The organism is Streptomyces sp. NPDC127119 (assembly GCF_042677425.1).
Lineage (GTDB): Bacteria > Actinomycetota > Actinomycetes > Streptomycetales > Streptomycetaceae > Streptomyces.
In genome coordinates, this window is record NZ_JBHXTO010000035.1 from 1 (window position 1) to 57,280 (window position 57,280).

Annotated in this window: 47 protein-coding genes (1 of these 47 cut by a window edge); 18 read left to right on the forward strand and 29 right to left on the reverse strand. The window is 71.4% G+C overall.

Features of this window, described 5'->3' with window-relative positions:
• Positions 1-106: 106 nt before the first annotated feature.
• A complete protein-coding gene (gene purU, locus ACFVH5_RS17745; protein ID WP_385834605.1) occupies positions 107-958 on the reverse strand; it encodes a formyltetrahydrofolate deformylase in 852 nt (283 codons plus the stop codon).
• 244 nt (positions 959-1,202) lie between these two features.
• Positions 1,203-1,703, reverse strand: coding sequence for a hypothetical protein (locus ACFVH5_RS17750; protein ID WP_107015415.1), 501 nt, complete (start codon positions 1,701-1,703; stop codon positions 1,203-1,205).
• 117 nt (positions 1,704-1,820) lie between these two features.
• On the opposite strand from ACFVH5_RS17750, the gene ACFVH5_RS17755 reads away from it, so the two are divergent.
• Entirely contained in the window at positions 1,821-3,137 is a 1,317-nt protein-coding gene (locus ACFVH5_RS17755) for an ABC transporter substrate-binding protein (protein ID WP_385834606.1), read from the forward strand.
• Between the two features lie 263 nt (positions 3,138-3,400).
• On the opposite strand, the gene ACFVH5_RS17760 is transcribed toward ACFVH5_RS17755, so the two are convergent.
• Positions 3,401-5,272 (reverse strand): hypothetical protein, encoded by a 1,872-nt coding sequence (locus tag ACFVH5_RS17760; RefSeq protein WP_385834608.1) that lies wholly within the window; start codon positions 5,270-5,272, stop codon positions 3,401-3,403.
• 251 nt (positions 5,273-5,523) lie between these two features.
• Complete coding sequence (locus ACFVH5_RS17765) at positions 5,524-6,909, reverse strand: transcriptional regulator (RefSeq protein ID WP_189771933.1); 1,386 nt, start codon at positions 6,907-6,909, stop codon at positions 5,524-5,526.
• A gap of 300 nt (positions 6,910-7,209) precedes the next feature.
• Between ACFVH5_RS17765 and ACFVH5_RS17770 the strand changes: the two genes are divergently transcribed.
• The 3 genes from ACFVH5_RS17770 (at position 7,210) to ACFVH5_RS17780 (ending at position 10,454) form a co-directional block, all read left to right on the forward strand.
• Positions 7,210-7,893 (forward strand): bifunctional DNA primase/polymerase, encoded by a 684-nt coding sequence (locus ACFVH5_RS17770; RefSeq protein ID WP_384806415.1) that lies wholly within the window; start codon positions 7,210-7,212, stop codon positions 7,891-7,893.
• A 198-nt stretch (positions 7,894-8,091) separates the two neighbouring features.
• Positions 8,092-8,862: an ABC transporter ATP-binding protein gene (locus ACFVH5_RS17775; RefSeq protein ID WP_385834609.1), complete on the forward strand. Its 771-nt coding sequence runs from the start codon at positions 8,092-8,094 to the stop codon at positions 8,860-8,862.
• Positions 8,859-10,454 carry a transporter gene (locus tag ACFVH5_RS17780; protein WP_385834610.1) on the forward strand — a complete coding sequence of 532 codons (1,596 nt, stop codon included), beginning with the start codon at positions 8,859-8,861 and terminating at the stop codon, positions 10,452-10,454. Before ACFVH5_RS17775 ends, ACFVH5_RS17780 begins: the two co-directional genes overlap by 4 nt.
• 255 nt (positions 10,455-10,709) lie before the next feature.
• Here ACFVH5_RS17780 and ACFVH5_RS17785 read toward each other — a convergent pair whose 3' ends face one another.
• Together ACFVH5_RS17785 and ACFVH5_RS17790 are read right to left on the reverse strand one after the other, a co-directional pair.
• Entirely contained in the window at positions 10,710-11,603 is an 894-nt protein-coding gene (locus ACFVH5_RS17785) for an alpha/beta fold hydrolase (RefSeq protein ID WP_385834611.1), read from the reverse strand.
• A gap of 779 nt (positions 11,604-12,382) precedes the next feature.
• Positions 12,383-13,075 carry a metal-dependent transcriptional regulator gene (locus tag ACFVH5_RS17790; RefSeq protein ID WP_107015407.1) on the reverse strand — a complete coding sequence of 231 codons (693 nt, stop codon included), beginning with the start codon at positions 13,073-13,075 and terminating at the stop codon, positions 12,383-12,385.
• Positions 13,076-13,346: 271 nt separating this feature from the next.
• Between ACFVH5_RS17790 and ACFVH5_RS17795 the strand changes: the two genes are divergently transcribed.
• Entirely contained in the window at positions 13,347-14,105 is a 759-nt protein-coding gene (locus tag ACFVH5_RS17795; RefSeq protein ID WP_385834612.1) for an SIS domain-containing protein, read from the forward strand.
• Between the two features lie 286 nt (positions 14,106-14,391).
• On the opposite strand, the gene ACFVH5_RS17800 is transcribed toward ACFVH5_RS17795, so the two are convergent.
• Both ACFVH5_RS17800 and ACFVH5_RS17805 read right to left on the reverse strand, forming a co-directional pair.
• Positions 14,392-15,768 (reverse strand): PAS domain-containing protein, encoded by a 1,377-nt coding sequence (locus ACFVH5_RS17800; RefSeq protein ID WP_385834613.1) that lies wholly within the window; start codon positions 15,766-15,768, stop codon positions 14,392-14,394.
• A gap of 661 nt (positions 15,769-16,429) precedes the next feature.
• Positions 16,430-17,530, reverse strand: a complete 1,101-nt coding sequence (locus tag ACFVH5_RS17805) for a citrate synthase 2 (RefSeq protein ID WP_384806427.1) — start codon at positions 17,528-17,530, stop codon at positions 16,430-16,432.
• Between the two features lie 300 nt (positions 17,531-17,830).
• On the opposite strand from ACFVH5_RS17805, the gene pdxH reads away from it, so the two are divergent.
• The gene (gene pdxH / locus ACFVH5_RS17810; protein WP_385834614.1) at positions 17,831-18,520 is read left to right on the forward strand and encodes a pyridoxamine 5'-phosphate oxidase; all 690 of its coding nucleotides are present in this window, start codon (positions 17,831-17,833) and stop codon (positions 18,518-18,520) included.
• Positions 18,521-18,633: 113 nt separating this feature from the next.
• Here pdxH and ACFVH5_RS17815 read toward each other — a convergent pair whose 3' ends face one another.
• From ACFVH5_RS17815 to ACFVH5_RS17850, 8 genes are all read right to left on the reverse strand, one after another.
• Positions 18,634-19,248, reverse strand: coding sequence for a TetR/AcrR family transcriptional regulator (locus tag ACFVH5_RS17815; RefSeq protein ID WP_385834615.1), 615 nt, complete (start codon positions 19,246-19,248; stop codon positions 18,634-18,636).
• Positions 19,236-19,979, reverse strand: a complete 744-nt coding sequence (locus ACFVH5_RS17820; RefSeq protein ID WP_385834616.1) for an enoyl-CoA hydratase family protein — start codon at positions 19,977-19,979, stop codon at positions 19,236-19,238. Before ACFVH5_RS17820 ends, ACFVH5_RS17815 begins: the two co-directional genes overlap by 13 nt.
• The gene (locus ACFVH5_RS17825) at positions 19,976-21,541 is read right to left on the reverse strand and encodes a 4-coumarate--CoA ligase family protein (protein WP_385834661.1); all 1,566 of its coding nucleotides are present in this window, start codon (positions 21,539-21,541) and stop codon (positions 19,976-19,978) included. The genes ACFVH5_RS17820 and ACFVH5_RS17825 overlap by 4 nt, the downstream gene beginning before the upstream one ends.
• Before the next feature lie 83 nt (positions 21,542-21,624).
• A complete protein-coding gene (locus ACFVH5_RS17830; protein WP_385834617.1) occupies positions 21,625-22,815 on the reverse strand; it encodes an acyl-CoA dehydrogenase family protein in 1,191 nt (396 codons plus the stop codon).
• 146 nt (positions 22,816-22,961) lie between these two features.
• Complete coding sequence (locus tag ACFVH5_RS17835; RefSeq protein WP_385834618.1) at positions 22,962-24,842, reverse strand: acetyl/propionyl/methylcrotonyl-CoA carboxylase subunit alpha; 1,881 nt, start codon at positions 24,840-24,842, stop codon at positions 22,962-22,964.
• A gap of 32 nt (positions 24,843-24,874) precedes the next feature.
• Positions 24,875-26,473, reverse strand: a complete 1,599-nt coding sequence (locus tag ACFVH5_RS17840; RefSeq protein WP_385834619.1) for an acyl-CoA carboxylase subunit beta — start codon at positions 26,471-26,473, stop codon at positions 24,875-24,877.
• Positions 26,470-28,293 carry an acyclic terpene utilization AtuA family protein gene (locus tag ACFVH5_RS17845; protein ID WP_385834620.1) on the reverse strand — a complete coding sequence of 608 codons (1,824 nt, stop codon included), beginning with the start codon at positions 28,291-28,293 and terminating at the stop codon, positions 26,470-26,472. Before ACFVH5_RS17845 ends, ACFVH5_RS17840 begins: the two co-directional genes overlap by 4 nt.
• Entirely contained in the window at positions 28,290-29,084 is a 795-nt protein-coding gene (locus tag ACFVH5_RS17850; RefSeq protein WP_385834662.1) for a TIGR03084 family metal-binding protein, read from the reverse strand. Before ACFVH5_RS17850 ends, ACFVH5_RS17845 begins: the two co-directional genes overlap by 4 nt.
• Before the next feature lie 355 nt (positions 29,085-29,439).
• Here ACFVH5_RS17850 and ACFVH5_RS17855 point away from each other — a divergent pair, with 355 nt between their 5' ends.
• Complete coding sequence (locus ACFVH5_RS17855) at positions 29,440-30,135, forward strand: hypothetical protein (protein WP_385834621.1); 696 nt, start codon at positions 29,440-29,442, stop codon at positions 30,133-30,135.
• An 81-nt stretch (positions 30,136-30,216) separates the two neighbouring features.
• Here ACFVH5_RS17855 and ACFVH5_RS17860 read toward each other — a convergent pair whose 3' ends face one another.
• Positions 30,217-31,074: a DMT family transporter gene (locus tag ACFVH5_RS17860; RefSeq protein ID WP_385834663.1), complete on the reverse strand. Its 858-nt coding sequence runs from the start codon at positions 31,072-31,074 to the stop codon at positions 30,217-30,219.
• 518 nt (positions 31,075-31,592) lie between these two features.
• Entirely contained in the window at positions 31,593-34,553 is a 2,961-nt protein-coding gene (locus tag ACFVH5_RS17865) for an FAD-linked oxidase C-terminal domain-containing protein (protein ID WP_385834622.1), read from the reverse strand.
• 387 nt (positions 34,554-34,940) lie between these two features.
• Here ACFVH5_RS17865 and ACFVH5_RS17870 point away from each other — a divergent pair, with 387 nt between their 5' ends.
• From ACFVH5_RS17870 to serC, 5 genes are all read left to right on the forward strand, one after another.
• Positions 34,941-36,857, forward strand: a complete 1,917-nt coding sequence (locus ACFVH5_RS17870; RefSeq protein WP_385834623.1) for a sensor histidine kinase — start codon at positions 34,941-34,943, stop codon at positions 36,855-36,857.
• Positions 36,854-37,318: a roadblock/LC7 domain-containing protein gene (locus ACFVH5_RS17875; protein WP_385834625.1), complete on the forward strand. Its 465-nt coding sequence runs from the start codon at positions 36,854-36,856 to the stop codon at positions 37,316-37,318. The genes ACFVH5_RS17870 and ACFVH5_RS17875 overlap by 4 nt, the downstream gene beginning before the upstream one ends.
• Positions 37,315-37,671 carry a DUF742 domain-containing protein gene (locus tag ACFVH5_RS17880; protein ID WP_210881077.1) on the forward strand — a complete coding sequence of 119 codons (357 nt, stop codon included), beginning with the start codon at positions 37,315-37,317 and terminating at the stop codon, positions 37,669-37,671. The genes ACFVH5_RS17875 and ACFVH5_RS17880 overlap by 4 nt, the downstream gene beginning before the upstream one ends.
• A 36-nt stretch (positions 37,672-37,707) precedes the next feature.
• Positions 37,708-38,943, forward strand: a complete 1,236-nt coding sequence (locus tag ACFVH5_RS17885) for a cytochrome P450 (RefSeq protein ID WP_384806454.1) — start codon at positions 37,708-37,710, stop codon at positions 38,941-38,943.
• Positions 38,944-39,108: 165 nt separating this feature from the next.
• Positions 39,109-40,227, forward strand: a complete 1,119-nt coding sequence (serC, locus tag ACFVH5_RS17890; RefSeq protein ID WP_385834626.1) for a phosphoserine transaminase — start codon at positions 39,109-39,111, stop codon at positions 40,225-40,227.
• Positions 40,228-40,335: 108 nt separating this feature from the next.
• Here the strand turns inward: serC and ACFVH5_RS17895 are convergent, their stop codons facing one another.
• The 4 genes from ACFVH5_RS17895 to ACFVH5_RS17910 all read right to left on the reverse strand — a co-directional run bounded on the left by ACFVH5_RS17895 (position 40,336) and on the right by ACFVH5_RS17910 (position 42,734).
• Positions 40,336-41,253, reverse strand: coding sequence for a hypothetical protein (locus ACFVH5_RS17895; RefSeq protein ID WP_385834627.1), 918 nt, complete (start codon positions 41,251-41,253; stop codon positions 40,336-40,338).
• A gap of 185 nt (positions 41,254-41,438) precedes the next feature.
• Positions 41,439-41,624 (reverse strand): DUF397 domain-containing protein, encoded by a 186-nt coding sequence (locus ACFVH5_RS17900; RefSeq protein ID WP_385834628.1) that lies wholly within the window; start codon positions 41,622-41,624, stop codon positions 41,439-41,441.
• A 57-nt stretch (positions 41,625-41,681) separates the two neighbouring features.
• Complete coding sequence (locus ACFVH5_RS17905; protein ID WP_384806462.1) at positions 41,682-41,867, reverse strand: DUF397 domain-containing protein; 186 nt, start codon at positions 41,865-41,867, stop codon at positions 41,682-41,684.
• Between the two features lie 12 nt (positions 41,868-41,879).
• Positions 41,880-42,734, reverse strand: a complete 855-nt coding sequence (locus ACFVH5_RS17910) for a helix-turn-helix domain-containing protein (RefSeq protein ID WP_385834629.1) — start codon at positions 42,732-42,734, stop codon at positions 41,880-41,882.
• A 185-nt stretch (positions 42,735-42,919) separates the two neighbouring features.
• On the opposite strand from ACFVH5_RS17910, the gene ACFVH5_RS17915 reads away from it, so the two are divergent.
• Both ACFVH5_RS17915 and ACFVH5_RS17920 read left to right on the forward strand, forming a co-directional pair.
• A complete protein-coding gene (locus tag ACFVH5_RS17915; RefSeq protein WP_385834630.1) occupies positions 42,920-43,345 on the forward strand; it encodes an ATP-binding protein in 426 nt (141 codons plus the stop codon).
• Positions 43,326-43,622, forward strand: coding sequence for a hypothetical protein (locus tag ACFVH5_RS17920; RefSeq protein ID WP_385834631.1), 297 nt, complete (start codon positions 43,326-43,328; stop codon positions 43,620-43,622). The genes ACFVH5_RS17915 and ACFVH5_RS17920 overlap by 20 nt, the downstream gene beginning before the upstream one ends.
• A 45-nt stretch (positions 43,623-43,667) precedes the next feature.
• Here ACFVH5_RS17920 and ACFVH5_RS17925 read toward each other — a convergent pair whose 3' ends face one another.
• From ACFVH5_RS17925 to ACFVH5_RS17945, 5 genes are all read right to left on the reverse strand, one after another.
• Entirely contained in the window at positions 43,668-44,678 is a 1,011-nt protein-coding gene (locus tag ACFVH5_RS17925; RefSeq protein ID WP_385834632.1) for an aldo/keto reductase, read from the reverse strand.
• Positions 44,679-44,763: 85 nt separating this feature from the next.
• The gene (locus ACFVH5_RS17930; protein WP_385834664.1) at positions 44,764-45,519 is read right to left on the reverse strand and encodes a dienelactone hydrolase family protein; all 756 of its coding nucleotides are present in this window, start codon (positions 45,517-45,519) and stop codon (positions 44,764-44,766) included.
• Positions 45,520-45,748: 229 nt separating this feature from the next.
• Positions 45,749-47,272, reverse strand: a complete 1,524-nt coding sequence (locus ACFVH5_RS17935) for a cellulase family glycosylhydrolase (RefSeq protein ID WP_385834633.1) — start codon at positions 47,270-47,272, stop codon at positions 45,749-45,751.
• 227 nt (positions 47,273-47,499) lie between these two features.
• Positions 47,500-48,351, reverse strand: coding sequence for an ABC transporter permease (locus ACFVH5_RS17940; protein WP_385834634.1), 852 nt, complete (start codon positions 48,349-48,351; stop codon positions 47,500-47,502).
• Positions 48,348-49,334: an ATP-binding cassette domain-containing protein gene (locus ACFVH5_RS17945; protein ID WP_385834635.1), complete on the reverse strand. Its 987-nt coding sequence runs from the start codon at positions 49,332-49,334 to the stop codon at positions 48,348-48,350. Before ACFVH5_RS17945 ends, ACFVH5_RS17940 begins: the two co-directional genes overlap by 4 nt.
• A gap of 115 nt (positions 49,335-49,449) precedes the next feature.
• On the opposite strand from ACFVH5_RS17945, the gene ACFVH5_RS17950 reads away from it, so the two are divergent.
• The 3 genes from ACFVH5_RS17950 (at position 49,450) to ACFVH5_RS17960 (ending at position 52,510) form a co-directional block, all read left to right on the forward strand.
• Positions 49,450-50,217, forward strand: coding sequence for a TetR/AcrR family transcriptional regulator (locus ACFVH5_RS17950; protein WP_385834636.1), 768 nt, complete (start codon positions 49,450-49,452; stop codon positions 50,215-50,217).
• Between the two features lie 491 nt (positions 50,218-50,708).
• Positions 50,709-51,725, forward strand: coding sequence for an ATP-binding cassette domain-containing protein (locus ACFVH5_RS17955; protein ID WP_385834638.1), 1,017 nt, complete (start codon positions 50,709-50,711; stop codon positions 51,723-51,725).
• On the forward strand, positions 51,722-52,510 hold the full coding sequence (locus ACFVH5_RS17960) for an ABC transporter permease (RefSeq protein WP_385834639.1): 789 nt from the start codon (positions 51,722-51,724) through the stop codon (positions 52,508-52,510). Before ACFVH5_RS17955 ends, ACFVH5_RS17960 begins: the two co-directional genes overlap by 4 nt.
• Here ACFVH5_RS17960 and ACFVH5_RS17965 read toward each other — a convergent pair.
• Both ACFVH5_RS17965 and ACFVH5_RS17970 read right to left on the reverse strand, forming a co-directional pair.
• The gene (locus ACFVH5_RS17965) at positions 52,491-55,631 is read right to left on the reverse strand and encodes an ATP-binding protein (protein WP_385834640.1); all 3,141 of its coding nucleotides are present in this window, start codon (positions 55,629-55,631) and stop codon (positions 52,491-52,493) included. The two genes, ACFVH5_RS17960 and ACFVH5_RS17965, sit on opposite strands and share 20 nt — an antisense overlap.
• 98 nt (positions 55,632-55,729) lie before the next feature.
• Positions 55,730-56,719: a WD40 repeat domain-containing protein gene (locus ACFVH5_RS17970; protein ID WP_385834641.1), complete on the reverse strand. Its 990-nt coding sequence runs from the start codon at positions 56,717-56,719 to the stop codon at positions 55,730-55,732.
• An 87-nt stretch (positions 56,720-56,806) separates the two neighbouring features.
• On the opposite strand from ACFVH5_RS17970, the gene ACFVH5_RS17975 reads away from it, so the two are divergent.
• Positions 56,807-57,280 carry the 5' portion of a GDSL-type esterase/lipase family protein gene (locus tag ACFVH5_RS17975; RefSeq protein WP_385834642.1) on the forward strand. Its footprint extends 219 nt past the window's final position, so only the first 474 of its 693 coding nucleotides appear in the window; it begins with the start codon at positions 56,807-56,809; the stop codon falls past the right edge of the window.

Below are 57,280 nucleotides of genomic sequence, written 5' to 3' on the forward strand. Positions count from 1 at the left end.
TCCGCAAAGGGCCCTACAAATCCAACTCGATCGCGCCGGACCGAGGACGGACACGTCGCCCCGGCCCCCGCCCCGCCTCTCCCGTCGCGCGTCCGACCACAAGCGGTCAGTCAAAAACGACGGTCCGACGCCCGTTCAGCAGGATCCGCCGCTCCGCATGCCACTTCACGGCCCGGGCCAGCGCCTGGCACTCCACATCCCGCCCCACAGCCACCAGCTGCTCCGGCGTGACCTGGTGCCCCACCCGCTCGACCTCCTGCTCGATGATCGGCCCCTCATCAAGGTCGGCCGTCACGTAGTGCGCGGTGGCACCGATCAGTTTCACACCCCGCACATGCGCCTGGTGATACGGCTTCGCACCCTTGAAGCTAGGCAGGAACGAGTGGTGAATATTGATGATCTTCCCGCTCAACTGCTTGCACAGATCATCAGAGAGCACCTGCATGTACCGAGCCAGAACCACCAGCTCGACCCCCTGCTCCCGCACCAACTCCAGCACCTGCGCCTCAGCCTGCGGCTTATTTTCCTTGGTGACCGGAATATGCCGAAACGGCACATGGTACGAGTCCACCAGCTCGGCGAACTCCGTGTGATTGGACACCACAGCCGCGATCTCGACGGGGAGCGCGCCGATCCGTGCGCGGAACAGCAGATCGTTCAGGCAGTGCCCGAACTTGCTGACCATCAGCACGACCCGCATCTTCTCGTCGGCCCGGTGGATCTGCCAGTCCATCTGGAACGAGTCACCGATCGCCGCGAAGCTCGCGCGCAGCTTGTCCACGGTCACGGGCGTCTCCGCCGAGAAGTGGACGCGCATGAAGAACAGTCCCGTGTCGTGGTCACCGAACTGCTGGCTGTCCTCGATGTTGCAGCCGGTCATGAAGAGGTAGCTCGACACGGCGTGCACGATGCCCTGCTTGTCGGGGCAGGAGAGCGTCAGGACGTACTGATCGTTCATTTCGCCAGGGTCCCACAAAGGTGCGGCCCCCTAGGCGCCCGCCCGAATCCCGGACTGCGCGCAGTTCCCCGCGCCCCCGAAAGACGGGGCTGCGCCCCGGCCCGGATTCGTCTGCGGGCCCGGTGGGGGTCACCCGCGCAGTTCCCCGCGCCCCTTAGGGGCACAGCTGGGGCGGAGCCCCGCTTTTAGGGGCGCGGGGAACTGCGCGCTCAGCCCCCACCGGAGGCGCGCGTGGGACGAAGGGTCAGGCGGAGCGGGTCATGATCTGCAGTACCTCCAGCGTGCGGGGCGGAACGTCCGGATCCTCCCCGTCGCTCACAGCCATCCGCACATGCGCATCCCGCGCAGCCCGAACCGCATCGGCCCACCCAGCGTGTTCGAGATACACGGAGACAGCCGCATCAGGCCCCACCTGATGCATGATCCGCAGCACCCGCAACACCGCGGAGTCGACCAGCGCCGCCTCCTGGGAGTCCCGGAAGATCGTCCCCACATATTTCTCGGCGGACCAGTTGTCCAGCCAGGTGTCCTCGACAAGGCGATAGACGGCGTCGGTCACATCCCCGTACCCGTCGACCCCCGCGAGCCATATCCCCCGCTGGAACTCGGTGTCGGAAAGCATGTGCAGCGCGGAGCGCACATTGCTGCGCCAGCGCCACCACGGCATATCGTTCAGTGGCATGCCGCCCATGGTGGATGAGCGACGCCCGCGACGGGAAGAGTTCTCCGAACCTTGCACGGTCACCGATCGTACGTTCCCGCCGAACCGGCCCGCCCCGCACCCCGGTGTTCACCCGGACGTCACCATGCGTTGACCAAGGGTCACACCGGCCGTAGCGGTGTGACGGAATCGTGCGTAACCATGACCGGCCGGCGACGCACTCGCAGCTTCCTCCCCGCCCTGCACCTCCGCCCCCGCCTGCGCCTCCCCGTGGCCAGGGCGAGAGTGCTGGCGGCGGGCGCGCTGGCGGTGTGTCTGTCGACGGCAGTCGGTTGCGGTGTCGTCCCCGGTGTCACAGGGGGTTCCGGGGACGACACGATCACCGTCATGACGTGGGCCCCGGAGAAGACGAAAACAACCAACAAGCCGGGAATGCCCGCCCTGGCCAAGGCGTACGCACGCTGGGTCAACTCCCAAGGCGGCATCAACGGCCGCAAGCTCAAGGTCCTCACCTGCAACGACCACAACGACACCGTGTCGGCCGCGAGCTGCGCCCGCCGCGCCGCCGCGGAGAACGTCGTCGCGGTCGTCGGTTCGTACAGCCAGCACGCCCGTTCCTTCCTCGCTCCGCTGGAGGCGGCCGGCATCCCGTACCTCGGCGGATACGGCGTCACGGACGACGAGTTCACGAGCCCGCTCTCGTACCCGGTGAACGGCGGCCAGCCGTCCCTGCTGGTCGGCCTGGGCCAGCAGCTGGCCGGTTCCTGCGGCCCGGTCACACTCGTCCGCCCCGACACGATCGCGGGCGACGAACTGCCCGTACTCCTGGACTCCGGGCTGACCTCGGGCGGCCACCGCGCCTCCGTCGACCAGCGGGCCGCCGAGGACGCCACGGAGTTCTCGGGACACGCGCAGCGGGCCCTGGAGCGGGTCACGAAGGACCCGCGGAAGGAGGGCTGCGTGATCCCCGCTCTCGGGGACCGCACCGACACCTTCATGGACTCGTTCCGGCGGACCCGCGAGGACTTCCCGACGGTACGGACGGCCTCCGTGCTGGGCAGCATCGACCAGTCGATGATCGACGCGACGGGAAACATGTACGAGGGCTCGTACGTCACCGGCTGGTACCCCGCATCGAGCGACAAGCGGTGGAGTCCGATGCGCGAGGTCATCAAGAAGGAGGCGTTCGGCGACAACCGGATCGACGCCTCCGATCCCGGCGTGCAGACGACCTGGATCGCGTACACCGTCCTGAGGAAGGCCATCGAGTCGCTGGGCGACGGCGACGTGACCGCGCGGTCGATCAGGCGCACGCTGGACGACGGACTGAAGGTCGACACGGGCGGGCTCACCCCGACCCTGAACTGGAGCTTCCAGGACCTGATCGCGGCGAGCGGCTTCGCGCGGCTGGTCAACGCGGACGTGACCTTCCAGGTGGTGCGCAAGGGCAAGCTGGTCACGGAGCGAAAGGGTTTCGTGAACGTCTCAGAGGTCCTGGAAACAACCCAGACATCGTGACCGCCCCCCCCAGACCAAACCGATCCCTAGATCGAACCGGCCCTAGACCAAACCGATCCCTAGACCGAACCGGCCCTAGACCAAACCGATCCCTAGACCGAACCGGCCCTAGACCAAACCGGCCCTAGACCAAACCGATCCCTAGACCAAACCGGCCCTAGACCAAACCGGCCCTAGACCAAACCGGCCCTAGACCAAACCGATCCCTAGATCGAACCAGCACCTAGATCGAACCGGTACCGAGATCGAACCGGCCGGACGAATCAAAGCTGCCCCGGCTGCCGCTCCGTGAGCCCATAGGTCTGCGCGATGGAGTTCCACAGCTTCGCGGCCTTGGCCTTCTGCGTGGTCGCGGTGCCGCTCTCGCGGTTGCCCGCGGCGGTCTGCCCCGTGGACCGGGCCTGCCCCTTGTTGCAGCCCTTCTTGCCCGCGGCCTGGTCCGCCCACGCGGCGTAGTGGGTGTCCGCCGCGGCGGAGGCCTTCCACGCGCTCTTGAGCGCGGCGGTCAGTTGCGCGTGGTTCTCCAGCTTGTCCACGGACAGCTCCGCGAGACGCGTGACCAGCCCGTTGCGCTGCTCGGCGGCGTTGCGCAGATCGGAGGCCGCCTGGCCGAGGTTGGTGCACTTGCGTACGTTGTCGACGGCCTTGACCACCGAGTCACGGCTGTTGCCGCTGTCCGCCAGGAGCTTGTCCAGGGCCACGGCCTGCTTCTCCTCCGGCCCCTCCGAGGACGAGCCCGAGCCGTCGGTGGCCGGCGCGGTCGCCGCGACCGTCGTGTTCTCGTCGCCCTTGTCCTCCTCGCCCCCGCCACCGCTGAGCAGGGCGCCCGCGCCGATGCCGAGCACGGCGATGCCCACGCCGACGGCGGCGATGAGGGGAACGCGCGACCGGGACCGGCCACCGCGGCCGTGGTCACCGTCCGCCGCGGCCCGGCGTGCGCCACGCCCGCCGGGACCCTCGGGGCCCGCGGGCGCACCGGCACCACCGGAGGCGCCGAAGCCACCGGGCGTACCGAAACCGGCCGGAGCACCGAACTCGGGCGAGGCACCGCCCGGTTGTCTGCCCCGCCGCCCCCGCGGCTGGTCGACCGGGGGCAGTTGCTGGGTGGCGCCTCCGCCGTCGGCACGGAAGAGATTGTCGAACTCGGCGGGCGGCTGCTGCCGGTCCTCCGGCCCGGGCCCTTGTCCCTGTCCGGGCCCGCCCGGCCGCACGCCGAAGCCGGCCGCACCGGGCTGCGAGGGCACCGGCGCCATGAACTGTGTGGGCTGGGCGTCGGGGTCCGCGGCGGCGGGCAGCGGCCCGGGACCGTCCGACGGAACCCGCCCGAGGTACTGCGTGGAGTCACCGGAAGCCGTACCCGCGCCTGCCGCACCCGCCGCGGGCATCTCCGGGGGCAACGCCCCGGGCCCGACCGGCGGAAGGAACTGCGTGGCGCCCTCGTCCATGGGAGCGGCACCACTGACGGGCGGCAGGAACTGGGTCGCGCCCTCGTCCATGGGGGCGGCGGGCGGCAACGCACCCGCGCCCACTCCGGAGACGTCCGGGTAGCCGTAGCCGCCCTGTCCGTGCGACCCGGAGCCGGAGCCGCCGGGATTCTGCGTCTGCGAGACGCCGTACCCGTTACCGGTCCGGCCGTCGTACTGCTGCTGAGGCTGCTGTTGCTGAGGCTGCTGGTGTGACTGCTGCTGCGGCTGTGCCTGGGGTATCGCGCCGCCGGGCGCCTGCGGGGCGGCTCCCCACTGACCGCCCTGGCCCTGCGCCCCGTACGGGCCGGCGGGCGGCTCGGTGTACTGCGAGACCTGCCCGCCACCACCGGACGCGCCCCAGCCCGAACCCGGCGCGCCCTGGCCACCGGTACCCTGCGGCCCGGCGCTCCAGCTGGATATCTGCGTATCGGGCGCCTGAGCGGCGCCACCGGTACCGGCCCCGCCACCCGTGCCGCCCGCACTGCCCCACTCGTCGGACTGCGGAGCGGACCGCGGACCCCACGGCTGGTCCCAGGCCTGACCGCCCGCCGGGACCGCGCGGTCGCCGGTCTGGCCCGGCAGGAGGGGCTCGCCGCCGTCGGACGGCAGCACGATGCCTTCGCGCGCGGGTCGCGCCGAGGGCTCGTCGCCCTGTCCGTTGTGCGTCACCGGGACTCCTACGAATGGGGGACCTTCGGAATCGTCGGTTCACGCTACCGGGTCCCCAGGAGCCGGTGCCACGCAGCACGGGACGTGACACCCGCCACCGGGGACAGTGAGTGACAAACCGCCCCCGGAAAGCTCTTCGAGCCCCCTTTTTGCGCCTCCTTTCCCAACGCGTGCTTCTTTTCTCACACGTTCACGCCGTCGTCCGCCCGGACCAGCCCTCCGGGCGGACGACGAGAAGGTGACGACAGGACCTAGGCCGCCGCCTGGAGCTCCATCCGCGCCCCGAACTCCCGCACCACGGGCTCGTCCCGGTACGGCTCCAGGCGCTGCTGGAAGTCGTCCAGGTACTCGGCGCCGCGGTTGGAGCGCAGCGTGCCCAGCAGTTCGACCGCGCGCAGACCCGTGTGACAGGCCTCCTCCACCTCGCGCTGCTGCACCTGCGCGCTGGCCAGGAGCACGTACCCGATCGCGCGCCGGCGGGCCCGCGACTCGGGGTGCCCGTCGAGGGACTCCTGCGCGCGCCGCGCGGCCGCCTCGGCCTGCCCCAGGTCACGGTGACAGTGCGCCAACTCGTCGGCGAGATACGCCTCGTCGAAGTGCGCGATCCAGCGCGGGTCGTCCCCGGACTCCGGATCGGCCTGCTCCAGCGCCGCCACGGCCCGGCCGGACGCCGACTGTGCCGACCGCGCGTCGCCCAGCAGGGCATGGCCCCGCGCCTCCGCGGCGTGGAACATCGACTCCGCGCGCGGTGTGACCCGCCCGCGCGCCCCCTCCTGCGCCGCCCGCGCCAACTGGGCGATCTCCCGGGGGTTTCCGAGCTGTGCGGCCAGGTGGCTCATGGACGCGGCGAGCACGTATCCGCCGTATCCACGGTCGCCCGCCGCCTGTGCGAGCCGCAGCGCCTGGATGTAGTAGCGCTGCGCGAGACCCGGCTGCCCGGTGTCGATCGCCATGTACCCGGCGAGTTCCGTCAACCGGGCGACCGCCGCGAAGAGTTCACGCCCGACCGCTTCCCGGTACGAGCCCGCCAGCAGCCCGGAGACGACGCTGTTCAGGTAGTGCACGACGACCGGGCGGACATGCCCGCTGCCGTACTGGTGGTCGAGGTCGACGAGCGCCTGCGTCATCGCGGTCACGGCCGCCACGTCGGACTGCCCGACCCGTGGCCCCGCCGAGCGCGAGACCTGCGCGTCCGGCGAGGAGATCAGCCAGTCCCGGCTCGGCTCGACGAGCGCGGAGGCCGCGACGGACGAACCGGACAGGAAGTCCCGGCGGCCCACGTCGCTGCGCCACAGCTCACAGACCTGCTCGATCGCGCCGAGGACCGTCGGCGAGAACTGCAGACCCACGCCGGAGGCGAGGTTCTTGCCGTTCGCCATGCCGATCTCGTCGATCGTGACGGTCCGGCCCAGCTTGCGGCCCAGCGCCTCGGCGATGATCGCGGGCGCCCTGCCGCGTGGCTGCTGTCCGCGCAGCCAGCGCGCCACGGACGTTTTGTCGTAGCGCAGATCGAGACCGTGTTCCGCGCCGCACATGTTGACCCGGCGGGCCAGACCGGCGTTGGAACAGCCCGCTTCCTGAATGAGCGCCTGCAGTCGTTCGTTCGGCTGCCGCGCGACGAGAGGCCTTGCGGCCATTGGCGTACCCCCTGTGGCTGCGGTGCCTGCCCACGCGCACCGAGTTGATGTGCCCTCAGTGACCGGGCCCTCCCGCCCCCTGGTGAGGAGCGAAAAGTCCGGCCTCGAAGATCAATGCCCCGCGGACATACCGAAGATGCGAGACATGCGAGGATTGCCGGGTAAAGGCTGCTGCCCGCCCCACACAGGGCTACCCACCACCCGCTGCCGCCTCCCATGCGCGCCCCCACAGATGCATCCATGCGCCCCACGCGTGGGATCGGTGCTCCTCCCCCGCGCGCGCAGGGCCCGTAACCCCTGATGGGTGCGGGAGTTGAGTTCAGCGTGGAAGAGACGATCGCAGGCACCGAGACCGCCCAGATCCCGAAGCAGCGCGGCGAGTCGCTGCAGGACACAGCCGCGCGCTACGCCGAGGAACGCCACTGGGACGTGTTCCCCGGCACCTGGCTGGAGGCCGTCGAGGGCGTGCAGTGCTGCTCGTGCGGCGATCCTTCGTGCGCGGTGCCCGGCGCGCACCCGGCGCGCGAGGACTGGGCGACGGTCGCCACGGGCAGTGTGACCGTCGCGCGCCGGCTGTGGGCGAAGCAGCCCATGGCGTCGATCCTGCTGCCGACGGGGCGGACGTTCGACGCGCTCGACGTGCCCGAGACCGCGGGGTTCCTCGCGCTCGCGCGCATGCGGCGAATGGAGCTGACGCTCGGGCCCGTGACGTGTACGCCGGATCGGCGCATGCAGTTCTTCGTGCTTCCCGGGGCGGCGGCGAAGGTGCCCGAGCTCGTCCGGAAGCTGGGGTGGCCGCTCGCGTCCCTCGACCTGAACGTGCTCGGGGAGGGCGCGTACGTGGCTGCGCCGCCCACGCGGTTCGGGGCGCGCGGGGCTGTGCAGTGGGCCTGTCGGCCTACGCCTGCGAATCGGTGGTTGCCGGATGCGGAAGAACTGATCTCCCCGCTGTCCTACGCGTGCGGCCGCGACGCGCGTCGGTGACGCCCGCCACGCCGTTCCCCGCGCCCCTGGGGGTACGTGCGGGCCGGTGGGGGCTGGCCGCGCAGTTCCCCGCGCCCCTGAAAGGCGGGGCTGCGCCCCTGCCTTTTGCCCCTTAAGGGGCGCGGGGAACTGCGCGGGCAACCCCCACCGGCCCGCACGTACGAACAACATCCGCCCCCGCCACGTATCGTGCCGAGCATGACGGTCGCGGTGCGTGTACACGGGCTCTGGAAGCGGTTCGGGGAGCAGATCGCCGTCGCGGGGATCGATCTGGAGCTGCCCGCGGGCCAGTTCATCGGCCTCGTCGGCCCCAACGGGGCGGGGAAGACCACCACCCTCTCCATGGTGACCGGACTGCTGCGCCCGGACCACGGCACCGTGGAGGTCGTAGGACACGACGTGTGGCGCGACCCCACAGAGGTCAAGGCCCGCATCGGCGTCCTCCCAGAAGGCCTGCGCCTCTTCGAACGCCTCTCCGGCCGCGAACTGCTCGCCTACACCGGCCGTCTGCGCGGCCTCCCCGGCACGGAGGTCGACAAGCGCGCCACCCAGCTCCTCGACGTCCTCGACCTCGCAGGAGCCCAGCACAAACTGGTCGTCGACTACTCCACCGGCATGCGCAAGAAGATCGGCCTGGCCGCGGCCCTGCTCCACAATCCGGAAGTGCTGTTCCTGGACGAGCCGTTCGAGGGCGTCGACCCCGTCTCCGCCCAGACCATCCGCGGAGTCCTGGAGCGCTACACCGCTTCCGGCGCCACCGTCGTCTTCTCCTCCCACGTGATGGAGCTCGTCGAGTCGCTCTGCGACTGGGTCGCCGTGATGGCCGCGGGCCGCATCCGCGCCCACGGCCCCCTCGCCGAGGTGCGCGGCGCCGCGCCCTCCCTCCAGGAGGCCTTCCTGGAACTCGTCGGCGCGAACGGCCGCACCACCGGTTCCGACCTCGACTGGCTGGGCGGCGGCGCGCGGTGAAGGCCGACTCGGTCACCTCCGTCGTCGTACGGCTGAAGCTGTCCCTCCTGCGCAACGGCCTGCGGCAGTCGTCCGGGCGCCGGGCCGCGTACGTGGCCTCGCTCGTCGTCGTGCTCCTCTTCGCCGCACTCCAGCTCCTCGGCCTGATCGCCCTGCGCGGCCACCCGCACGCACTGAACGTCACGGTGCTGCTGACGGCCGTCCTGGCACTCGGCTGGGCCGTGATGCCGCTCTTCTTCCCCGGCGGCGACGAGACCCTGGACCCCACCCGCCTGGTGATGCTCCCGCTGCGTCCCCGCCCTCTCGTGCGGGCGCTCCTGGCGGCGTCACTCGTCGGCACAGGGCCGCTGTTCACGCTGTGCCTGCTCGTCGGCTCGGTGATCGCGACGGCGCACGGGGCGGCGGCGTACGTCACCGGTGTCGTCGCGATCGTTCTCGCGCTGCTGGTCTGCGTGGCCCTCGCGCGGGCCGTGGCGACCGCCAACCTGCGTCTGCTGACCAGCCGCAAGGGCCGTGACCTGGCCGTACTTAGCGGCCTGGTGATCGCGGTGGGCGCCCAGGTCGTCAACTTCGGCGCGCAGCGGCTCGGTTCGTCGGGCCTGGCGACGCTGGACCCGGCGGTGGACGTCCTGCGCTGGGTGCCGCCCGCGTCCGCGCTGGGCGCCGTGGACTCCGTCAGCGAGGGCTCGTACGCCGTCGCCCTCGCCCAGCTCGCCCTGAGCGGCCTGGCCCTCGCGGCGCTGCTGAGCTACTGGCAGCGGACCCTCACCCGGCTGATGACCTCGCCGGACGGTTCGACCCTGCAGGCCGCGGAGCCCGTACGGGACAAGGCGGGGCGGTCCTCCGGGCTCGGCCGGCTGCTGCCCGCGGGGCGCACGGGCACGGTCATGGAACGCAGCCTGCGGTATGTGTGGCGGGATCCGAAGACGAAGGCGGCATGGGTGACGTCGCTCGCGATCGGTCTGATCGTGCCGGTGTTCAACGCGCTGCAGGGGACCGGCTCGATCTACTTCGCGTGCTTCGCGGCGGGGATGCTCGGCATCCAGATGTACAACCAGTTCGGGCAGGACACGTCCGCGTTCTGGATGGTCGCGATGACGATCTCCTCGACCAGGGACGCGTACGTCGAACTGCGGGGCCGGGCGCTGGCCCTCCTCCTGATCACCCTCCCGTACACGGCTCTCGTCACCGTCCTGACGACGGCGCTGCTCGGCGACTGGGCGGCCCTGCCCGAGGTCCTCGGGCTCTCCTTCGCGCTGCTCGGCGCGATGCTCGCGACCGGTGCCTGGTCCTCGGCGCGTTTCCCGTACTCGATCCCGCAGGAGGGCTACAAGAACGTCGCTCCCGGGCAGGCGGGGCTGGCCTGGATCGCGATCTTCGGCGGCATGGTCGCGGCGGCGCTGCTGTGCGCGCCCGTCATCGCTCTCACCATCTGGCTGAACGTCACGTCCGACGGCGAGAACTGGACCTGGCTCCTGCTCCCCCTGGGCACGGCCTACGGCACCCTCCTCACCCTGTCCGGCCTCCGCCTGGCCGCCCCCCGAACCTCCCGCCACCTCCCAGAAATCCTGACAGCAGTAAGCAAGGGCTGACCCCCACCGCTCTCAGGGGCACGGGGAACGGCGCAGCTTCCTGCCCCCAGAGGCGCGGGGAACGGCGCAATCTTTTCGACCTCCCACCCCACAGCGCCGCGGCGAACAGCGCAGCCTCCTACCCCCAGGGGCGCGGGGAACGGCGCAGTCTTTTGTCTTCAGGGGCGCGGGGAACGGCGCGGTCTTTCAGGGGCGCGGGGAACTGCGCGACCAGCCCCCGCCGGGCCCGCAGCCGGACGACACACCCCCCGCCCCCTACCGGAGCACGTCGTCCAGGAACGGCTCAACCGCGGCCCGCCAAGCCTCCGGCTGGTCGTAGTGGACAAGATGCCCCGCATCGACCACCTCCGCATACCGCCCATCGGGCAGCACCCGAACCATCTCCTGCGACTCGGCCCGCCCCAACTCCCCGTCGAGCCCCCGGACGACCAGCGTGGGACACCGCACCTGCGCCAGTTCCTCCCAGTGCGCGTCGTACACCCACGCCTCCCGCGACTTGAGCATCTGCCCGGGCTCGAAGACCGGCCGCCACCCGTCCTCGTGCTCGGCCATCACCTCCGCGTAGAACTCACCGCGCGAGGTGTTCGGCCGCTCCACCCAGGGATCGTCCTCGCCGAACCACTTCCGGACATCCGCGAGCGTGGCGAACGGGACCGGCCAGGACTTGAACCACTCCTCCCACTCGCGCTGCGAGGCCGCCCCGAGCGCCGAGGCCCGCATGTCGCAGATGACCAGGCCGCGCACCAGGTCGGGTCGTCTGGCGGCGAGCTGCCAGGCCGTCAGGGCGCCCATGGCGTGCCCGATGAGGACGGCCGGGGCGAGGCCCAGCTCTTCGAGCGCGGCCTCCGCGTCCTCGACGTACGCCCCTCGCGTGTACTCCGTCTCCGGCGGCTTCGCGCTCTGTCCGTGGCCCCGCTGGTCGAGCGCCACGGCACGGTGCCGCTCGGCGAGCCAGCGGGCGGTGGACGCCCAGTGGGAGGCGCGGCCCATGAGTCCGTGGAGTAAGAGCACGCCGGGCGTCTGCTCGCTCCCGCCGGCCCGCGCCGCGCCCGCACCGCCCCTGCCCGGATCGGTCTTGGGAGGATCGGCGAACTCCCAGGCAGCGAGGCGTATTCCGCTCGCACCGGTCACGTCGATGCGCCGCACCATACGCTGGCACCCCCCTTGATCCGCTCGGCCGGCTCGTCCCGCACAAGCCCGCCGGTCCACTCGTACCGTTCGCCGTGCCGCTGCTCCTGCTGGTTGTTCCTGCGTAATCAGTGGTCGATCCGTCACCCATACGCTATCGAATGCGTATTCGAAAGTGGGCTTCTCGGCGGTAACACCCCTCCTTCGAGTGACCTCGACCAAGGATTGACCGCCGCCGTCGAGGGGAGATCTTCAACGGGAGGCGGGCCGCTCGGGGAAAACGGTCCGAAGGGGATGACCCTGGGAGCTCGGGGCTCCGGGTCAGCACAGGGGAGGACAGGCCTCGGCGCCTCAGGGCGCCGAGGCCCTCCTCGCGTCCGCGGCACATCCTTGCGCCCCCTCCCCGACCGCGCGTCGGCCCCGCTGCCGTCCCGGTCCAGAGCCCTCAGGTCATATGCCTTTCGCGACAGCCTCGCATGGGAACGGCCCGTTCGCTGCGATTCCGCGCAGTGAATCTCTGTTTCTGCGGGAACGCCGAGGTGGGGCAACTGGGGTCCCTGTTAAGGGAGTTGACGGCGTGTTTCGGAACGGGGAGAACCGGCCGCGAGAGGCCCTGGTCAAGGCCTCGCCTCCCGGCACGCTCCGGTGCACGCCGCCGCGCACGACGGCTCCCGGACAGGCGCACGGAGAACCGCACGACCGGCCCGGGAAGGGCCCCAGGATGGCCCCGCCGCCCGTACGGGCCTGTGCGCACAGCGCACAGAGGCCGACAGGCAGTAGTCCTTCAGCTCTTCTCGCTCCTACCGCTTCGCCACGAACACGTGGGACGCCACGTCCGACTCCAGCTCCGCGGCTTCGCCGCCACTGCCCACGAGCACCCCGCCCGCGGACTCCGTCACGCTCACGACCGAACCGGGCTGTACGCCCGCCCGGCGCAGCGTGTACATCAGTTGCGCGTCCGTCTGGATCGGCTCGCCGATGCGGCGTACGACGACCGTCTTGCCGTCGAGGCCGGGGTCGAGGTCGGCCAGCGAGACCATGCCCGCGTCCAGGAAGGGGTCCGCCCCGTCCTTCTCGCCCAGCTCCTCCAGGCCCGGGATCGGGTTGCCGTACGGCGACTCGGTCGGGTGCCGCAGCAGTTCGAGCACGCGGCGCTCGACCGCCTCGCTCATCACGTGCTCCCAGCGGCAGGCCTCCGCGTGCACCTGCTCCCACTCCAGGCCGATCACGTCGACGAGCAGGCACTCGGCGAGGCGGTGCTTGCGCATCACGCGCGTGGCCAGCCGGCGTCCCTCCTCCGTGAGCTCCAGGTGGCGGTCGCTCGCGACAGCCACGAGACCGTCGCGCTCCATGCGCGCCACGGTCTGGCTGACGGTCGGCCCGCTCTGGTCGAGCCGCTCGGCGATCCGGGCGCGCATGGGGACCACACCTTCCTCCTCCAGCTCAAGGATGGTGCGGAGATACATCTCCGTGGTGTCGATCAGTCCGGACATACGTGCCCCTCGATTAGCTCTGCCGGAGGCTGGGTGGCTCACCGGCGTGTGCGCTGGCCCTGGCGCCAATTCTGACGCATCCCACTGACAACCGTGCCGCGCCGTTGGAACCAGGTGGTGACGAGTGCCTGCGCGATGCGGCCGGGCCCGGCACCCGGCCGGGTGGAGAGGGACCCTCGTAACCCAGTGTCGCCCCTGCGGAGCGTATTGACACAGCAGTGGTCCAGACCGCAACGTGATCCGCGACACGACAGCGGAAGGGGCTTCGCCGATGAGCGACAGCAAGCTGGCCGGGCAGTTCTTCGACGCCGCGATCGGCCTGCTGCAGCGGGTACGGGACGAGGAGGCCGCGTCGATCGAGGCCGCCGCGACGATGATCGCCGACACGGTCGCCGACGGCGGGCGGCTCTTCGCCTTCGGTGCCGGGCACTCGTCGCTGGCCGCGCAGGACCTCGTCTACCGCGCGGGCAGTCTCGCGCTGATGAACCTGCTCGCCGTGCCGGGCGCGGTCGGCGTCGACGTCATGCCCGCGACGCTGGGCTCCGCGCTGGAACGGGTCGACGGGCTCGCGAGCGCGGTCCTCGGCTCCAGCCCCGCCCGCTCCGGGGACCTCCTGGTGGTCATCTCCCTCTCCGGGCGCAACGCGCTGCCCGTCGAGATGGCGATGAGCGCCCGTGCGCTCGGGCTCAGGGTCATCGGGGTCACGTCGGTCGCGTACGCGACCGAGACGGCGTCCCGGCACGCGTCGGGGACGTACCTCAAGGACCACTGCGACGTCGTTCTCGACTCGAAGATCGCGATCGGTGACGCGGAGCTCACGCTCGACACCATTCCGGCGCCGTTCGCGTCCGCGTCCACGGTCGTGACCTCGGCGCTCCTCCAGTCCGTCATGGCGACGGCGGCGGGTGTCCTCGCGGACCGCGGGTTCGAACCTCCGCTTCTGCGGTCGGGGAACGTGGACGGCGGGCTGGAGTGGAACGACCGGGTGTTCGCGGAGTACGGGGACCGGATCTTCTACTGGCAGCGCTAGCCTGCCGGCGGGCGCGCCTTGAGTGCGGGGCTGCGCCCCTGCACCGGGCGCGTTGTCGTGTGCGGGTCGCCCGTGGCTGGTCGCGCAGTTCCCCGCGCCCCTGAAGGGCGGGGCTTCGCCCCTGCCCCCGTTCGCTGCCGTGTGCGGGCCGCCCGTGGCCGGTCGCGCAGTTCCCCGCGCCCCTGGGGAGACGGGGCTTCGCCCCTGGGGCTTTAGCCCGTCCGGCGTTTGAGGACGAGGCCGTTCAGGCCGATGCGGGGGTCCGGGGGCGCAGCCCCCAGGGGGGTCACGGAAGGGTTGCCGCCAGGTCCAGGGCCGCCGCGATCCGGACGGCGACATCCTCCGCGTACGTCGCGTCGAACCTCTCGAACTGCGTACGGCTCGCACCGCGCAGGAACGTGACGACGCCCAGCGTCCGCCCCCGGCTGCGCAGCACGACGCACAGGGCGTGCACCGAGTCGGCGGGCCACTGCCGGGCCACGGCCCAGTCGCGCATGCGCTCGGGCTCGGTCGACCCCGCGCTGGCCCGTACGGAACCGATCCGCTCGACGCACTGCAGCGCCGGATGCCCGTCGGAGTACCGCACCGGCAGCCCGGCCCGGCCCGCGGGCAGGCTGGGGCCAGGCGCTCCGGAGGGCGTCGCGGGCCCCCGTACGAGCCGGACCGGGCCCTCGCCGTCCGCCACCGAACCGCCGGCCACCCGGTCGATCAGCGCGTGGTCGGCGAACCCGGCCAGCGCGAAGTCGAGGTGGACGGACGCGGCCTCCGCGGGGTCCTCGCACTCGGCGGCGGCCCGCGCGGCCCGGTGCAGCTGATTCGTCCGGAAGCGCAGCAGCGCCGCTTCCTGCTCGGTCTGCTTGCTCTCGGTCACATCCTGGAACAGCCAGCCCACACCGAGCGGAACCGGTTCCTCCGTGAGCGGTGAGGCGAGCCGCACGAAACCGCTGCGCCAGCAACGGCGCCGCTCCCCCTCCGCGGTCCGCAGCGTCACCCACATCTCGGCGGGCGCAGGCGGCGCACCCTCCGCGAGAACGTGCGTGAGCGCGCTCTCCAGCTCCTCCACGCCCTGCGCGATCAACTCGCCCAGGGGACGGCCCAGTACGGCCGTACGCCCCGTGCCGAGCGCCCGCGCGGCGTGTCCGTTGACCACGGCGGGCCGCAGATCGGCGTCGACGAGGACGACACCCCAGGAGGCGTCGTCGAAGAGGGCCTCGCTCAGGGCGATCGACCGCTCCAGATCGATCTGCGTGTGCACCTCGCTGAAGGCGCAGTACACCCCGGCCGGCTTCCCGTCGGGCCCCGGCACGGCGGCCGACTGGGTCCGTACGAGCACCCGGCCGCCCTCCTTGGTGAGGAGCGCGAACTCGTGGACCTGCCGCCCCGGGGCCTGCATCGCGGACAGCAGACGGTTCTCGATCTCCTCGGCGTCCGCGGCCCGTACGGCCCAGCCGGCGAACCCGTGCCGCCCGACCGCCTCGGCCGCGGTCCAGCCGAGGATGCGCTCGGCCTCCCGGTTCCAGTGCGTCACCACTCCGTCGGCGTCGAACGCGCAGAGCGCCGCGTCCATCCCGTCGAGCAGAGCGGCCAGCAGATCGGCCCCGTCCCGCTCCGGCTCGTCCGGCCCGAGCTCGTCCGTGGTCCCGCTACGCCGCGAAGCACTCACCTGGCACCCCCTGCAGGCCGTGTCGGCGTGTCCTGCGCGGTGTGCCCGCGCGTCTGTTCACTCACTACGAATCACTCACTAGGAATCATTCAACTCGAACGTGACGCAGCCCACATCTGGTTCCCGCAAGATTGCGGAAATCGTTGTGCGCGGACACTTCACCCCCGGTCGGCCGGATCTCCGTCGTCCCGGCCCCCTCCACAAGATCGCTTCCCTCGTCGGCGCCGTCAACGCGTCGGCGCCCCCGAAAATCGCCGTCCCGGAAAATCACTTGAGCGAAGCCGCGACGCTTCTTAGTGTGTGTCGCACGCCGAAAGGAGGTGATCGGGTACATGTCTGAAACCCGGACCAGCGAGGTGGCTGCGGGCTAGCGGCCCGTCACCACACACAGTGCGGTGCCGGACCAGCGCGTGAGACGAGCGTGCGGCCGGCCCAATCTCAGCAGTCACCCGACCCGCGTGCTTGCCGGTAAGTCCGGCCGGCCCCCTCCTCGGAGGGGACCCGAGCACGCGGGTCGTCTGCGTTCTCGGGGCGGCCGGAACCGGAAGAGGGACGGCCGCCACCTGGTCGTGCTGGTTGTCGCACATGTGGCGGCGCCCCATGACCTCGTGGAGAGCGCCGCCACACCTGCGGTGCACATAGGCCGTGCACCCATACGGAATCAGCGGGCGATGTCTCCGTAGCCCTCGATCTCGGCCGGGTTGCGGGTGCCGGGGCCGATGTAGCGCGCGGACGGCCGTACGAGGCGGCCGGTGCGCTTCTGCTCCAGGATGTGCGCGGACCAGCCGGCCGTACGGGCGCACGTGAACATCGAGGTGAACATGTGGGCCGGGACCTCGGCGAAGTCCAGGACGATGGCGGCCCAGAACTCGACGTTCGTCGCCAGGACGCGGTCCGGGCGGCGGGCGTGCAGTTCGGCGAGGGCCGCCTTCTCCAGGGCCTCGGCGATCTCGAAGCGGGGGGCTCCCAGTTCCCGGGCGGTGCGGCGGAGCACGCGCGCGCGGGGGTCCTCGGCGCGGTACACCCGGTGGCCGAAGCCCATCAGGCGCTCGCCCTTGTCGAGGGCCTGCTTGACGAACGCGTCGGCGTCGCCCGTGCGTTCGATCTCCTCGATCATGCCGAGGACGCGCGAGGGGGCGCCGCCGTGCAGCGGGCCCGACATGGCGCCGACGGCCCCGGAGAGGGCCGCCGAGACGTCCGCGCCGGTGGAGGCGATGACGCGGGCGGTGAACGTCGACGCGTTCATGCCGTGCTCGGCGGCGCTGGTCCAGTAGGCGTCGACCGCCGCCACGTGCTTGGGGTCGGGCTCGCCGCGCCAGCGGATCATGAAGCGTTCGACGACGGACTGCGCCTTGTCGATCTCCCGCTGCGGGACCATCGGCAGGCCCTGGCCGCGGGCGGACTGGGCGACGTACGACAGGGCCATGACGGCGGCGCGGGCGAGGTCCGCGCGCGCCTGCTTCTCGTCGATGTCGAGGAGCGGCTTGAGGCCCCACACGGGGGCGAGCATGGCGAGTGCGGACTGGACGTCCACGCGGATGTCACCGGAGTGGACGGGGATCGGGAACGGCTCGGCGGGCGGCAGGCCGGGGTTGAACGCTCCGTCCACGAGCAGCCCCCAGACGTTGCCGAAGGAGACGTGGCCGACCAGATCCTCGATGTCGACGCCCCGGTACCGCAGGGCGCCGCCCTCCTTGTCCGGTTCGGCGATCTCCGTCTCGAAAGCGACGACTCCCTCAAGTCCGGGTACGAAGTCGGACATCAGGCGGCTCCTCATGATGTGTGCGACAGACGATGTGTGGGATGTGCGCTGTGCGGGGTGAGCTGTGCGAGGGGTGGGTGGTGCGGTGTCCCTGGTGGGTGCGAGCGTGCGGTTACGCGGTCGCCTCGTGGACTCGCGGTCCGTACGTCACTCCGGTCATGCCCCGTGCGGTCGGCGGTCACCCAACCTCTTGGCAGCAGGACGATATCCCTTGGTGCCACCTTTGGGGAGAGTACGCGGCACTCAGTGCCAGTCAGTGATGAAGCCCACGCCCGGCGACGCGTACGGCAGGATGACCGGGTGACCGACAGTGACCCCCTTCTCGGCCCCTCGCTCGACCCCGCGTCGATGCGCAAGCAGTACCGGGCCGCGGGACTCGACGAGACCGAACTGGCCGACCACCCCATGGAGCAGTTCGCGCGCTGGTTCGTGCAGGCCGTGGCGCACGGTGAGGCGCAGGGCGGGGTGTACGAGCCGAACGCGATGGTCGTCTCCACGGCGGACGCCGAGGGGCGGCCCGGTTCCCGCACGGTGCTGCTGAAGCAGTACGACGAACGGGGGTTCGTCTTCTACACCAACTACGCGTCCCGCAAGGCGCGCGAACTGGCCGAGAATCCGCACGTGTCGTTGCTCTTCCCGTGGCATTCGGTGGCGCGGCAGGTCATCGTCACGGGGACGGCGCGGCGTACGGGGCGGGACGAGACGGCCGCGTACTTCCGTACGCGGCCTCATGGGTCGCAGCTCGGGGCGTGGGCCAGTGCGCAGTCCTCCGTGGTCGGGTCGCGGGACGAGCTGGATGCGGCGTACGCGGAGTTGGCCGCGCGCTATCCCGAGGGGGAGCAGGTGCCTGTGCCGCCGCACTGGGGTGGGTTCCGGGTTTCGCCCCGGGCGGTCGAGTTCTGGCAGGGGCGGGAGAACCGGCTGCACGACCGGTTGCGGTACGTGGCCCAGGAGGACGGGGGGTGGCGGGTTGAGAGGCTCAGTCCCTGAGGGGGTGCCCCTCTGACCCCCTCGCTGCAGGGGGTGCCGCCTGGGCCTGATTGCGTCTGATCCGCCGTCGTGGCTCGTCGCGCAGTTCCCCGCGCCCCTTACGGGGAGAAACCTCAGCCCAGTGCGTTGTCGAGGATTGCCGCCCACTGGGTGACCACCCTGTCCCGGCGGACTGCGTCGTCCGTGAGGAGGTTGGCCAGGCCCAGGCCCCGGGACATGTCCAGGAAGCCCTGGACCGTTTCGCGGACGCCCGGGCGGGTCTCGTCGGCGTTCAGGAGGTCCACGGCTATGCGGTGGGTCTCGCGGCCGACGCGGCCCTCCAGTTCGGTGACGCGGGTGCGCAGCTGGGCCTCGTTCGACGCGGCGACCCACAGGTGGAGGGCGGCGCGGAACAGGGGGCCCGTGTAGAGGTCGACCAGGGCGACGACGACGGCACGGCGGTCCGTGGCGCCCTCGGGGAAGAGGGCGCGCAGCGCGGTGGAGCGTTCCTCGGCGACGTACTCGACGGCCGCCGTGAAGAGGTCCTCGCGGGTCGGGAAGTGGTGCTGGGCGGCACCGCGTGACACCCCGGCGTGTTCGGCGACGACGGAGACCGTGGAGCCCGCCCAGCCGCGTTCGGCGAGGCAGGCGACCGCGGCTTCGAGGAGGCGCTGCCGGGTGGCGCGGCTGCGGTCCTGTTTGGGGACGCGCTCCACCGGCGCCTGTGCCGCGCCGTTCACCACACCCATGAGGGATCCCGTCGTTCGAGGAAGGCCGTCATTCCCTCGCGGGCCTGCGCGGAGGAGAACAGCCGGGCCGAGAGCGCGGTCAGGTCGGCCGCGTCCCGGTCGAAGGTGTCCAGCACCTTAGCCGTGAGCAGCCGCTTGGTCTCGGCCAGCCCCTGGGGGGAAGCGCGGCGCAGTCCGTCGAGCACCGGCGCGAGTACGCCGTCCACGTCCTCCCCCGCCGCTCCGGCCACCGTGACGAGCCCGATCCGGGCGGCCTCGGCCGCGTCGAACTTCTCGCCGGTGAGGTAGTAGCGGGCCACCGCGCGTGGGTCGAGGCGTGGCAGGAGGGGCAGCGAGATCACGGCGGGGGCGACTCCGATGCGTACCTCCGTGAAGGCGAACGTGGCCTCCTGGGAGGCCGCCGCGAGGTCGCACGCGCCGAGCAGTCCGAGGCCGCCCGCGCGGACGTGTCCGGTGACGCGGGCGACGACGGGCTTGGGCAGTTCGACGAGCTGCCGCAGCAGGGCGACGAGCGTGTCGGGGTGCGGCGGGTCGTTGAGGTCCGCGCCCGCGCTGAAGGTGTTGCCGGTGTGGGTGAGGACGACGGCGCGTACGTCGCCGTCCTTGCCGGCTTCCGTCAGCGCGTCCGCGAGGTCTCCCACCAGCCGGGCGGAGAGGGCGTTGCGCCGTTCGGGCGCGTCGAGCGCGAGGGTGGTGATCCCGCGCTCGTAGGACCGCCGCACCGTGGTCATGCGCGCTCCCGCAGTTCTCGTCGGAGGATCTTTCCGGAGGCCGCCCTGGGCACCGTGTCTAGGAACGTGACGTGCCGGATCTTCTTGTACGGGGCGACACGCCCGGCGACGTACTCCATGACGTCGTTCGCGGTGAGGTCGGGCGCGGCCGACTGGCGTACGACGTACGCGTGCGGCTTCTCGTTGTTGTCGGTGTCGTAGACGCCGATGACGGCCGCGTCGGCGATGCCGGGGTGGGTCAGCAGGAGCGCTTCGAGTTCGGCGGGGGCCACCTGGAAGCCCTTGTACTTGATGAGTTCCTTGACCCGGTCGACGACGTACAGCCAGCCGTTCGCGTCGACGTGGCCGACGTCCCCGGTGGAGAGCCAGCCGTCGTCGTCGATCATCGCGGCCGTCTCGACGGGTCGGCCGAGGTACCCCTTCATGACCTGGGGACCGCGGATGACGATCTCGCCGCGTTCGTCGACGCCGAGGTCCTTGCCGGGGTCGTCCAGGGAGACGATGCGCATCTCCGTGCCGGCGATGAGCTTGCCGACGCTTCCGGGGGGCGGGTTCGTCTCCTCCAGAGGGACCACATGGGTGCCGGGCGAGAGTTCCGTCATGCCGTACGCCTGGCCGACCGGCGGCAGGCCGAGCCGGCGCGCGCACGCTTCGGCGAGTTCGGCGTCCAGGGGGGCCGCCGCGCTGATGACGTACTTCAGGGACGACAGGTCGTACCCCTCGACGGCCGGGTGCTTGGCGAGGGCGAGGACGATCGGCGGGGCCACATAGAGGCCGGTGATGCGGTGTTTCTCGATGGCCGCGAGGAACGTGTCGAGGTCGAAGCGCGGCAGCACGACGACGGTGGCGCCCTGCCTGAGGGGTGCGTTCATGAGGGCGGTCAGCCCGTAGATGTGGAAGAACGGCAGCACGGCGAGGATGCGGTCGCCGGGGCCCATCGGCATGGTGGGCGTCAGCTGCGCGAGGTTGGTGGCGATGTTCCGGTGGGTGAGCATCACACCCTTGGGGGTGCCGGTCGTCCCTGAGGAGTACGGGAGGGCCGCCACGTCCGCCACCGGGTCGATGTCGATCTGCGGCTCGGGGGCGGTGGAGCCCAGCATGTCGAGCAGCGAGCGGTGCCCCTCGGCCTGGTCGCAGACGAGGATCTCCCGTATTCCGCCCGCGAGTTCGGCCGCCGCGCGGGCCGTCTCCAGGAGCGGCGACACGGTGACGATCCACTGGGCGCCGCAGTCCCGCAGCTGTTTCGCGAACTCCTCGGGCGTGGCGAGGGGGTGCACGGTGGTGACCGACGCCCCCGCGCGCGTGGCGGCGTAGAACGCGGTGGGGAAGGCGACCGTGTTGGGGCTGTGCAGGGCCAGTACATGGCCCTTCCGGACACCGAGTTCGGCGAGCGCGGCGGCGATGCGGCGGTGGAACGTGTCGAGTTGGGCGTAGGTGAGGGTCATGCCGTTCACGCCGTCGATCAGCGCGGGTGCGTCGCCCCGGGAGGCGGCATGGCCCAGCACCGCCTCGTGGATGGGTTCTTCGACCGCGGGAACGTCTTCGTACTCGCTGCGGAACACCATGGCGGGCCCTTTCCAGGAGCCGGAAGTTGCACGGAAGCCGGAGGCTGTACGGGGGATGGAGGCTGTAAGGGAGATGGTGCCTAATAGGACTTGGGCAGGCCCAGGGTCTGGTGCGAGACGTAGTTGAGGATCATCTCGCGGCTGACGGGTGCGATACGGGCCACCCGGGACGCGGTGATGAGCGACGCGAGGCCGAACTCGCCGGTCAGGCCGTTGCCGCCGAGCGTGTGCACGGACTGGTCGACGGCCTTCACACAGGCCTCCGCCGCCGCGTACTTCGCCATGTTGGCGGCCTCCCCGGCGCCGACGTCGTCTCCGGAGTCGTACAGGAGGGCGGCCTTCTGCATCATCAGGCGGGCGAGTTCGAGGTCGATGTGGGCCTGGGCGAGGGGGTGCGCGATGGCCTGGTGGGCGCCGATGGGCTCCCGCCAGACGGTGCGCTCACGGGCGTAGACGAGGGCCTTGGAGAGCGCGTAGCGGCCCATGCCGATCGCGAAGGCGGCGGTCATGATGCGCTCGGGGTTGAGGCCCGCGAAGAGCTGGAGCAGGCCCGCGTCCTCGTCGCCGACGAGCGCGTCGGCGGGCAGCCGTACGTCGTCCAGGGTCAGCTCGAACTGCTTCTCCGCGCCGTGCAGTTCCATGTCGATCTGCCGCCGCCCGAAGCCGGGGGCGTCGCGCGGGACGATGAACAGGCACGGCTTGAGTTTGCCCGTGCGGGCGTCCGCCGTGCGGCCGACGATGAGGGTGGCGTCGGCGATGTCGACGCCCGAGATGAACACCTTGCGGCCGGTGAGGATCCAGTCGGCCCGGTCCTCCGGCTGTCCTGCCGGGCCGTCGGTGGCGCGGCGGGCGGTGGTCGTGATGCGGTGGCTGTTGGAGCCGGCGTCGGGTTCGGTGATGCCGAAGGCCATGGTGCGGGTGCCGTCGGCGAGGGCCGGGAGCCACTCCTGTTTCTGCTCTTCCGTACCGAAGCGGGCGATCACCGTGCCGCAGATGGCCGGTGAGACGACCATCATGAGGAGGGGGCAGCCCGCGGCGCCGAGTTCTTCGAGGACTATGGAGAGTTCGGCTATGCCGCCGCCTCCGCCACCGTGTTCCTCCGGAAGGTTGACGCCGAGGTAGCCGAGCTTGGCGGCTTCCGCCCACAGTTCTGTGGGGTGGGACTTTTCCGCGATGACCTTGGCGAGGTATTCGCGGCCGTAGCGGTTGCCGAGGGCGGACACCGCTGCGCGGAGGGCCTTGTGTTCGTCGGATTCCAGGACCGTTGCCATGAGGGCTCCTCGGGGGAGGGGGCTGGTGTCGGGTGGAGGGTGCGGGTGCGGGTGCGGGTGGAGGGTGCGGGTGCATCGTGGCTGGTCGCGCAGTTCCCCGCGCCCCTGAAGGACGAAGGCAAAGGATTGCGCCGTTCCCCGCGCCCCTAAAGGGGCTCGACCACTGCCAACAAGGTGCCGACCTCCACCTGTTGGCCCGTGCTCACACGCAGGGCCGTCAGTGTGCCTGCTGTCGGGGACGTGATCTTGTGTTCCATCTTCATCGCCTCCAGCCAGATCAGGGGCTGGCCCGACCGGACCGGGGTTCCTTCGGTGAGGCCTTCCGCCAGGCGGACGACCGTGCCGGGCATGGGGGCCAGGAGGGAGCCGGGGGCGTGGTCGGGCTCGGGGGCGGGGAAGCGGGGCAGGGCCGTGAGCGTGGTGTCGTTCACGTGGACCCGGTCGCCGTACCGGGACACCGCGAACTTGCGGCGTACGCCCGCTATTTCGAGTACGACGAGGTCCGCACCTGCCTGAACCACGTGGACGCCGTCGGCGGCCGGGCCCTGCCGGGTGTGCCGGTAGTGGACCTCGTGCTCCTCGCCCGCCACCAGGTAGCGCCTGCTCTGCGGCTGCGAGGGCAGGTTCCGCCAGCCGCCGCCGAAACGGGAACGGCCGTGCGCGTCGGCGAGCGCGGCGGCCAGGGGGGCGTACGGGTCCGGGGTCGCCTCGGTGAGGTCGGCGAGGTGGTGTGCGTAGAAGGCCGTGTTCATCCGGGCCGCCGTGAACTCCTCGTGGCGCAGGGAGCGTACGAGGAGGTCGCGGTTGGTGACCGGGCCGTGGACGGTCGCCCGCTCCAGGGCTCCGGCGAGCCGTCGGATCGCCTCCGCGCGCGTGGGCGCGTGGGCGACGGCCTTGGCGAGCATGGCGTCGTAGTGGACGCCGATCGTGTCGCCGTCGCCGTACCCGGTGTCCAGGCGGACGCCGGGTACGGCCAGCCGGTGCAGGGTGCCGGTCTGGGGGGCCCAGTCCTGGGCGGGGTCCTCGGCGTAGAGGCGGGCCTCGACCGCGTGGCCGGAGGGAGCCGGCGGGTCGCCGTCCAAGGTGCCGCCCTCGGCGACGCGCAGTTGCAGGGCGACCAGGTCCGTCCCGAACACGGCCTCCGTCACGGGGTGTTCGACCTGGAGGCGGGTGTTCATCTCCAGGAAGTGGACGCGGTCCCCGTCGTCTCCGCCGGCCGAGACCAGGAACTCCACCGTGCCCGCGCCCGTGTAGGAGATCGTGCGGGCGGCGGCCGTGGCCGCAGAGAGCAGGCGCTGTTCCGTCTCGGGGCCGAGGCCCGGCGCGGGGGCCTCCTCGATGACCTTCTGGTGGCGGCGCTGGAGGGAGCAGTCCCGGGTGCCGAGCGCCCACACCGTGCCGTGGCCGTCGGCGACGATCTGCACCTCGACGTGCCGCGCGTGCTCGACGTACGGCTCGACGAAGACCGTGCCGTCCCCGAAGGCGCTCTCGGCCTCCGCGGAGGCTGCCGCCAGCTCATCCTTCAGGTCGACGAGTTCGCGGACGACGCGCATACCGCGTCCGCCGCCGCCCGCCGACGCCTTCACCAGGACCGGCAGGTCCTTGTCGGTCACGGCGTCCGGGGCAAGGGGTGCGAGCAGCGGCACCCCGGCGGCGGCCATCAGCTCCTTGGCGCGGGTCTTGGAGGCCATCGCCTCGATCGCCTCGGGGGACGGTCCGACCCAGACGAGGCCCGCGTCGAGGACGGCCCGCGCGAAGTCGGCGTTCTCGGAGAGGAAGCCGTAGCCGGGGTGCACGGCGTCGGCGCCCGCCGCGACGGCGGCCTTCACGATCAGCTCGCCGCGCAGATACGTCTCGGCGGGCGAGCTGCCCGGCAGGCGTACGGCGGAGTCGGCCACGCGCGCGTGGAGGGCGTTCGCGTCGGCGTCCGAGTACACGGCGACCGTACGGACGCCCAGCTCGTGGCAGGTGCGGAAGACACGGCAGGCGATCTCGCCGCGGTTGGCGACCAGCAGACTCGAAATCATGAAACCCCTCACAGGACTGCTCACCAGGTCTCTCACATCCGGAAGACGCCGAAGCCGCCGCGCGCGCCCTCGTAGGGGGCCGTGTGGATCGCGGACAGGCACAGGCCGAGGACGGTTCGGGTGTCGCGCGGGTCGATGACGCCGTCGTCGTAGAGCCGCCCGGACAGGAACATCGGCAGGGACTCGGACTCGATCTGCTGCTCCACCATGGCGCGCAGGGCCGCGTCGGCGTCGTCGTCGTACGGCTGCCCCTTCGCGGCGGCGGACTGGCGGGCGACGATCGACAGGACTCCGGCGAGCTGCTGCGGGCCCATGACGGCGGACTTGGCGCTGGGCCAGGCGAAGAGGAAGCGCGGGTCGTACGCGCGACCGCACATGCCGTAATGGCCCGCTCCGTAGGAGGCGCCCATGAGGACGGACAGGTGCGGGACGCGGCTGTTGCTCACCGCGTTGATCATCATCGCGCCGTGCTTGATGATGCCGCCCTGCTCGTACTCCTTGCCGACCATGTAGCCGGTGGTGTTGTGCAGGAAGAGCAGCGGGATGTCGCGCTGGTTGGCGAGCTGGATGAACTGGGCGGCCTTCTGCGATTCCTCGCTGAACAGCACGCCGCGCGCGTTGGCGAGGATGCCGACGGGATAGCCGTGCAGGCTCGCCCAGCCGGTCGTCAGGCTCGTCCCGTAGAGGGGCTTGAACTCGTCGAAGTCGGAGCCGTCGACGATCCGGGCGATCACCTCGCGCGGGTCGAAGGGGTGCTTGAGGTCGCCGGGGACGATGCCCAGCAGCTCCTCCGGGTCGTACTTGGGCGGCTCGGCCGGGGCCGGATCGGCGTACGCCTTGCGGTGGTTGAGGCGGGCCACCACGCGCCGCGCCTGCCGCAGGGCGTCCCGTTCGTCGACGGCGAAGTAGTCGGCGAGACCCGACACGCGCGCGTGCATCTCGGCGCCGCCCAGGGACTCGTCGTCGCTCTCCTCGCCGGTGGCCATCTTCACCAGCGGCGGTCCGCCGAGGAAGACCTTCGCGCGCTCCTTGACCATGATCACGTGGTCGGACATGCCGGGGATGTACGCGCCGCCCGCGGTGGAGTTGCCGAAGACGACGGCGACGGTCGGGATACCGGCCGCCGAGAGCCGGGTGATGTCCCGGAAGATGGCGCCCCCGGGGATGAAGATCTCCTTCTGGGAGGGCAGATCGGCGCCGCCCGACTCGACGAGGCTGATGCTCGGAAGACGGTTGGCGTAAGCGATGTCGTTGGCCCGCAGGGCCTTCTTCAGGCTCCAGGGGTTGCTGGCTCCGCCGCGTACGGTCGGGTCGTTGGCCGTGATCAGGCACTCGACGCCCTCGACGACACCGATGCCCGTGACGAGCGAGGCACCGACCGTCCAGTCGCTCCCCCAAGCGGCGAGCGGCGACAGTTCGAGGAACGGCGTGTCGGGGTCCAGGAGCAGCTCGATGCGTTCCCGGGCGAGCAGTTTGCCGCGCTTGCGGTGCCGGGCCACGTATTTCTCGCCGCCGCCCGCGAGGGCCTTGGCGTGCTCGGTGTCGAGGTCGGCGAGCTTGCCGAGCATGGTCTCGCGGTGGGCCGCGTAGTCGGCGGAGGAGGTGTCCAGCGCGGACGCCAGGACCGTCACAGCAGTACCTCCGGTATGTCGAGGTGGCGGGAGCGCAGCCATTCGCCGAGGGCCTTGGCCTGCGGGTCGAAGCGGTGCTGCGCGGCCACGCCCTCGCCGAGGATCCCCTCGACGACGAAGTTCAGGGCGCGCAGGTTGGGCAGGACGTGCCGTACGACGGTCAACTCTGCCGTCTCCGGGAGGAGTTCGTGGAACTTGTCGACGGTGAGGGTGTGGGCGAGCCAGCGCCAGGCGTCATCCGTGCGCACCCAGACGCCGACGTTCGCGTTCCCGCCCTTGTCGCCGCTGCGGGCCCCGGCGACGAGGCCGAGGGGCGCGCGGCGCACGGCGGACCCGGCGGTCGGGAGGGGTGCGGGGAGCGGCGGTTCCTGAGAGGGCCCGAGAGGCTGGAGTACGCGGGTGTCGTGGGGCGGCGGCACAGTGATCCGGCGCCCGTCGTGGAGGACCGCCACATGGTCCACGTCCACATGGGGGACGTACACATCCTCGAAGACCCCATAGGGGGCGCCCTTCCCCGGTGGTGCCATCACATGGAATCCGGGGTAGCTGCCCAGGGCCAGTTCGATGGCGGCTCCGCTGAGGGCGCGGCCCACGGTGTCCGGGTCGGGGTCGCGCACGACGAGCCGGAGCAGGGCGCTCGCGGTCTCCTCGGTGGGCGCGTCGGGGCGGTCGGTGCGGACGAGCTCCCAACGGACCTCGGCGGGACGGGACTTGGCTCCCGTGAGCGCGGTCTCCAGCTGGGCCCGCACGAAGGCGGCCTTCGCCTCGATGTCGAGCCCGGTCAGCACGAAGGCGACCTCGTTGCGGAAGCCGCCGAGCCGGTTGAGCCCGACCTTGAGCGTGGGCGGCGGCGCCTCGCCCCGCACTCCTGCGCCCCGCACTCCGTCGACACGGACCCGGTCGGGGCCCTCCTGGGTGAGGCGGACCGAGTCGAGGCGGGCGGTGACGTCGGGTCCGGCGTACCGGGCGCCCGCCGTCTCGTACAGGAGCTGGGCGGTGACCGTGCCGAGGTCCACGACGCCGCCGGTGCCGTCGTGCTTGGTGATGACGCTCGTGCCGTCCTCGTGGAGCTCGGCGACCGGGAAGCCGGGGTGGCGCAGCCGGGCCGGGTCGTGCTCGGCGAAGAAGGCGTAGTTGCCGCCGGTGGCCTGGGTGCCGCACTCCAGCACGTGTCCGGCGACGACGGCTCCCGCGAGGCGGTCGTAGGCGTCGGGCGCCCAGCCGAAGTGGGCGACCGCGGGCCCGGTGACCAGGGCGGCGTCGGTGACCCGGCCGGTGACGACGATGTCCGCGCCCTCGCGCAGACAGGCGGCGATGCCCGCGCCGCCGAGGTAGGCGTGGGCGGCGAGGTGCCCGGGGCCGGGGTACCGGGCGGTCAGGTCGTCGCCCTCGACGTGGGCGACCCGCGCCGGGATGCCGAGCCTGGCCGCCAACTCCCGTACGGCGTCAGCGAGTCCGGCCGGGTTGAGGCCGCCCGCGTTGGCCACGATCCGTACGCCCCGCTCGTGGGCGAGACCCAGGCACTCCTCCAGCTGGCGCAGGAAGGTGCGGGCGTAGCCGCCGGCCGGGTTCTTGAGGCGGTCGCGGCCGAGGATGAGCATGGTCAGCTCGGCGAGGTAGTCGCCGGTCAGGACGTCCAGCGGGCCACCGGTGAGCATCTCGCGCAGGGCGTCGAAACGGTCGCCGTAGAAGCCGGAGGCGTTGCCTATGCGGAGGGGGCGGACGGCCGGGCTTGGCGCCGGGTTTGGTGCGCCGGTGGTGAGGGTGCCGGTGGTGAGGGTGCCGGTGGCGGGGCCGCCGGTGGTGGGGCCGTCGGTCATTCCGCGGTTCCCTTCGGTGCGCGGCCCGTGCCGGGCGGGCCCGCGAAGGCCTGGGCGATGTCCAGCCAGCGGTCGGCGTCGGGGCCCTCCGCCCGGACCGCGAGGTCGACGCGGTTCGCCCGCTGGGTGACGAGGAGGCAGAAGTCGAGCGCGGGGCCGGTCACGCGCTGGGCGGCGTCCCCGGGTCCGTACGCCCACACCTCGCCCGAGGGCGCGGTGAGCTCGACGCGGAACTCCTCCTCGGGCGGAGTGAGCCCCCGTACCCCGAAGGCGAAGTTCCGGGCCCGCACACCGATGCGCACCACATGACGGAGACGGTCGGTGGGTGGCCTCATCACATGCAAGGCGTCCGCGATGTCCTGGCCGTGGGCCCAGGTCTCCATGAGACGGCCCGTTGCCATGGAGGCCACCGACATGGGCGGCCCGTACCAGGGGAAGCGCGTTCCGGCGGGTGCCGCGCGCAGGGCCTTCTCCAGCGCCTGCCGTCCGGCACGCCACTTCGCGAGAAGCCGGTCCGGGGGCAGCGCGGCCCCCTCGTCCGCGCCCTCGTCCACGAAGCCGTCCGGCGAGGCGAGCGCCTTCTCGACCTCCCGCGCGAAGGCCGCCGCGTCGGTCACGGCGAGCAGGGCGGACCGGTCGGTCCAGGCGAGGTGCGCGATCTGGTGGGCGACGGTCCATCTGGGGGCCGGGGTGGCGAGCGCCCAGCGATCCTCCGCCAACTCACCTACCAGGGCGTCGAGTTGCTCGCTCTCCCGGCTCAGATCGTCGATCACGGACGACGGATCGGACACGATGGCGCTCCCCTCGGGGCACGACGGTGTGCGGTACGCGGTGTACAGCGTGCGGTGCATGGCGTGCGGTGCATGGCGTGCGGTGCATGGCGTGCGGTGCGTTCTGGAGCATGGCAGCGGCCGGAGAAACAATCAAGCGTGCTTGCATTGATTGATGCGGACGCAGGAGCTGAGCACACGTGGGCCCATGCCATGGGTTGTCGCGACCTCATGGGTCAGGCAACACACATGTGCCTATTGAGGTGCGTTCCAGGCATTGCCGGACACTTCACCCGGGAGCAGCATGCGGTGTACGGCGGGGGCGCACACCGCGGTCACCCGTCCCGACATCCGACAGGGTTACAGAGAGGGCCACATGAGCACCCATTCGGAACCCCTGCGTCGCCTGGCGCTGGACAGGCTCATCAAGGACGCCGGTGGAACGGCACTGCCCGACGACGCGTCCGACGAACCGCATTTCGCCGAACTGCTCGACGAATGCGCGGCATTGATCGACGAGATCACCTTCACCAAGAAGAACGACGGATTCGTGGCGCAGGCGACGATGGGCACCCATCCCCTCGTCACCTACGACCCCGCGTACTCGTCCGGGGAGGCCACCACGGACGACGTACCTTTCCGCACGGCCTCGATACTCCACGAGATCATGCACGTGAGCGTGGACAAGCTCTACGACAAGCCCACCGATCCGAGCGAGAAGACCTACTGGCAGTCGGTGAACTTCCACTACGCCACGACAGCGGGCAGTTCGTTCGCCGAGCAGAGCCAGACCGTGACGGAGAACCTGCAGAAGGTCATGGCCCGCGCCACCGCCGACTCCAAGGTGGACACGACGCTGCGCAGCCACATCGAGAGGCGTTACATCTACGGCTGCGCCGGCCCGCACGTCCACTACGACACGGTCCTGCTCGACCTTCTCGTCTATCTGCGCCTGAAGGGGCACAGCAAGAAGAACGTGCTCTTCGCCTACCTGACCAAGCTGTCGCAGGAGGCACGGAACCGTCGCATGGACTCGAAGGGCGGCCCCGTACCGCCCGCGTCCGCGACCTGAGAGAGGGCCCGCCCTCCGCGGTCGCCGCGCCCCCGGTCCGCACCCCGGGAGCGTCCGGCCGACAGGCCCGCAGTGGCCGCCCTAGCCCACGTTCCTGGCTTTGCCCCGGCCCACCTGGGTGCGTACCGCTCCCATGCTCGCCGCGATGACCAGGCCGATCGCCAGGCCCTCGGTGACGGACAGCGTCTGGCTCAGGACGAGGAAGCCGGCGACGGAGGCGACGGCCGGTTCCAGGCTCATCAGGACCGCGAAGGTGGAGGCGGGCATCCGGCGCAGGGCCAGTAGTTCCAGCGTGTACGGGAGGACCGAGGAGAGGACCGCGACGGCCGAGCCCAGGGCGAGCGTGGTCGGGTTCAGGAGCTTGTCGCCCGACTCGACGAGGCCCAGAGGCAGGAACGCCACGGCCGCGACCACCATCGCGAGCGCCAGCCCGTCGGCCTGCGGGAAGCGACGCCCCGTACGCGCGCTGAAAACTATGTACGCGGCCCACATGGCGCCTGCCGACAGGGCGAAGGCCACGCCTGCGGGATCGAGGGTGCTGAAACCTCCGCCGCCCAGCAGGAAAACACCTCCGAGGGCGAGGCCCGCCCAGACGAGGTTGACGGCCCGGCGCGAGACGACCACCGAGAGGATCAACGGGCCGAGCACTTCGAGGGTGACGGCGGGGCCGAGCGGGATGCGGGCCACCGACTGGTAGAAGAGGCCGTTCATCGCGGCCATCGTGATGCCGAAGACGACGACTGTGCCCCAGTCCGCGCGGGAGTGTCCGCGCAGCCTGGGCCGGCAGATCACCATCAGGACGAGCGCGGCGACCGCCAGGCGCAGGGAGACCACTCCGAGCGCCCCTGCGCGCGGCATGAGGCTCACGGCGAGGGCGCCGCCGAACTGGACGCTGATGCCGCCGGCCAGGACCAGGCCGACCGGGCCGAGGGCTCGGATGCCTCGGGGAGGCGCCTCCGTGGACGGCTCGGACGTGGGGTCCGGGGTCGCTGCGGCCTGGCCCGGCTGGGCCTGCTGGCCGGATACGGGGGCCGGGCCCGCCACTGCGGTCGCGGGGTCGGCGACCGGGAGGGGCTGGTCGGCGCGGGGGATGGTCACGGGGCGTCCAGGAAGTTCGGGTGAGTGCACGGTGTGTACATCGTGGTGGACTTGCCAGTCCAGGGTAATGGACTTCGTCAGGGTTGTGAAGCGGGTTTGGAGCTTACGCGTGCGCTCCGCTGGGGGTGGGGTGCCCTAGTGAGTGGGGGTGGGGGGCGTGAGGGAGTGCGGGTGCGTTGTGGCTGGTCGCGCAGTTCCCCGCGCCCCTTGGGGGGTGGGGGTGACCGTCGTACGGTCCGTGCGGGTCTGCTGTGGCTGGGCGCGCCGTTCCCCGCGCCCCTTAAAGGCAAAAGATTGCGCCGTTCCCCGCGCCCCTTGGGAGCCGTTCCCCGCGGCCCTTGAGAGGTGGGGCTCAGTTGTCAGGAGGTTGGTAGGGCTTCTGCCAGGATCTCTGCCAAGTGGTGGGCCTGGGCCCTTGCCGTCTGGTGCAGTTGGGTGCGGCAGGAGAAGCCGTCGGCCAGGACCAGGGTTCCTTCCGCCGCCTCTCGGACCGCCGGGAGCAGTTGTTCCTCGGCGCAGGCCGTCGACACCTCGAAGTGGCCCTTCTCGAAGCCGAAGTTCCCCGCCAGGCCGCAGCAGCCGCCCGCCAGGGTGCCGGTCAGGCCCGCCGCCTCGCGCAGGCGGCGGTCCGCCGCGTCGCCCAGGACCGCGTGCTGGTGGCAGTGGGTCTGGCCGACGACCGGGCGGTCCACACGCGGGGGCGTCCAGTGCGGGGCGTGGCGTTCCAGGGCCTCCGCGAACGTCACCACCGCCGCCGCCAGACGCCGCGCGCGCGGATCGTCGGGCAGCAGCTCCGGCAGATCCGTACGCAGGGCTGCCGCGCAGCTCGGTTCGAGGACGACGACGGGCGGGGGTTCCGAGGCGGACGCCGGGGCCAGGAGCGGGTCCATCAGGTCGAGGGTGCGGCGCATCACCGTACGGGCGCGGTCCAGTTGTCCCGTCGAGACGTAGGTCAGGCCGCAGCAGACCTGCGGACCGGGACCGCGGGAGGACGGTCGTCCGCCGGCGGTCACCGGCGTCACGTTCAGGCCGGCCGCCTCCAGGACCCGTACGGCCGCCCTGCCGACGGACGGGGAGAGGTGCTCCGTGAAGGTGTCCGGCCAGAGGAGGACCGTCCTCGGCGCGGCGGATTCCGTCGCCGGGTGCGCGGGCCCCGTCCGCGCGCCGCTGTCCCGTGCCCACCACCGGCTGAACGTCTCGCCCGCCACCCGTGGGATCTCCCGTTCCGGCGCGATGCCGCCCAGCCGTTTGGCGAGCGCCGCCAACGGCCGTACCGAGGCGAGGAAGTTGAGCGCCCGTGCCGTACGCGTGCGGTCCACCAGGCGGAGCCACCACGGCAGCCACCCCATCGCGTAGTGCGCGGCCGGGCGCCTGCGGCCCTGGTAGTGGTGGTGCAGGAACTCCGCCTTGTACGTGGCCATGTCCACGCCCACCGGGCAGTCCGAGCGGCAGCCCTTGCAGGACAGGCAGAGGTCCAGCGCGTCGCGTACCTCCGTGGAACGCCAGCCGTCCGTGATCACCTCGCCCGCCAGCATCTCGTGCAGCAGCCGCGCGCGGCCCCGCGTGGAGTGCTCCTCCTCACCGGTGGCACGGAAGGACGGGCACATGACCGAGGAGCCCCCCGCGGTCGCGGTGCGGCACTTGGCGACGCCCACGCACCGGCGTACCGCCGCCGAGAAGTCCCCGCCGTCGGCCGGGTAGCCGAACTCGACGTCCACCGGTTCGCGCGGGAGGGCCGCGAACCGCAGGTTCTCGTCCAGCCGGTGCGGCCTGACCAGCATGCCGGGGTTGAGCAGGCCGTCCGGGTCCCAGAGGTCCTTCACCCGCTCGAAGAGACCGACGACATGGGGCCCGTACATCTTCGGCAGCAGTTCGGCCCGCGCCTGGCCGTCCCCGTGCTCCCCCGACAGCGAGCCGCCGTGCGCGACGACGAGTTCGGCCAGTTCCTCCGAGAAGCGGCGGAAGCGGCCCACGCCCGCGGATGTCAGCAGGTCGAAGTCGATGCGTACGTGGATGCAGCCGTCGCCGAAGTGGCCGTAGGGCGCCCCGCGCAGTCCGTGCGACGTCAACAGGCCCCGGAAGTCCCGGAGATACGCGCCCAGCCGGGCCGGTGGCACCGCGCAGTCCTCCCAGCCGGGCCAGGCCTCCGTGCCGTCCGGCATCCGGGTCGCCGTGCCGCTGGCGTCCTCGCGGATGCGCCACAGGGTGCGCTGGGCGGCAGGATCGGTGACGACCAGGGAGTCCGTCACGTCCGCCGCGCGGGCGATCGCCTCGGCACGCGCGCGTGCCTGCGCCGCCGTGTCACCGCCCGTCTCCACGAACAGCCAGGCGCCGCCTCGCGGCAGGCCCGCGTCCGGGGGTACGAGGTCGGCCGCCATCCCCTCCACTGTCAGCGGCCCGTGCGGCAGCAGTCCGGCCGCCGCTTCCGCCGCCGCGCTCTCGTCCGTGTAGGCGAGGACGGCGAGCGCACGCGCGCGTGGTGCCTCCACGAGGCGTACGACCGCCTCCGTGAGGATGCCGAGGGTGCCCTCGGAACCGCAGAGGAAGCGGGCCACGTCCGCGCCGCGTTCGGGGAGCAGCGCGTCGAGTGCGTAGCCGGAGATGCGGCGCGGGAGGGTGGGGAAGCCGGTGCGGAGCGTCTGCAACTCGGCCTCCACCAGGGCTCGTAGGCCGTCCGGCGCGCCCGCCCAGTCGGGTCCTGGACGGAGGCGGACGCCTTGGGCGGTGAGTACGGAGAGTTCGCTCACGTTGTCCGCCGTCGTGCCCCAGGCCACCGAGTGCGAGCCGCAGGAGTTGTTGCCGATCATCCCGCCGAGCGTGCAGCGGCCGTGGGTCGAGGGGTCGGGGCCGAAGCGCAGTCCGTGCGGGGCGGAGGCCTCCTGGAGGCGGTCCAGGACGACGCCCGGCTGGACCACGGCCGTACGGGTGTCCGCGTCCACGGAGAGAACACGGTTCATGTGGCGGGTGAAGTCGAGGACGACGCCCGTGCCGGTCGCCTGGCCGGCGATGGAGGTGCCGGCGCCTCGGGCCACGACCGGTACGTCCAGTGCGGCGCACGCCGACAGGGTTGCCGCCACGTCGTCGGCGTCCCTCGGGGCGACCACGCCCAGGGGGACGCGGCGGTAGTTGGACGCGTCCATGGTGTGCAGGGCTCTCGCGGTCGGGTCGAAGGTGACCTCGCCGCGGACGGTTCTGGCGAGCGCGGCGGTCAGTTCGCGTGTCAGCTCCGGCCCGCGATTCGGTTGCGGCCCGCGGTCCGGTTGCGGCTCGCTATTCGGTTGCGGCTGCGGCTGCGGCGTACCGAGATCCGTTTCCCTCATGTGGCCAAGCATGCATCTCCCTCCGGGGGTGGGCGGGAGTGTGCGCCTTCGGCGCGGGGAGGGGGTGTCCTGGGGACTGGGCTTCGGCTGGCCCGCCGTCGGGGCTGGGCGCGCCGTTCCCCGCGCCCCTTACGGGGCTCACGCCCCAACCTCGTCTGAACCGCCGTCGTGGTTGCGCGCGCCGTTCCCCGCGCCCCTGACGGGGGCGCCCGGGGTGGGGCGTTTCATGCGCCCCGTTGTGCGCCGGGGCGGCTCCTCAGGGATTCGGGGACGAATTGTGAGAGTGCGCCAGAACGTGCCCGTTCCGATCACGAAGTCCCATATAGTGACCGCCAGTTGAGCACCAGGTGTCGCATCCCGCCCAGGACACGACCGAGGACACGATTCATGACCGCGCCCACCTCGCAAGCGCGCCCCACGAAAGATCGGCCGTCCCTCGCACAACTCGGCAGCGCACGCCCCCGTCTGCGTGCCGTCGCGGTCGCCCCGCTCCTGACGGTCGTACCGGCCGGATTCGCCGTCGGAGCCGCGGTCGCCCTGGCTCCCGCTCAGGCGCGCGTCCCCCTCGGCTGGGGCCTGGGCGCGGCACTCCTCCTGCTGTGCACGGCCGTGGCCGTGGCCGGCCATGCCGCGCAGACCTCACGATTACTCCTCCGCCGACTCGAAACGGTCTCCCAGGAAGCCGGCCGATTACTCCAGGAGAAGGCCTCCCTCACGGAGGAATCCGCCCGGGAACACGCCCGGCTCACCGACGAGTTCACCCGGGATCGCGCCCGGCTCGCCGAGCAGAACGCCCACCAGAAGGTGCGGCTCGCCGCCGAACTCGACCGGGAGCGCACCCGGCTCGGCGCCGAGAACGCCCGCGTGACCGACGAGTTGCGGCAGGCGAGAACCGACCGGGCCACCGCGATCTCGGCCTCCGCCAACACCGCCGGCCGCCTCCAGGCCCTCACCACGAGCATGCTGGCCGATCTGCGTGCCATGGAGGAGCGGCACGCCGACGAGGACGTGCTCGCCGATCTCCTGCACCTCGACCACAGCACCGCGCAGGCGGGCCGGCTCGCCGACTCCGTCGCCGTCCTCACGGGCGCGCGCTCCGGCCGCCGCTGGGCCCGGCCCATCGGCATGGAGTCGATCCTGCGCGGCGCGATGGGCCGCATCGGCGGCTATCAGCGCGTACGCGTCCACTCGGCGAGCGAGGCGGCGGTCGCCGGGCACGCCGCCGAGGCCGTGATGCACGCGCTCGCCGAGATCCTCGACAACGCCGCGAACTTCTCACCGCCGACGGCCGAAGTGCACGTCTACGTGGAGGAGGTACCGGCCGGGGTCATCGTCTCCGTGGAGGACAGCGGCCTGGTGATGGGCGAGGCGCAGCTCCGCCGCGCCGAACAGGCCGTCTCCGGTACGCGGACGGGGCTCGGCGGCCTCACCGGCGCCCGGCTCGGCCTCACGGTCGTCGGCCTGCTCGCTCGCAAGTACGGCCTGACGGTCTCCTTCCGTCCCTCGGCGCGCGGCGGCACGGGCGTCCTGGTCCGCATCCCGCAGGACATCCTCGCGACCCCGGCGTCGGCTCCGGCCCCCGTTTCCACCTCCACGTCCGGACGGGCAGCCGCAACGGCCTCCGCGCCCACTTCGACACCGCCGCCGTTCCGGGCACCTTTTTCAGCCCCGGCCCCGGCTCCGCCCCCGGTACAGACCCCGTACCTGGTCCCCGACCCGGCCGACCCGACGGACGCCACAGACGCCACAGGCGCGACGGGCCCGGCGGACGCGGCGGACGCGGCCGCCCCGGTCGTACGCGGGTCCTCGTCGCCCTTCCCCGGACCGCGCCCCGGGCCCTGGTCCGACCCGGACGACCCGGAGGAGTTCCCCTGGTCCGGCTCCCACGGGTCGTACGCCGCTTCCCACGCGGTGCCCGACCTGGACCCTGAGCCGGTTCCGGCCCACGGTTTCCGGCCCCGGCCCGCCGGCCACCCCGACCCCTCCAGCCCCTCCAGCCCCTCCAGCCCCTCCGACCGTTCCGATCACTCCGATCACTCTGACCATTCCGATCACATCGAACTGCTCCCGAGGCGTCACCGCGGTCGCACCCTCGCCGAGGCCGAGGCGGCGGTCGAAGCCACCGCGGAAGCCGCTGCGGAATCGGGTGCGGCCGGCGCCGACCGCACCCCCGACGACGTGATGAACCGCGCCACCCGCTTCAACAGCTTCCGCCAAGCCGTGCGCCGCCCTCCGGCGGACGAGCCCGTACAGGCCCGTACGAGCCCTGCCACCCCCCACCCGGAAGGCGACCCCACGTCATGACCGTCCACACCGGCACCACCTCGGCGACCAACACCACCTCCGCCGCCCCGGCCGCCTCCACCCGGTCGACGACCGAGGAGAAGCTCGGCTGGCTCGTACAGGGGCTGCTGGCGCGCACGCCGGGTGCCCGGCACGCGCTCGTGCTCTCCCGGGACGGCCTCAAACTGTGCAGTTCGCCGGAACTCTCCGTCGACCAGGCCGACCACCTCGCCGCCATCGCCGCCGGGATCCAGGCGCTGTCCCACGGGGCCTCCCTCCAGTTCGGGGACGGCACCGGGGACGTACGGTCGGCGATGACCGAGTTCTACGGTGGAATCCTGTTCATCGTCGAGGCGGGCGAGGGCGCGCACCTGGCCCTGGTCACGGCCGAGGAGGCCGACGCCGGGCTCGTCGGACACAACATGGGCCAGCTCGTGGAACAACTCGACGGACACCTGAGCGCGCCACCACGCCTGCCATGAGCCGCCCGGGCAGAGACGACGCGCCCGACCGGCTCTACACCCTCACCCAGGGGCGTACCCGGTCCGCGCCCGGCACGCCCTTCGACCTGCTGACGCTCGTCGTCGCCGAGTGCGATCCGGTGCCCGGCATGCAGTCGGAGCACGCGGCGATCCTGCGCCTCACCGGGCGGCCCACCGCCGTCGCCGAGGTCGCCGCGGAGCTGCGGCTGCCGGTCACCATCACGAAGATCCTGCTCTGCGACCTGCTCGCCGAGGGCCGCGTCAGCGCCCGCCATCCCCGCAGGGCCGAACTCGGCGGCCGGCCCGATCCCCACATCCTGGAACAGGTGCTCGTTGGACTCCGCAACCTCTGACGCCTCCCGGGCACGCCGTCACCGGGAGGCGGCCCCGTGAGCCCGGACCCCATCCCCGTACGCCTCGACGGTCTTCGGTTCCGGTCCGAACCGGCCGCGCTGTACCGGGAGTTGCGGCGGGAGTTCGGCGCGGTGGCCCCGGTGCTGCTCGACGCGGACATCCCGGCGTGGCTCGTCCTCGGCTACCGGGAGCTGCACCAGGTCACCGGGGACGCCGGGCTGTTCAGCCGTGACTCCGGGCTCTGGAACCAGTGGGAGCGCGTCCCCGACGACTGGCCGCTGCTGCCGATGATCGGGCGTGGGCACTCCTCCGTCCTGCACACCGTCGGCGAACGCCATCGCGCGCGCGTGGCGGTGATCGGCGGCGCACTCGAAGCCGTCGACCCCTTCGAACTGCGCGCCCGCGCCGAGCGGATCGCCGACGAACTGATCGACGCGGTGTGCGCCGACGGCACGACGGACCTCGTCGCGCACTACGCGGACCTGCTCCCCGTACGGGTCCTCGCCGGCCTCTACGGATTCGCCGACGAGCAGGGGCCGGGCCTCGTCGCCGCGCTCAACGACATGGTCGACGGGCGCGAGGACGCCCTCGCGGGGCAGTTGCACGTGGCCGCGTGCATGGCGCGGCTGGTGGCGGACCGGGCGGTGCGGCCCGCGGACGACGTGGTCAGCCGCATGCTCGCCTCCGGGCGTACGGCGGCGGGCCCCGCGCTGACGCACGAGGAGATCGCCAAGGACCTCATCGTCATGCTGACCGCGGGCCAGCAGCCGACCGCGGGATGGATCGGCAACTCGCTGCGGCTGATGCTGACGGACGCGCGGTTCGCCGCCTCGCTGTTCGGCGGGCGGCGCAGTGTCGCCGAGGCCATGAACGAGGTGCTGTGGGAGGACACCCCCACCCAGGCCGTGGCCGGCCGCTGGGCGTCCCGCGACGCGCGGCTCGGCGGGCGGGCCGTCCGCGCCGGGGATCTGCTGCTGCTCGGTGTCCAGGCCGCGAACCACGATCCGCAGATACGTACGCACGGCACGGCCCTGACCGGCGGGAACAGCGCGCACTTCTCCTTCGGGCACGGGGAGCACCGGTGTCCGTTCCCGGCGCAGGAGATCGCGGAGGTGGTCGCGCGCACGGCGATCGAGGTGGTCCTGGACCGCCTCCCCGACCTGGACCTGGCGATCCCCACGGCGTCCTTGACCCGCCGCCCCTCCCCCTGGCTGGGCAGCCTGACCACATTGCCGGTCCACTTCACGCCGACGGCGCCGCGGGGCACCTAGGGGCGCGGGGAACTGCGCAGACGGGGGCGAGGGGGCGGAGCCCCCATGCAGTGACGGGGAGGGTAGGGGCGGCGGGGGCGAAAACCCGCCACTCCGAGCCCCGGGGGTGTCTCATCCGACGGACGACGTTTCACCCAGGTTTCCGGGAACGGCTACGCTCCCGTTGTGGCTGATATCCAGATCCCCGCAGACCTCAAGCCCGCCGACGGCCGTTTCGGCGCGGGCCCCTCCAAGGTGCGAACGGAGTCGCTCAGCGCGCTCGCCGCAACCGGCACGTCCCTGATGGGCACATCCCACCGCCAGGCCCCGGTCAAGAACCTCGTGGGGAAGGTCCGCGAGGGTGTGAGCAACCTCTTCTCGCTCCCCGAGGGATACGAGGTCGTCCTCGGCAACGGCGGCTCCACCGCGTTCTGGGACGTGGCGACCCACGGACTGATCGAGAACAAGTCGCAGCACCTGACGTTCGGCGAGTTCTCGTCGAAGTTCGCCAAGGCCGCCAAGCTGGCGCCGTGGCTGGCCGACCCGGACGTCATCACCTCCGAGCCGGGTACGCACCCGGAGGCGGTGGCCCAGTCCGGCGTGGACGTCTACGCCCTCACCCACAACGAGACCTCCACCGGTGTCGCCGCCCCCATCAAGCGGGTCGCGAACGCCGACGACGGCTCCCTCGTCCTCGTGGACGCCACCTCCGGCGCGGGCGGCCTCCCGGTCGACATCGCGGAGACGGACGTCTACTACTTCGCCCCGCAGAAGTCGTTCGCGGCGGACGGCGGCCTGTGGATCGGCATCTTCTCCCCGGCCGCGATCGAGCGCGCGGAGCGCATCCACGCGAGCGGGCGCCACGTACCGGAGTTCTTCTCGCTCCCCACGGCGATCGACAACTCCCGCAAGAACCAGACGTACAACACCCCGGCGCTCGCGACCCTCTTCCTGCTGAACGACCAGCTGGAGTGGATCAACGGCCAGGGCGGCCTGGACTGGTCGGTCGGCCGCACGGCCGCCTCCTCGCAGACGCTCTACGGCTGGGCGGAGGACGTCAAGTACGCGAACCCGTTCGTCACCGACCCGGCCAAGCGCTCGCAGGTCATCGGCACGATCGACTTCTCGGACGACGTCGACGCGTCTGCCGTCGCCAAGGTCCTGCGCGCCAACGGCATCGTCGACACCGAGCCCTACCGCAAGCTCGGCCGCAACCAGCTCCGCGTGGCGATGTTCCCGGCGATCGACCCGTCGGACGTCGAGGCCCTGACGAAGTGCATCGACTACGTGATCGAGAAGCTCTGACCTTCTCCGCGTAGAACTTCTCGCGTAGAACTTCTCGTACGCCGATGGGGGCGCCCGGACAACACCGGGCGCCCCCATCATCTGTCCGGGGACGGGTTCTTGAGCCGCTCAGCGCCGGTGCGGCGCGTAGTAGGTGCTGATCCAGACCAGACCGGTGCGGCTCACCGCGACCATCGCCACCTCCGCCCCCGCGCCGAAGTAGTACGTGCGGCTGCCTGCGCACTGGTCCAGTGCGCTGGTGACCGCCGCGGCATCGGTATTGCGGATCTTGGCAGTGGCCTCGGTGAGATAGCCGTCGACGAGGCTGCGTATCCGCTGCTCGCCCGCTTCCCCCGACAGATCGCCCGTATTGAGGGGCAGGTGCTTGAGGGCGTGCTCGACGACCACCTGCGGGCTGCCGAAGGTGAGCTTCCCCGATTGCTGTTTCAGTGTCTCGGCGAAGGGGAGGCTGTGGGCAGCCCAGACGCTCTCGTCTCCGATGTGCAGGGGCTGCGCCATGCCCGCCGCCTCCAGCGCCACGCGGTACCGCCTCAACAGCTCCGGCTGGTCACCGCCGGACACGTACGTGTTCTGCGGCAGCGACTGACCGACGGCCAGGTACGCGGCTTGCGCGTGCACGAAGTCCGCGCAGGTGGTGGGTTTTTGTTCTACGGCGAATGCATCGGCATCCTGAAGGATCTTTTGGGCGCCGAGGTAGACGCCCATCTTCGTGGCACCATCCCAGTGGCGCAGGAGACGGATCTTGTCGCTCACGTCGGTGTACTGCGCGGCGGTTCCACCGAGCGCCTTGTACACCGTCTGCATCTGCTGCGCCAGCCACCCGTTGGTCACCACCCGCTTCTTGTGCAGGACATTGACGTCGCCGCCCACCATGGCCGCGAAGTCATCGGAAGCTCGCTGCGAGTCCAGGAATGCCGGGTGCGCCGAGAAGCTGTCCTTCTCCCACTGCACCAGCCAGTACGGTGCCCCGGGCTTGAAGTTTGCTTTCAGGCGTACCAGTTCTTGGTTGAGCTCCTCCCATGGCATGAGCTGTCCCCCTTCGTGTCGTGTCGTCGAAGGTGCTGTGAAGGCGTCAGCGTGGCACGGAAGCTGTCATACCGGGACACGTCAGGGTGGCGTAATCGCGCTGCGCCAGTCAGCCGACGCGCATGGCCAGGACTGCCGGGCGGACGGGGGCAGTCCTCTGCCTGCCTGCAGCCACGCGGAACGGCCTAGCCGAGATGCCGCAGGAACGCGTGCCAGCTCTCGCGCGAGACGGTGAGCAGGGGGCTGTCCGATTCCGGCTGCTTGCTGTCGCGGACCGCTCGACCGCCGACGGCCGTGTCGGCGACCTCGACGCAGGCGTTCTCCGCGCCCGAGTACGACGACTTCCAGAAGGGGCTTATGACCTCGGTCACGATCATTCTTCCTTCATGCTCCGGATGAGTCGCGCGCTCATCGCCGCTGCCAGTCCGCTAGCAGAACTGTTGCAGAAACGCGTGCCAGCTCTCGCGGGAGACGGTGAGGAGAGAGGCGTCCGGTTCCGGCTGCTTGCTGTCGCGGACCGCTCGACCGCCGACGGCCGTGTCGGCGACCTCGACGCAGTTGCTCTCCGCTCCTGAGTACGACGACTTACGGAAGGGGCCTATGGCCTCGGGCACGATGCGTCTTCCTTACAAGCTCCGCAGTACGCCCCGGATGAGCTTCGCGCTCGCGTCCGGCGCCAGTGCCGACGATCGTAGTAGGTCGTACATATTGGCGTAAGCGGCAAGGTCTTCCGGGTCCTCAAGGACCGATGTACCTCTCAGGTTCTCCAGGGCCACGGCTTGAACCGCGGGTTCGGTGTCGAAGCTGAAAGTAGAGAAGGCCGAAGTGACGGTCGCGAGCGCTCCCATGTTGAACGGGAGCACCTGCACGGTGACGTTCTTCCTCTTGGCCACCGCAAGGACAGCCGAGAGCTGCTGCTGGTGCACTTCGAGGCTCACCAGAGGGTGGGTGATCACCGCTTCCCAGATGACGGCGGAGTACGTCGCTCCGCCCTCCTCGATCTTCGCCTGGCGGGCCTCCCGCACCTCGATCAACTGGGCGACGCGTTCGGGGTCCATGTGAGCGGGGCTCGTCCGGATGACTGCCTCGGTGTAGGCCGGAGTTTGCAAGAGTCCCGGCACCAGCACCTGCTGCCATTCCTGGATGTAGGTCGCGTCGTCCTCAAGGGCGATGTGATCCATGTAGTCCGGCCGCAGATGCGCGGAGTGCTCAAGCCACCATCCTCGGTTCTTGGAGCGCTTGGCCAACTCCTCCAATTTGGAGCGCACTTCCGGGTCCCCGACTCCGTACGCATCCAGCAGCAGGCGCACTTCGATGACGCGAGCGGTGACGTGCCCCGTCTCAACACGGCTGATCCTGGCCTGACTTGCCGCAATCACCTCGGCCGCCTGCGGCTGGTCGAGCTTCGCGGCGAGCCGGTACTGCCTGAGCGCCGTGCCCAAACGCCTGCTGCGCACTGTCGGCCGTCCACCTGCGGGCATGAGGCCTCCCCTCTCCTTTCGTAACGATGCCACACAGATCACCGCTCCTTGGCACGCGTCACTCGATCGAGTGGACGAGTGAATGTATTCAGTTGAGCGCGTTGCTAACAGCCGGAATTTGACCGTAGCTTCATGAAGGCGTCGTCACGCCAACCACCTTGACGCAACGTCAGAACGGGATCCCCATGCCCATTTCCGAGACCTTCCACATCCCCCGCCACAAAAGCCACATCCCCACCGCCCGCCAACGCGTCCGCAGGACACTCGTGGGCTGGGGCATCACCGGTGAACTCGCCGACGCAGTCACCCTGTCGGCGAACGAACTCGCCACCAACGCCGTGACGCACTGCCGGGTGTCCTGCGCCCGCATCCGGATCACGCTCACGCTCGACGGACCGGAGTTGGTCCTGGAGGTCTCCGACCCGGACAGGGACGGGCTCCCCCGCCCGCGCGACTCGGCCCCGGACCAGGAGAGCGGACGCGGCCTCGCGCTGGTGGCGGCGTCGGCCGACTCCTGGGGGTACCGGCAGGACCCGTACACGAAGTGCGTATGGGCCCGGTTCACGCTCGCGCAGAAGCAGGCGGGGGCCCGTGTTCCGGTTCCTTCGTGACACGGTCGCCCGCCTGCGCTGCCGACCGTGTCCCCGCCGTCCCGAGGCCGACGACTGGGACCTCGCGCGCGAGGTGAGAGCGCCGGACCCCTACGTGTGGCGACTCCCCAGCGCCCACGACGCCCGCTGGCGCCGCTGGTCCAGACGCCATCGGCTGACCGGCTGCTACCCGCCGTTGCTGCCGGAGGAAGCCTGCTGGAAGCCACCGACCCTCTTCCGGACTCCACCCCCGCAGGCCGAGGACGACATGGTCCGGCTGTACGTGCTCAGGCGCTGAAGGTCGGGGCCGAGGCAGTCGGCGAAGGCTCGGCGGTGGCCCGGACTACCGGGAGGCCGCCGCAGGGCGGGACTTGTAGAAGGACTCCTCCAAGTAGGCGACCGCGTGCGGCTGGTACGGCTCCTCCAAGTACGCCGCCTCGTCCTCGTCGAGTTCGACGTCCACCGCGGCGATCGCGTCGGCCAGTTGGGCCGGCCTGGTGACCCCGACGATGGGCGAGGTCACCGCCGGGTTGCGCATGACCCAGGCCAGGGCGACCTGGGCCGCGGACAGACCCCGTTTGCCCGCGATCTCGTGGACGCGCTCGGCCACCGCCTGGTCCCCGTCGCGGTAGAGGATCTTGCCGCCCTCGTCGGTCTCGGCACGCGCCGTGGCGGTGTCCCTGGCCCGCGTCAGCCTGCCCCGCGCCAGCGGGCTCCACGGGATCACGCCGATTCCCTGGTCGGCGCAGAGCGGGAGCATCTCGCGCTCGGCCTCACGGTGGATGAGGTTGTAGTGGTCCTGCATCGACACGAACCGCGTCCAGCCGTTCAGGTCGGCCAGGAACAGGGCCTTGGCGAACTGCCAGGCGTACATGGAGGAGGCTCCGATGTAGCGGACCTTCCCGGACCTGACCGCGTCGTGCAGCGCCTCAAGGGTTTCCTCGATCGGGGTGTCGTAGTCCCAGCGGTGGATCTGGTACAGGTCGATGTAGTCGGTCCCCAGCCGCTTCAGCGAGGCGTCGAGCTCGGCGAAGATCGCCTTGCGGGACAGCCCGGCACCGTTCGGGCCGGGACGCATGCGCATCCAGACCTTGGTGGAGAGAACGACCTCCTCGCGCCGGGCGAAGTCCTTGACCGCCTGGCCGACGATCTCCTCACTGCTCCCGGCGCTGTACCCGTTGGCCGTGTCGAGGAAGTTGACGCCGGCGTCGAGGGCCTGCTTGATGATCTCCCGGCCGGCGTCCGCGCCCAGGGACCAGGGCTCGCCGCCCCGGTCCGGCTCGCCGAAGCTCATGCAGCCGAGGGTGAGGGCGGAGACTTCCAGTCCGGTCGTTCCGAGCTTGATGTATCGCATGCTGCGGAACCTAGGAGTCGAAGTGCACTCCAACGCAAACACGTCCCGGTCCGGTCCGGTCCGGTCCGGAATTCGGAGGCCCCCGTCATGCCCCCGGATCCCCCTCCAGGGGCAGGCACTCGGCGAGCAGGTCGACGACGTCGCGCCAGGCTCGCCGCGCGTGCCGCGGGTGGTGGCCGACGCCGGGGACCACGGGGTGGTCGACCGGCGGATGGTGGAAGGCATGCAGGGCGCCGCCGTAGACCGTGAGGCGCCAGTCGACGCCCGCGGCCTGCATCTCGGCGGTGAACGCCTCGCGTTGCGCGGGCGGCATGATCGGGTCTTCCGACCCGACCCCGGCCCACACCGGGCAGCGAATGCGCGCCGCCTCGCCCGGCCGGCCCGTGGTGGTCGCGTTGACGGTCCCGATCGCGCGCAGGTTGACGCCGTCGCGCCCGAGTTCCAGCGCGACGGCGCCCCCGGTGCCGTAGCCGACGGCGGCGATCCGGTCGGGGTCGGTCCGCGGTTCGGCGCGCAACACGTCGAGCGCCGCATGGCCGATGCCCCGCATCCGCTCGGGATCGGCGAGCAGCGGCAGGCAACGGGCCAGCATCTCCTCGGGGTCGCTCACATAGCGCCCGCCGTGGAGGTCGAAGGCCAGCGCCACGTATCCCAGCTCGGCGAGCGCGTCGGCCCGGCGGCGCTCGACGTCGCTGAGCCCCGTACCCTCCGGTCCGAGCAGCACCGCGGGCCGCCGGTCGGCACCGGCCGGAAGCGCGAGGTGCCCGGTCATCGTCAGACCGTCGGCCGGGTACTCGACCGTACGCGTCGCAATCGTCGCCGTCCCCGGCGTCCCCGCCATCCCTGCCATCCCTGCCATGCCCGTCGTCGCCGTCGTCGCCGTCGTCGCCGTCATGGGACTGGAATGTAGTGATCGTCGAGCCCGGTCCGGCCGCTGTTCTGCTGCTGGCAGAGCGGCACGGGCATCCCCATGGGGCCGGGTGGCCGACGCGGCGTGCGGATCGGTGACCGCCGCGCCACGCACCTCGACCACCCGGCCCCTCAGCTACTGCCGTCGGATTCCGCGGAACTCAGGTCGCCGTGCAGCTCACGCTCGGCACACCCCCGCCCCCCGGCGCTCCCCCGAACCCGAACGTCGCCGAACCGCCCACCGCCACAGCCCCGTTGTGGTCGGCGTTCGTGGCCGTCACGGTCGCGGAGCTCTGGGTGTACGACGCGTTCCACATGCTCGTGACCTTCTGGGTGCCGGGCCAGGTCCAGGTCGTCTTCCAGGACTTGAGCGCGGTCGTACCGGAGTTGGTCACCTTCACCTCGGCGTTGAAGCCGCCGCCCCAGTCGCTGCTCACGGTGTACGCGGCGGTGCAGGCGGCCGTGCCGCCTCCCGGGTCACCGGGGTCGCCGGGATCGCTTCCGCCGCCCTCCGCCGGGAAGCCCGGCGCCTTCACGCTCGCCAGGTAGCCGTCCTTCACCGTGTCCACGGTCGTCCAGTCGTCCTTCAGGATGCCGCCCGTGTCACCGGAGTTGGGGTTCCACGACCAGAAGGTCCAGGAGATGCTGTCGGCGCCGTACGTGCCGGTCGGGCGGAGGTAGCTCACCAGCGCCGCGAGCCACTTCTGGTCGACGGTCGACTGGAGTGTCGTACCGAACTCGCCGACCCACACCGGCGCGATGTTCTGTTTGAAGATGTAGCCCCAGTACTTGTCCCAGACGCCCGGCATGTTGGCGGGGAACGTCGGATCGCTGAACCAGCTCTGCTGGGCCACGCTGGTGGCGTAGTCATGGGCGGAGTAGACGACCCGGTTGGCCACGTTCAGCTGTACGGGGTACTGCGCGACCCCCATCAGATTGCCGCCCCACCAGCCCGACACGCCGTCGACGGTCTGCACGCCCTCCACGAAGATCAGCAGCTCGGAGTTGACGGACAGGACCGCGTTCCCGGCGCGCTGGGCGGCGAGCCGCCAGTCCCTCGTCGTGTCACCGCAGCCCCAACAGGCCGGATCGTGCGGCTCGTTGTGCAGGTCGATGCCGATCACGGTCGGGTTGCCCTTGTAGCGGGTGGCCAGGGCCTTGAGGTTGGTGATCCACGTCGTCTCGGGGACCGCCGCGGTGTACCAGAGCGCGGACTGGCCGCCCGCGTCCGGCCGGTGCCGGTCCAGGATGACCTTGAGGCCGTCCTGACCCGCGTACGCCACGAGCTTGTCGATGATCTGGAGCGGCGAGAGCCCTTGGAGGTCGGCGTTCTTGCCGCCGGAGAAGTCGATGCTGTTGGCGACGGCACCGCTCTTGAGGATGTCGTCGCTGTAGGGCAGCCGGATGGCGTTGTACCCGAGCGACTTCATCTGGTCGATCATGCTCTTGTAGTCGCGGGCCCAGAGTCCGTGGACGGCGTTGTTGGACGTCTCGAACCCGAACCAGTTGATGCCGGCGATCCGTACCGGCTGTCCTGCGGCGTCCAGGATCTGCCGTCCGCTGGTGTGCCAGTAACCGGCTCCGGGGGCGGCGGCCGTATCCGCGTGCGCGGCCTGAACACCGGTCAGCGGTAGCAGGAGCGCCACGACGGCAGCACCCAGCGCTCTTCGCAAGCTGCGAAACATGTCGCTGCTTCCTCTCGGGGGAGATCGGGAAGGCGCGGGCCCGGAACGCCGGTGGGAGCGCTCCCACCGCACCGCGCTCCCCCATGGAAGACATTCCGCGTGGACACGTCAAGGAGTCGTGCGGCATTCGGGACACTTGAGGTCCCGAACACCGCAGGACACCACACGACGCCGCACGCAGCCGAACGCACCGCACGACGCGTACGGCTTCACCTGTCCCAGTCACTTCACTTGCTGAGCTTCTGGAACCTCCGTACCGCCAGCGGAACGAAGACCAGCGTCAGGACCACCGGCCACACGGCCGCCATCAGCAGCGCGTGCCGCTCGACCCAGGTGTCACCGCCGCCCACCGGCGTACCGAACAGTTCGCGGGTGGCCGCGGCCGTCGACGAGATCGGGTTCCACGCGGCCACATGGCCCAGCCAGTCGGGCATCAACTGCGGTGCGACGAAGATGCTGGAGATCATCGTCAGCGGGAACGCGACCGCGAACAGGCCGCCCGCCGCCTCCGGGTTGGGCACGAGCAGGCCAAGCCACACCCCGAGCCAGATCAGCGCGAACCGCAGCCACACCAGCAGCCCGAACGCCCCCAGGAAGGCGAAGCCGCCGTCCGGCCGCCAGCCCATGGCCAGCGCGGTGAGCATCAGGATCGTCAGCTCGGCGCAGGCCACGATCAGATCGGTGACCCCGCGCCCGGAGACGACGGCGGACGGCGACATCGGCATGGAGCGGAAGCGGTCGATGACGCCCTTCGTGGAGTCGTGCACGACGAGCGTGGCCGTGTTGATGAACCCGAAGGCCATCGTCATCACGAACATGCCCGGCATCAGGAAGTCCCGGTAGTCGCCGCCGCCCGGAACCTGCATCGCGCTGCCGAAGACGTACCCGTACAGCAGCACGGACAGGATCGGAAAGCCCAACTGCCAGGCGATGTTGATGGGTTGGCGCTGGTAGTGGGTGAGTCCGCGCCGAACGACGTTCCAGCAGTCGGCGAGTGCCCAGTAGGTACGGCCGCGATCGCGAAGCACCTGCGCCCCGGCCACCCCGGCCACCTCGGCCACCTCGTTCAAGCCGCTCATGCCGCGATCTCCTTCGTGTCGGCGTCGGTGCCGGCGGCCGTGCGGTGGCCGGTCAGGCGCAGGAACACGTCGTCGAGGCTGGGCCTGCGCAGTCCGATGTCCTCCACACGCACCCCCTCGTCCTGCAGGGTCCGCGCCACCTCGGTGAGCGCGGCAACCCTGTCGGTCACGGGCGCGTGCACCCTCAACTCGGTCTCGTCCGCATCCGGTTCGCCGTCCGACACGCGGGCGACGACCTTCACCGCCCGCGCGATGTCGGCCCGCTCGGCGACGACGACCTCGATCCGGTCACCGCCCACCCTGCTCTTCAGGCCGTCCGGGGTGTCGTCGGCGATGGCCCGCCCCTGATCGATCACGGTGATGCGCGAGGCGAGCCTGTCGGCCTCCTCCAGGTACTGCGTGGTCAGCAGCACGGTGGTGCCACCGGACACCAACGCCCGTACGGAGTCCCACACTTCGCCCCGCCCGCGCGGGTCGAGCCCGGTCGTGGGCTCGTCCAGGAACAGCACGGCCGGGGTGAGGATCATCGACGCGGCGAGGTCGAGGCGCCGCCGCATGCCGCCGCTGTACTGGCCGACGCCCTGGCCCGCCGCGTCGGTGAGGGCGAACTGCTCCAGCAGTTCCGTCGCCCGCAGCCGCGCCCGGCGCCCGCCCAGATGGAACAGCCGCCCGAACATCTCCAGGTTCTGCCGGCCGGTCAGCACCTCGTCCAGGGCCGCGTACTGGCCGGTGAGCCCGATCCGCGCCCGCACCTCCCGGCGCTGCGAGGCCACGTCGAGACCGGCCACCCGCGCACTTCCCCCGTCCAGCCGGACCAGCGTGGAGAGGATGCGGACGGCGGTGGTCTTGCCCGCGCCGTTCGGCCCGAGCAGGCCGTGCACCGTGCCCTTCCTTACGGCGAGGTCGAAGCCGTCGAGGGCGCGCTTCTCCCCGTACCTCTTTTCCAGCCCCTCGGCCCGTACCGCGTAATCGCTCGCACTCACACCCACAGCACTCCTCCACCCGTGACGTTCGCCGGAGTTCGCCAAACTGAGTACACCGTACCCTTTTCAGAGTACGCCGTACTCAGTTTTTTCGAGGGGGCCTATCCTGAGGCACATGACAAGCGGCTCGGGCGGAATGGACACCAGCGGCAGCGGAGACATCGTCCGCACGCTCCACCTGCTGTGGGACACGGGCCCGCGTCCCAGCCGCGGGCCCAAGCCCGGTCTCAGCCTCGACCGGATCGTGGAGGCGGCCGTCCGGGTCGCGGACGCGGAAGGGCTGGAGGCGGTGTCGATGCGCCGGCTCTCCACGGAGCTGGGCACCGGCACGATGTCGCTGTACCGGTACGTCCCCGGCAAGGGTGAACTGCTCGACCTGATGCTGGACCGCGTCCAGCGCACGGACGACGACCCGTCCGTATTCGGCGACGACTGGCGCTCGGCCCTGGAGGCCCTGGGCCGCGAGAACCTCGCCCTCTACCGGCGCCACCCGTGGCTGCTGAAGGCCAACCAGTCCCGTCCGGTGCTCGGCCCCAGCGCCGTCGACGGCATGGAGAAGGTGATCTCCCGCATCAAGCCGATGGGCCTGAGCGACCCGGAGCTGGTCTCGGCGGTCGTCCTGATCGACTCGTACGTCACCGGGGCCGCCCGCACCCAGCTGTACGCGCAGGAGGCCGAGCGCACGACCGGCCTGACGGACGCGGAGTTCTGGGCCGCCCAGTACCCGGTCCTGGAAAAGGCCATGGCCAGCGGCCGCTACCCCGTGATGGCCGCACTCTCGGAGGACTCCTTCGGCGCGGACTTCGACCACTTCGAATTCGGCCTCCAAAGAATCCTGGACGGCCTGGCCACGCTGGTAGCCAACCGCCGAGCCAACACCTGAGGGGTCGCGAAAGCCCCCAAGGGGCGCGGGGAGCGCGCAATCTCTTGTCTTTCTGGGGCGCCCCCGGCCAACCCGCGCCCGCGCAGACGGTGCGGACGGTAGTGCGTCGGGTGCGGGCCGGTGGGGGCCGTTCGCGCAGTTCCCCGCGCCCCTAAAACAGCGGGGGCCGACGTTTCGATGTCATCGCTCCCGCGCTCCCACGCCCCTGAAAGTGAGGGCTGGCGTTTCGATGTCATCGCTCCCGCGCCCCTCAAAGCAAGGGGTCGGCGTATGGACGTTTCCTGGGGGCGCGGGGAACTGCGCGGTTCACCCCAACGAACCCGCACCCTCCCAGCCCCCTCACCCCCACTCCCCAAGGGGCGCGGGGAACTGCGCGACCAGCCCCCACCGGCCCGCACCCAACACTCCACACCCACACCCTCGCCCCGGCCTCAGCCCCCTAAAACCACCCTGAAACCCCGCTGAAGGCGCCCTCCCGCAACCTCTGCGGCATGACCCCGACCACACAGCACCCCCTGGCCATCGCGGCCGAAGGACTCCGCAAGTCCTACGGCGACAAGGTCGTGCTCGACGGCATCGACCTCGCCGTGCCGCCCGGCACCGTCTTCTCCCTGCTCGGCCCGAACGGGGCCGGCAAGACCACCGCCGTGAAGATCCTCTCCACCCTCATCACCGCGGACGCGGGCGAAGTGCGGGTCGGCGGGCACGACCTGGCCACCGACCCGCATGCGGTGAGGGCCGCGATCGGCGTAACCGGCCAGTTCTCCGCCGTCGACGGCCTGATCACCGGCGAGGAGAACATGCTGCTCATGGCGGACCTGCACCACCTGCCCAAGCAGGAAGGCCGCCGGACCGCCGCCGAGCTGCTTGAACGTTTCGACCTCGCCGAGGCCGCCAAGAAGCCCGCCTCCACCTACTCCGGCGGCATGAAACGCCGCCTCGACATCGCCATGACCCTCGTCGGCAGCCCTCGGATCATCTTCCTCGACGAACCCACCACCGGCCTCGACCCCCGCTCCCGCCACACCATGTGGGGAATCATCCGCGAACTCGTCACCACCGGCGTCACCGTCTTCCTCACCACCCAGTACCTGGAAGAGGCCGACCAGCTCGCCGACCGCATCGCCGTCCTCAACAACGGCCGCATCGCGGCGGAGGGAAGCGCCGAGGAGCTGAAGCGGCTCATCCCCGGCGGGCACGTACGGCTCCGTTTCACCGACCCCGGCGCCTACCGGTCCGCCGCCTCCGCGCTGCGCGAAGCCGCCCGCGACGACGAGGCGCTCGCGCTGCAGATCCCCAGCGACGGCAGCCAGCGCGAGCTGCGTTCCATCCTCGACTGGCTGGACTCCGCGGGCGTCGAGGCGGACGAACTCACCGTGCACACCCCCGACCTCGACGACGTCTTCTTCGCCCTGACAGGCGACACCACCGTCCCCAACCAAACCGACGACCAGGTCGCCGATCAGGCCGCCGATCAGGCCGACCAGATCAAGGAGAACGTCCGATGAGCACCCTCTCCTTCGCCGTCCGCGATTCGAAGACCATGCTGTGGCGCAACCTCCGGCACGTACGCCGCTATCCCTCCATGACCCTCAACCTGCTGCTCACGCCGATCATGCTGCTGCTCCTCTTCGTGTACGTCTTCGGAGGCGCGATGAGCGCGGGCATCGGCGCCGGCGCCGACCGCTCCGACTACATCGCGTACGTCGTCCCCGGCCTCCTGATGATGACCGTCGGCAGCACGGTGATCGGCGCAGCGATCTCCGTGTCGATGGACATGACCGAGGGCCTCATCGCCCGCTTCCGCACGATGGCGGTCTACCGCGGCTCCGTGCTCATCGGGCACGTGGTCGGCAGTGTGCTGCAGGTGCTCGCGAGCCTGGTCCTCGTCAGTGCCGTCGCCGTGGCCATCGGCTTCCGGTCCACGGACGCCACGGCCGTGGAGTGGCTGGCCGCGTTCGGACTGATCTCACTGTTCGCCCTGGCGCTGACCTGGATCGCGGTCGGCATGGGCATGGCCAGTCCGAACCCCGAGGCCGCCAGCAACATGGCGACGCCGCTGATCCTGCTGCCGCTCGTCTCCAGCGCGTTCATCCCGGCCGACACCATGCCGGGCTGGTTCCGGCCGATCGCCGAGTACCAGCCCTTCACCCCGGCCACCGAGACGCTGCGCGGGCTGCTGCTCGGCACCGAGATCGGCCACAACGGGTGGATCGCGGTCGCCTGGTGCGTAGGCCTGACCGTGCTCGGCTACCGCTGGTCGACGGCGCGGTTCAACCGCGATCCCGACTGACGGCCATGACCGTGCGGGCCGCCTCCCGCAACTCGTCGCGCCCCAGGGCGGCGTACTCCGACACCGCGTCGGCGTACGCCGCCCCGTCGGCTTCCCCGGCCGCCCGCCGGGCGCGCTCCGCCGACATCGTCGGCTGGTAGTCGCGCAGCACCCGCAGCCGTTCCGCCAGCGCCACCATCCGTACGGCCGAGGCGTCCGCCGAGGCGAGCCCCGCCACGCCGAGGGCGTGCAGCACCGTCCCGGACACGGGGAGGTCCAGGGGTGAGCCGGCCGGAGCGGAGAGCATGGTCCGCAGTCCCTGCCGGAGCCGGGTGACGGGTTCCGCGACGAGTTCGAGGCGGCCGGCGTACGCGTGCGCGGTCACCGCCGCCGACTGCAGTTGCAGCACCCACCGGTCCAGGAAGGGATCGCCGCCGTGTGTCGGGCCGGCGCCGGTCACCCCGTCCAGGGCGCCGCGCCACAGGCCGAGCCCGACCTCCGTCAGTCCGCGGGCGAGCGCGATCTCGGCGCGGGCACCGAGGTCGGCGCTGTAGGAGTCGTCGTTGCGCGTGATGCCGACGGCCTCCGCCTGCCGCAGCCAGTGCTCGGCCTCGTCGGGGTCGCCGCGCTGCAGACAGGCGAGGACCAGGCCGCCGCGTACGCCGATGGAGTCGTGCGTGTCGCCGAGCCGAGGCAGTGCCTCCAGCGCCGCCTTGAGGTGCCCGTACGCGGCGTCCCCCCGCTCCGACTGCAGGTACAGCTCGCTCAGCCGGGCGTGGCCCAGGACCTGGAGGAACGGGTTGTCGACCGGCGCCAGCGCTTCGATGATCCGGCGGGCCGAGGCGAGCGCGCGGTCGATGTCGTGCTCGTACTCCCAGACGTAGGTGGCGGCGCACTCGGCGACACCGGCGAGCAGCGGCTGCTCGTCGGCGCACAGTTCCCGCAGTACGTCGTAGTCGGGGGGCCGCATCGCCGGGACCGCGCTCAGCACCACGGCGATGGCCCGGAGCAGTGTGTCCGGCGGGGCCGCGGGGAGCCGCCGCAGGGTGACGAGCTGGCGTACGGCGACAGGGCCGTACCCCATGAACAGGCTCACCGTGCACAACACCGCCGCCGCGCGGGCGACTTCGACGTATGCGGGCTCGGGACGGTAGTGCGACAGGGGCGGGCCGGTGTCGGCGGCGAGGGCGGCGAGGCGCGGGTAGCTGGAGCCGGTGGACCACAGGGCGGTCAGGACGGCGGTGAGGGCGGCGAGGGTGGGGCCGTCGTCGCGGGCGAGGGCGTACCGCAGGGCCGCTACGAGGTTGTCCTGCTCGGTCCTGATCAGCTCCCAGGCGGTGCGTGGTTCCGGGCCGAAGATCCAGTCGTGGTACGTGACTCCGAAGTCCCGTGCCCAGGTGAGGAACCGGCCGACGGCCATCTCCTCCTCGCCCGCCTCGGCGCACCGGGCCGCGCTGAACTCCCGTACGGTCTCCAGCATTCCGAAGCGCACGCCGACCGGGGTGTCGGTGACGGTGAGCAGCGACTGCCCGGCCAGTTGCTCCAGCAGGAGCAGCGGGTCCTCGCCGAGGACCCGCTCGACTGCTTCGCCGGAGAATCCGCCGGGGAAGACGGACAGCGTGCGCAGCGCGGCCCTGGCCTCCTCGTCGAGCAGGTTCCAGCTCCAGTCGACGACGGCGTGGAGGGTGCGGTGGCGTTCGGGCACGTTCCGGGCCCCGCCGCGCAGGAGCGCGAAGCGGTCGCCGAGGCGGCGGGCTATCTCCTGGACCGACAGGACGCGTACCCGTGCGGCGGCGAGTTCCACGGCGAGCGGCAGTCCGTCGAGGTGGCGGCACAGCTCGGCCACGGCGTCCGGCGGCAGCTGCACACCGGGCCGGGCGGCCCGCGCCCGCTGGGTGAACAGTTCCGCCGAGGTGTCGGGCCCGAGTTCCGGCAGCGCGTACACGGCCTCCGACGTGAGGCCCAGCGGGGCCCGGCTGGTGACGAGGACCCGCAGGTCCTTCGACGACGACACCAGGGCCTGTACGAGGCCGGCGGCGCCCCGGACGACCTGTTCGCAGTTGTCGAGGACCAGCAGGGCGGGTCCCGGGCCGAGCACGCCGAGGACGCCGGACACCGGGTCGGCCGCGGTGTGGGCGGCCATGGCGCCGTGCCGGCCCTCGCCCGCGCCGAGCGCGGAGGCCACCTCGGCCGTCACGTCCTCGTCCGCGGTGACGCCGGCGAGCGGCACGAAGTACACGACGCGCTGCTCCGCCCGGCGGCTGACGGCGTGCGCGAGCCGGGTCTTGCCGAGGCCGCCGGGGCCGACGACGGTGACGGCGCGGGAGGTCTCCAGCAGCCGCCCCACCGCCGCGATGTCCTCGTCGCGCCCCAGCAGCTGGTTCGGCTCGTGCGGCACACCGTGCCGGACCACGGGAGCCTCGCCGCGCAGCAACTCCCGCTGTACGGACCTGAGTCCGGCGCCCGGTTCCGTACCCAACCGGTCGCGCAGGTCGCGGCGGTAGGCCTCGTACCGGACCAGGGCGGCGGACGGGCCCGCCGTCGCCGCTTCGCCGCGCAGCAGTTCGGCGAGCACCTCCTCGTCGCGCGGATGTTCCGCGGCGGCCACGGCCAGCGGTCCTGCGGCCTCCGCGTGGCGTCCGAGGCGGGCGAGCGCGAGGGCCTGCGCGCGGACGAGGGTGCCGTGGACGGGGGCGCGTTCGGCACGCAGCGCGGCCACGGGGTCGTCGGGGTCGCCGTCCCGGTCCGGGGTGCCCGGCCACAGCGCGAGCCCGGCCCCGGCGGCGGCCAGTGACGCCGCGTGGTCCCCGGCCCTGGCCCGTTCGGCGCTCGCGGCGGCGTGCAGCAGCAGGGCGGAGCTGTCCACCTGGTCCTCGGCGAGGCCGAGCCGGTAGCCGGTCGGGGTGCTGACGACGAGGTCGGCGCCCAGCAGCGCCCGCGCCCTGGACACGAGGACCTGCAGCGCCTTTCCCGGCCGTTCCGGCAGTTCGTCCGGCCGCCACAGCCCGGCCACCAGGCGCTCGGTGCCGCAGCCCGTGCGCGGGTCGCCCGCGAGGAGCGCGAGGAGGGCGCGCAGGCGGGGCGCGGTGACCTCCTGCCCGCGACAGGCGACACGCGGCAGCAGGATCAGGTCGATGGTCACGCGTGCACAGTAGCCAAGGCGGGCCCGCCGGAGCCCCGGCCGCGGCCCCTCACCCATGCACGGGCTCGCGCACGGTCATGCACGGGCTCGCGCACGGTCTAGTCGCGGCGCCGGAACAGTCGCTTCAGTGCGTAGACGACGGCGAAGGCAACCGCGAGGGCGATGGCGCCCATCTTGAAGTTGCCGTTCGCCCCGTCGTCGCCGTTCGCGGAACTGCCGCTGCCGGACGAGGAGTTGCCGTCGCCGGACGAGGACCTGCCCGGCACGCTCCCCGCCTCGACGGAACTCCCGCTGCCCTCGCTCCCGTACAGCAGGGTGGATCCGTCGGGGGTGTACGTCACCGACTCGCCCTGCCGCTGCAAAGGCACGTTCAACTGCGCCTGGCGCTTGGGCTTCCCGTTGTTCCACTGGTACGCGATACCGCCGAAGTAGCCGCGTACGGCGAGCTGCTTGCCGTCGGGCGAGAACGCGCCGTCGGTGACCCAGAGGCCGATGTCGGCGGTGCGTTTGAAGGTGTTGGTGCCGGAGGCGGACAGTTCGGCGGGCCCCTCGTACAGGCCGCCGCCGTCCTCGTTCTTCGAGACGATGTAGACCCGGCCGGTCTTGGGGTGCACCATCAGCGCCTCGGCGTCCCGGGCCCCGTCCGCGTACTTCACGTCGTACTGCGTGGCGCGGATCGTCTGGTCCTTCAGCTCCTTGGGCTCGGGCAGCTCGTAGATCCACACGTGGTCCCAGGTGCCGCCGAGGTTGTCGCCGATGTCACCGACGTACAGATGGCCGTTCGGCCCCATGGAGACGGCCTCGACGTCCCGGGGCCGTCCGACGCCCGACATGGTGACGGTCGCGACGGTCTTGCCGGTCCTGCTGTCGACGGCGTAGAGGAAGGCGCCGTCGTCGCTGTCGTTGTGGGTCCAGTAGACGCCGGGGTGGGCGCGGGAGGCGACGAGCCCGCTGGACTCGGTGATCCGGGGGTCCTCGATGGTGAACCCGTCCGATCCGTCGTCGTCAGCGGCGACGGCGGGTGCGGCGGACATGGCGAGCACCCCGGTGAGAAGGGCCCCGGCAATCAGAACGAACGAGCGACGCATGCCCCCAGCCTGCCACCCCGCCGACGGTTCGGCGGGCGTGTCCAGCTTCACACCCCGGCCCCGCCGGTGATCGTCCATCATGAGCGGATGCTCAGGTTCATGCCCGTCGGTGATTCGATGACGATCGGAAGCGCCGGCGAACACACGTGGCGCTACCGGATGTGGCAGCACCTGCGCGCGACGCACGGGGCCCCGTTCCAGATCGTCGGCCCCCGGGAGACGCTGTACGACAAGGCGACGGGCGCGGCCGACTCGTACGAGTACGCGGACCCGGACTTCCCCCGTGCCCACCTCGCCGGGTGGGGCGAGGGCTGGTACCACCTGGGCCCGCTGATAGCCGACGCGGTACGGGCGTCGCGGGCGGACGTGCTCCTGGTCTCCCTGGGCCTGATAGACCTCGGCTTCTACACGAACGCGACGCAGACGTCGGAGAACGTCCGGGCGTTCGTCACCGAGGCCCGCTCGGCGAACCCCCGCATCGCCATGACGCTCCTCCCCGTGATCCCCAACATAAGGGCGGAATCGGACGCGCCCTTCGCCCGGGAGGTCACCCTCTTCAAC

What these genes read in the sequence shown, in the direction of transcription:
- ACFVH5_RS17935 (WP_385834633.1), bottom strand. Translation starts at nt 47,272, where the DNA reads ATGTTTCGCAGCTTGCGAAGAGCGCTGGGTGCTGCCGTCGTGGCGCTC.
- ACFVH5_RS17915 (WP_385834630.1), top strand. Translation starts at nt 42,920, where the DNA reads ATGCCCATTTCCGAGACCTTCCACATCCCCCGCCACAAAAGCCACATC.
- ACFVH5_RS17815 (WP_385834615.1), bottom strand. Translation starts at nt 19,248, where the DNA reads ATGGGTGTGGTGAACGGCGCGGCACAGGCGCCGGTGGAGCGCGTCCCC.
- ACFVH5_RS17755 (WP_385834606.1), top strand. Translation starts at nt 1,821, where the DNA reads ATGACCGGCCGGCGACGCACTCGCAGCTTCCTCCCCGCCCTGCACCTC.
- ACFVH5_RS17950 (WP_385834636.1), top strand. Translation starts at nt 49,450, where the DNA reads ATGACAAGCGGCTCGGGCGGAATGGACACCAGCGGCAGCGGAGACATC.
- ACFVH5_RS17790 (WP_107015407.1), bottom strand. Translation starts at nt 13,075, where the DNA reads ATGTCCGGACTGATCGACACCACGGAGATGTATCTCCGCACCATCCTT.
- ACFVH5_RS17940 (WP_385834634.1), bottom strand. Translation starts at nt 48,351, where the DNA reads ATGAGCGGCTTGAACGAGGTGGCCGAGGTGGCCGGGGTGGCCGGGGCG.
- ACFVH5_RS17970 (WP_385834641.1), bottom strand. Translation starts at nt 56,719, where the DNA reads ATGCGTCGCTCGTTCGTTCTGATTGCCGGGGCCCTTCTCACCGGGGTG.
- ACFVH5_RS17955 (WP_385834638.1), top strand. Translation starts at nt 50,709, where the DNA reads ATGACCCCGACCACACAGCACCCCCTGGCCATCGCGGCCGAAGGACTC.
- purU (WP_385834605.1), bottom strand. Translation starts at nt 958, where the DNA reads ATGAACGATCAGTACGTCCTGACGCTCTCCTGCCCCGACAAGCAGGGC.
- ACFVH5_RS17835 (WP_385834618.1), bottom strand. Translation starts at nt 24,842, where the DNA reads ATGATTTCGAGTCTGCTGGTCGCCAACCGCGGCGAGATCGCCTGCCGT.
- ACFVH5_RS17910 (WP_385834629.1), bottom strand. Translation starts at nt 42,734, where the DNA reads ATGCCCGCAGGTGGACGGCCGACAGTGCGCAGCAGGCGTTTGGGCACG.
- ACFVH5_RS17770 (WP_384806415.1), top strand. Translation starts at nt 7,210, where the DNA reads ATGGGTGCGGGAGTTGAGTTCAGCGTGGAAGAGACGATCGCAGGCACC.
- ACFVH5_RS17925 (WP_385834632.1), bottom strand. Translation starts at nt 44,678, where the DNA reads ATGCGATACATCAAGCTCGGAACGACCGGACTGGAAGTCTCCGCCCTC.
- ACFVH5_RS17820 (WP_385834616.1), bottom strand. Translation starts at nt 19,979, where the DNA reads ATGACCACGGTGCGGCGGTCCTACGAGCGCGGGATCACCACCCTCGCG.
- ACFVH5_RS17775 (WP_385834609.1), top strand. Translation starts at nt 8,092, where the DNA reads ATGACGGTCGCGGTGCGTGTACACGGGCTCTGGAAGCGGTTCGGGGAG.
- ACFVH5_RS17805 (WP_384806427.1), bottom strand. Translation starts at nt 17,530, where the DNA reads ATGTCCGACTTCGTACCCGGACTTGAGGGAGTCGTCGCTTTCGAGACG.
- ACFVH5_RS17785 (WP_385834611.1), bottom strand. Translation starts at nt 11,603, where the DNA reads ATGGTGCGGCGCATCGACGTGACCGGTGCGAGCGGAATACGCCTCGCT.
- ACFVH5_RS17845 (WP_385834620.1), bottom strand. Translation starts at nt 28,293, where the DNA reads ATGACCGACGGCCCCACCACCGGCGGCCCCGCCACCGGCACCCTCACC.
- ACFVH5_RS17895 (WP_385834627.1), bottom strand. Translation starts at nt 41,253, where the DNA reads ATGCCATGGGAGGAGCTCAACCAAGAACTGGTACGCCTGAAAGCAAAC.
- ACFVH5_RS17830 (WP_385834617.1), bottom strand. Translation starts at nt 22,815, where the DNA reads ATGGCAACGGTCCTGGAATCCGACGAACACAAGGCCCTCCGCGCAGCG.
- ACFVH5_RS17930 (WP_385834664.1), bottom strand. Translation starts at nt 45,519, where the DNA reads ATGGCGGGGACGCCGGGGACGGCGACGATTGCGACGCGTACGGTCGAG.
- ACFVH5_RS17875 (WP_385834625.1), top strand. Translation starts at nt 36,854, where the DNA reads ATGACCGTCCACACCGGCACCACCTCGGCGACCAACACCACCTCCGCC.
- ACFVH5_RS17960 (WP_385834639.1), top strand. Translation starts at nt 51,722, where the DNA reads ATGAGCACCCTCTCCTTCGCCGTCCGCGATTCGAAGACCATGCTGTGG.
- ACFVH5_RS17865 (WP_385834622.1), bottom strand. Translation starts at nt 34,553, where the DNA reads ATGAGGGAAACGGATCTCGGTACGCCGCAGCCGCAGCCGCAACCGAAT.
- ACFVH5_RS17795 (WP_385834612.1), top strand. Translation starts at nt 13,347, where the DNA reads ATGAGCGACAGCAAGCTGGCCGGGCAGTTCTTCGACGCCGCGATCGGC.
- ACFVH5_RS17855 (WP_385834621.1), top strand. Translation starts at nt 29,440, where the DNA reads ATGAGCACCCATTCGGAACCCCTGCGTCGCCTGGCGCTGGACAGGCTC.
- ACFVH5_RS17880 (WP_210881077.1), top strand. Translation starts at nt 37,315, where the DNA reads ATGAGCCGCCCGGGCAGAGACGACGCGCCCGACCGGCTCTACACCCTC.
- ACFVH5_RS17870 (WP_385834623.1), top strand. Translation starts at nt 34,941, where the DNA reads ATGACCGCGCCCACCTCGCAAGCGCGCCCCACGAAAGATCGGCCGTCC.
- ACFVH5_RS17765 (WP_189771933.1), bottom strand. Translation starts at nt 6,909, where the DNA reads ATGGCCGCAAGGCCTCTCGTCGCGCGGCAGCCGAACGAACGACTGCAG.